Below are 57671 nucleotides of genomic sequence, written 5' to 3'. Positions count from 1 at the left end.
TGGCGGGAATCTTCCGGGCCTGCGCGGGGAGGGCCTCCGGCCTGCGAAGACCCGGGGCGGCCGGTGCGGCCGGGGGCGCTCACGGGTGGGCTTCGCGCCCCTCCGAAGGGCGCCGGTCAGAGCCGGACGGGCTTCTCCGACCGGACGTCGGCGGCGTCCAGCCAGGCCCGCAGCGGGCCGTCCTGGCCCTGTTCGACGGCCTGGGCGACCGGTTCGGCGAGGTCGGTGCGGCGGACCCCGCCGAGCAGCAGCACCGGGCCGTCCAGCCAGTCGAGACCGGGGACGGCTCCCGCGGTGTCGACGGCGGCGCAGCAGACCATCGCGGTGACGTGGTCGACCAGCACGTCCCGCCCGGTGCGGACCGGTTCGAGCAGCGGCGCGGGTGCGCCGGTGCCGGCCGGCCGGGCGACGAGGGCGGCGGCCAGCCGCTCGCCGTCCCCGTCGGCGAGCCGGCCCAGCAGCCGGGTCAGCGTCGGGGCGCCGGGGCGGGCCTGCGGGGCGAGCAGGTCGAGGGCGGACTGCAGGGCGGCGGCGCGGGCCCGCCAGCCGGCGTCCACCACGTCGGCCGGGTAGTCGGACCACTCCAGCTCGCGCCAGCCGCCGGAGGCGGGCGCGCCGAAGAACAGCTCGGCGGCGAGCCGGGAGACCGCGGCGTCCACCGCGCCGGGCTCCTCCAGCAGGTCGCAGGCGGGGCGGTCGGCGAGCCGGCTGCCGTAGCCGTCGGCCAGCCGGTCGCGCCGGGACAGTTCGGTGAGCGCGGCGACCACGCCCGCGTTGAGGTGCGCGGGGTGCCGGCCGAGCCGCCAGGCGGGCAGCGCGACCCGGGTGAGCAGCCGGTCCCAGCCCGCGTAGGCGAGGCCGACCTGCTCCTGGGCGGCGATCCGCAGGCCGTAGTCGACGCCGCGGGCCTGCTCGGAGGCCCAGCCGGCGACGGACCGCTCCAGCTCGGCGGCGTGCTCGCGGCAGGCGCCCAGCAGCCGGCGGGTGATCCGTTCGGTGATCCGCTCGGTGAGCGCGGCCGGGCGGCGCCGGGGCGGGCGCGGCTCGCCCGGGCCGGGGGCGCCGGCCGGGCCGGGGGCGGAGCCGGCGTCCAGGCTGGCGTCGAGGGCGCGCAGGAAGCGGCGGGCGGCGGCGATCTCCGGGTCGGCGGCGGCCGCGGTGCCGGCCACCACCGGGGCGAGCAGGGCGCGCAGCTCGCCGGCCCGCATCCACCAGAGGAAGGGCGAGCCGATCACCAGGACCGGCGCGGGCGGGGCGTCGCCGTGGGCGCGGGCGCGGCGGCGGGGCCGGGGCGCGGGGACGTCCTCCAGCCAGCTGTCGCAGTCCGGGGTGAGCGCGACGGCGGAGGGCGCGGGGACGTCCAGCCGGTCGGCCAGGTCCTCGATCAGCCGGTACAGCTCGGGTGCCTGGGCGCGGCCGAGCGGTACGGCCGGGGTCTGCGGCGGGACGGCCCGGCGGTACCCGCGGGCGGCCGCGGCGGCCACCAGCAGGGTGAGCGCGGCCACCGCGCAGACGGTCCAGCGGGCGAGGTCCCAGCCGGCGGCGTCGGAGGAGCCGGGGGCGCCGATCCGGCCGGTGAACCGGCCGGCGAGCAGGACCACCGCGGCGGCGGCGGGCAGCGCGGCGGCAGCCAGGGCGAGTCCTCGGATCCGCAGGACCGCCTGGGCGTGAGCGCGCGCGGTGTCGACAGCGGCCATACGGTGCGGCACCCCCTTCGGAGCCCTCGGGCGCCCGGTGCGGGCCCCTGAGCCGATTCGAAACGAACAGTTCCGACCGGGAAGCGGAGGCGGCCGAGCCCCGGTCGTCATGCTGCGTGGCGCTTCTGACATTTTCGACGCCGGTGTCCGGGTGGGTGTTCCGGATCGCCCCGGTTCCACTCGTCCCGGTGACGCCGCCCGGATTCCGGACGACCGCCCGGGGCGGCCCCGGACGGCCCGGGCGTGTCCGGTCCGGCCGGACGCCGTCCAGCATCCCCCCGCGCGACCGCGGCTACCCGGCGGCGGGCGGAAGCGGCCCGACCTGTGACGCCGTGGTCCAGCGCACCATAAGGCCGGGCGCCCGGTTACGTCAGCCGGATGCGGGCGCTGTCACTCGATGGGCTGGATTCCGGGCGCCGAACGGTGCGCCGGTTCCGGAAGCCGCTCCGGCCCCGCCGGTGCCCGAAACGCCGGACGGCGCTGCGTCCATGGGGGTTGTCCAACAGGGCCCACGGGGCTCGCGGGACACACCGGGGGTCGCCCGCGGGGCGGCGAACGCCCGGGCCCCCGGCGCGCGGATCGCTCGCCGGGGGCCCGGGGTGGAGGAGGGGGTGCGCGGGGGCTACTGCGCGGCCTTCAGCGCGATGTCCCCGCGGTGCTGGCCACCGGCCAGGGAGATCCGCTCCACCGCCCGGTAGGCCCGCTCGCGCGCCTCGGCGAGCCCGGCCCCGGTCGCGGTGACCGACAGCACCCGGCCGCCGGCGCTCAGCACCCGGCCGTCCTCGGCCGCCTTCGTCCCGGCGTGCAGCACGTACGCGGTGCCGTCGGCGGCCTCCGCCTCGGCCAGGCCCTCGATCGGGTCACCGGTGCGCGGCGCCGCCGGGTAGCCCTCGGCGGCGATCACCACGGTGACCGCGGCGCCCTCGTCCCAGCGCAGCGGCTCCAGCTGGTCCAGCGTGCCGGTCGCCGAGGCGTGCAGGACGTCGGCCAGCGGGGTGCGCAGCCGGGCCAGCACGACCTGGGTCTCCGGGTCGCCGAAGCGGGCGTTGAACTCGATCACCCGGGTGCCGCGCGAGGTCAGCGCCAGGCCGGCGTAGAGCAGCCCGGAGAACGGGGTGCCGCGGCGGCGCAGCTCGTCCACGGTCGGCTGCAGGACGGTCGCCAGGACCTCCTCGACCAGCCCCTCGGGCGCCCAGGGCAGCGGCGAGTAGGCGCCCATGCCGCCGGTGTTCGGGCCCTGGTCGCCGTCCAGGGCGCGCTTGAAGTCCTGGGCCGGCTGGAGCGGCAGCACGGTGCTGCCGTCGGTGATCGCGAAGAGCGAGACCTCGGGGCCGTCCAGGTACTCCTCGATCACCACCTGCTCGCAGGCGGCGGCGTGGGCCAGCGCCTCCTCGCGGTCGGAGGTGACGACGACGCCCTTGCCGGCGGCCAGGCCGTCGTCCTTGACCACGTACGGGGCGCCGAAGGCGTCCAGCGCCTCGGCGGCCTCGGCGGGGGTGGTGCAGACGTAGGAGCGGGCGGTGGGCACGCCGGCGGCGGCCATCACGTCCTTGGCGAAGGCCTTGGAGCCTTCCAGCAGGGCGGCTTCGGCCGACGGGCCGAACACCGCGATGCCGGCCGCGCGCACGGCGTCGGCGACGCCCGCGACCAGCGGGGCCTCCGGGCCGACCACGACCAGTTCGACGCCGAGCCCGCGGGCGAGCGCGGTGACCCGCGCGCCGTCCAGCTGGTCGACCGGGTGGACCGTCGCCACCTGCGCGATCCCGGCGTTGCCCGGGGCGCAGTGCAGCTCGGTCACGGCGGGATCTTGGGACAGAGAGCGGCACAGGGCGTGTTCGCGGGCGCCGCCGCCGATGACGAGGACCTTCACGCTGCGCAAGGGTAGCCGGTGGCCGGTTCCGGCCGCTCTCCGGTCCCGTAGGAAGGGACAGCCGTGGGCGGCCGGTGCACGCACGGCCTCGGAGGATCCTCCGACTCCGGGGCCCGACGATCATCACACGGTGCCCGGGTCAGGACAGCGGGTCACCGCGCCCTCGCTCGGACGGGTGAAATTCCGCCGACCGCCGCAACCCTCCCACCTCGGGATCCGGTGGCCGAATCCGGTAACGATCATTGGAGAAGCGCCCACACGGTAAGCCATTTGGCGGTAAGAAGTGCTGTTGGACCACTACCGGCAGCCGCCGGTGACGCCGCACCGGGGCACCCAGCGCGCTCCGGGAACGGCGGTGTGGCCGCCGCGTTGCCCGGCGTTTCACGAGCCGTCAGGCCGATGACACGTCAGTCCGCGCAGAGTCGGAACCAGCCAGACCAGCAGTCCGCCCGCCACAGGGAGCCCCACAGGTGAGCCAGCCGGAAATGCAGCCCGAGGAGAGTGCCTGGGGCAAGGAGATCGGCGAGGAGGACCCGCCCGCCACGACCGTGGCGCGCCGCGCCTCGACCCGCCGCCGGTCCGATCTGAGCACCCGCCAGTTCCCCCTGGGGGACTGGGGCGAGCCCGCCGAGCGGCTGGAGGAGCTGTACCGCTGGTCCGAGGAGCGGGCGGTCGAGGCCGTCGAGTGGTACCGCCGGGACCGGATCTGGAAGCGCCGCTGGGCGCGGCTGCTGCGCTTCGGCTCGGCCGGCTTCGCGGTCGGCGGGGTCACCGCCCCGCTGGTCGACCTCACCGGGACCGTCGACAACGCCACCAGCTGGGGCTACGTCGGGCTGGCGCTCGCCGCCGCCTGCTACGGCGCGGACCGGGTGTTCGGCCTGACCTCCGGCTGGATGCGCGACGTCTCCACCGCCCAGGCGCTGCAGCGCCGCCTGGAGGCCTTCCAGTTCGACTGGGCCTCGGAGTGCGTCCGGGAGGTGCTCGGCCCCACCGAGGGCACCGCGGGCGAGGCCGCCGAGCGGTGCCTCGGGGTGCTGCGGCGGTTCTGCGAGGACGTCTCGGACATGGTCCGCACCGAGACCTCGGAGTGGATGCTGGAGTTCCGGGCCGGGATGACCCAGCTGCCCACCCAGGTCGCCGGAAACTGGGGCGGGCGCAGCGAGCCGGGCGTCGGCGCCCAGGTACGGGTGCTGCCGCCGCCGGGGACCAGGCCCACCATGCCGCGCCAGCGGCCGCCGGAGGGGCCGCTGCGGTAGCCGGGCGGCGGTGGACCGGGGATCGGCCCCCGACCCCCGGAGCCCGGGGGTCGGGTCGAGCGGGCCGAGTCAGGCCGGGCCAGGTCGGGTCGGGTCAGGCGAAGACGATCATCGAGCCCTGGTGCAGGCTCCGGGTCGCCGCCGCGTACAGGCCCGCCCAGGCGTGCCGCTCCCGCGCGAACGGGTGCAGGTCGTCCAGCGGCGGGCCGAACGGCTGCTCCAGGCCGGTCGGGCCGAGCGGCCGGGTCGGCGCCGGCGGGTCGAGCGGGTCGATGCCCAGCGCCGGGGCGACGGCCTGCAGCTCGCGCAGCAGCCCGTGGCTGGAGCCGAGCGGGCCGCCCGAGGCGAGCAGCGACTCCTCCACCAGCGGGGCGGCGAACTCGATCGGCACGTACGCGCCGGCATGGTCGAAGTGCCAGACCAGATGCGACTGCTCGGCGCTGCTCTCGAACATCTCCAGCAGCTGCTCGTAGTCGCCGCCGAGCGCGTCCACCGGTGTGATGTCCAGACCGGTCAGGCCCAGCAGGTAGGCCCGGCGCAGGAAGTGCAGCGAGTCGTAGTCGAAGGCGGCTATCGGCTCGACCGCCCCGCTGTGCCCCGGCACGAACCGGTAGACCGGCATCTCGGGCAGACCGCGCGAGGCCAGCACCTGGTTGTAGAGCGCGAGGTCGTCCCGGAAGGGGTTGTCGGGGCTGTGGCTCAGCACGTCCACCAGCGGGACGAGCCAGAGGTCGCAGGCCATGGCCGGCTCTTCCTCTCCGGACGCGGGGAACCGGCCGCACGGCGGCGGACGGCGGATGGGCGGGTCGGTGCCCGGACGGCCGGTACGCGGCGCGACCGGGACGGACGACCGCCCACCCTACCGGCCCGGCGAGCGATACGGATCGGGCCGGCCCCCGGGCAGCTGGTCCGGCGGCGCCTCGGGCAGCCGACGGCCGTACCGCCCGTACGGGACCGAGCGCGGCTGCGGCACCAGGCCGAGCCCCAGGCCCAGTTCACGGCCCAGCTCCCGGCCGAGTTCGCGTTCCCGGCCCTGGACGCCGCCGGCCGTACGGCCCGGTTCCACCGGTCGGGCGGGCTCCTCCGGGCGGGTCGCCTCGACGGCGCCGGGCCCGGGGCCCGCCCCGGCCTTCCCCGGCGCGGCGTCCTCCGGGGTGTCGGGCGGCGCGGCCGCGGCGTCCGGTCCGGCCGGGGTGCCGAGCGGGCGCCCGGTCAGCAGCGGCAGCACCTTCACGGTCTCCACCGACTCGCCCGCCAGCTCGGCCAGCAGCCCGACGGTGAAGAGGTTGTACTCGCAGATGATCCGGTGCGAGCGCGGCACGTCGCGCGCCTCGATCGCCTCCACCAGGTCCAGGTGGCCGTCCCAGCAGACCCCGCCCAGCTGGGGCATCGACCGCAGGTACCGCGCGGCGAACATCCACGACTGCACCCGCAGCCAGTCCAGGTAGTCGGCCATCCGGCGGTTGCCCATCAGCCCGCCGACCTCCTGCCAGAACCGGCGGTCGCAGCCCACCATGACGTCCAGGTTCCCGGCCCGGGCCGCCCGCGCCGCCGCGTCCGCCCGGCGGCGCAGCGAGGTCAGCCGGCTCTCGTCCGGCCGGCCGGGGTCGACGGCCAGCCGCCGGTAGTAGCTGTCGGTGATCAGCACCCGGGTCTCGAAGATCTCCCGGAAGTCGTCCCAGCCGAACTCGGGAACGGTGAAGCCCCGGTGGTGCTCGGCCCGGAGCAGCCCCTGCGCGGAGAGGTCGACCAGGGCCTCCCGGGCCGGGGTCGCCGAGACCCCGTACAGCTCGGCGATCTCCTTGACGGTGAAGTTCCGCCCGGCCGCCAGCCGGCCGGCCATCATCTCCTCGCGCAGCGCTCCGGCGATCTGCTCGCGCAGGCTGTTGCGCTGGATCACGGGACGGGTGTCGCCCGCGTCGGTGCCGAACATGCGCGCGACCTCCTCGGGCGGGCTGGACGGCCTGACGGGGACAGACCGGCGACGTACGGGCTGGTAACACGACGGAGGCTCATCTTCTCAAAAAGGACACCGACGTGTACAAGCCCCCCATACGCCCCGGCGCGCCCCCGCGCGCCCGGCCGCCGAGAACGGCTGCCGAGAACGGCCCCCGTCAGCGCTGCACCGGCGCCGGGATCCCCAGCAGCCGGTCCCGGTGCACCGGGAACTCGGCGCGCGCCTTCACCACCTCCGCCGGATCGAACTCCACGGTCAGCACCTCCTCACCGGCCCCCGCCTCGGCCAGCACCCGGCCCCACGGGTCCACCGCGATGCTGTGGCCCGCCTGCTCGACCCCGCCGTGCGTCCCCGCCGTGTTGCAGGCCAGCACGTACGCCTGCTCCTCCACCGCCCGCGCCCGGTTCAGCAGGGTCCAGTGCTCCCGCCGCCGCTCCGGCCAGGCCGCCGGCACCACCAGCACCTGCGCGCCCGCGTCCAGCAGCGCCCGGAACAGCTCCGGGAACCGCAGGTCGTAGCAGGTCGCCAGACCCAGCGTGCCGACATCGGTGGCCGCGGTGACGATCTCCTGCCCCGCGCCCATCACCACCGCCTCGCCGCTGTCGAAGCCGAAGCGGTGGATCTTGCGGTAGGTGTGCACCAGCTCACCGTCCGGGGCGAACAGCAGCGAGGTGTTGTAGATCGGCCCGTCCGGATCGCGCTCGACGATCGAACCGGCGTGCAGCCAGACCCCCGCCGCCCGGGCGGCCGCCGCCATCGCGTCCGAGGTCGGCCCGTCCAGCGCCTCCGCGCCGTCCGACCAGAGGTTGTAGGCGAAGCCGCCGAGCGGCCACAGCTCGGGCAGGACCACCAGGTCCGATCCCCGCTGCGCCCGCACCAGCGCGGCCGCGCGGGCCCGCCGCTCGGCCGGGGGCTCGGCGTCGGAGACCGCGAGTTGGATCAATGAAGCGCGCACAGTACCACCGTCCACGGCAAGAGTCCTACGATCGTCACCCGAAAGCGCTGCCCTGCTCTCACCCGGCAGCGTAACGTGCGGTTAGCGTGTGCGCCGGGAAGCCGGGACATCCCGGCCGACCCAGGAAGCCGCGGGCACGCGTGGCAAGGCAGCTGACGGAGGGCCGGAGATTCCCGTGACGGACAACCAGACCGTGCAGGCTTACACCGAGGCGTGGACCCAGTCGATCGAGGCGATATCCGAGCTGGTGACCCCGCTGCCCGAGGGCTCCTGGAACCGGGCCACCGAGTGCCCCGGCTGGTCGGTCCGCGACATCGTCTCGCACGTGATCGCCGTCGAGTCCGAGCTCCTCGGCGACCCCCGCCCGATCCACTCCCTCCCCCGCGACCTGCGCCACATCGCCACCGAGGCCGCCCGCTACCTCGAACTGCCCGTCGACAAGCGCCGCTGCCACACTGCGCTGGAGATCACCAGCGAGCTGGAGTACACGATCATCCGGCGCTCCCGCGCGCTGCGGAACGCCAAGCAGATGCCCAACGAGCCGGTCCGTTGGCCGGCCGGCCCGCAGAGCCGCGACATCCCGTACCACGAGCTGCTGCGGCTGCGCGCCTTCGACGTCTGGGTGCACGAGCAGGACCTGCGCCGCGCCCTCGGCGTCCCCGGCAACCTCGACTCCCCCGCGGCACTGGTCACCCGGGACGTCCTGCTGCAGGGCCTGCCGAAGGCCGTCGCCCACCGGGCCGGCGCCCCGGCGGGCACCGCGCTGGTCGTCGACGTCACCGGCCCCGTCGAGTTCCTGCGCACCGTGCGCGTCGACTCCGCCGGGCGCGGCACCGTCGACGAGTCCATCAGCCTCGCCCCCGACGTCCAGCTCACCCTCGGCTGGGAGACCTACGTCCGCCTCGCCTGCGGCCGCGGCCGCCCGGGCCCGGTGACGATCGAGGGCGACAAGGAGCTGGCCGACCGCGTCCTGGCCAACTTCTCCGTCACCCCGTAGCCCCAGGCCATCACCCGCCCGGCGTACACGCACCGTGCACGCCGGGCGAGTGCGCCTCGTGCTCCCGTGCGTCAGGTTGGGACCAGTAGCTCCGTCCGTTCGGCCTCGTTGATCCGGGCAGTGTCACCCGGAAGAAGGAGGGGCGTCCCGATGGACGACGAACAGACGATGGTGCTGGTCCGGTCGAGCTTCCCGGTCACGGGTCAGCCGATCAGGGTCGTCATGATCGACGGCGAGCCGTGGTTCGTCACGGCGGACGTGTGCACGGTGCTGGGGCGCGGGAGCGCGAGCCGTGCGAGCAGGAACCTGGACTCCCATGGGACTCGGACGGTGGATATGCGGCTCGTATGCCTGACCAAAAGTCAGGCATACGACGTTTCCGCAGGTCAGAAACTGTACAGTCGCGGGAACCCCTACCTGAACGTGATCAGCGAGGCCGGCCTGTACGCACTGATCATGCGCTCGAACAAGCCGACCGCTCGGCCGTTCCAGGAGTGGGTCACCGCGGAGCTCCTCCCCTCCGTCCGACGCGGGGACACCGACATCCCGACGCAGCAGCGGCGGATGGCGGAGACGCTCACCGAGGCGATCGGGCAGCAGGTGTACGTCGTCGCGCGGATCGAGCACGAGGACTGGCCGGACCTCACCGTCCACTCCGACGGCACGGTCGGCTGCCGCCACGGCGAGATGGTCCTCCGGCTCCCCGGGCCGGACGACAGCGGGCCACCGTTCGGGCCGTACTTCGAGTGCCGGGGCGGGGAGCACGTCGGGATCCGGGGCAGCCGGGTGGTCCCGGGCTGCCCGAAGCTGCACATCGTGGACCTCGTCCGGATGCGGGACGAGGCCCAGTCCCAGCCCGTTCCCGAGCCGGAGCGTGATCACGGTCTGATGTACGCGGAGTTGAACCACGGTCTGATCCACCGGCTCTGCGGGACGCCTCTGCAGTTCGCCGAGCTCCTGGACGAGTACGGGAACCGATCCGGACGGGGTGGCCCGCAGAATTTCTGAGGGCCACCCCGTTCCCGCAGGTCGGAAGCCCTACGCCGACACCGCCGCGAGCTTCTTCCGCAGCCGCAGGATCATCAGGGTGCCCGCCGCCAGCGGCACGTACTGCCAGCAGAACGCCCAGCGGAAGGCGCTCGCCGTGTAGCTGTCGGAGCCGGACGGGCTGAGGGCGTCCAGGAGGACGCCGATGCCGAAGAGCGTGATCATCGTGCCGATGAAGCCGCCCATGTTGACGATGCCGGAGGCGGTGCCGAGGCGTTCGACGGGGTTGCGGGCGCGGGCGTAGTCGAGGCCGACCAGCGAGGCGGGACCGTTGCTGCCCATCACCAGGACGACCGCGACCAGCAGCCAGAGCGGCGGGTGGCCGCCGGGCCAGGCGAGCGCCACTCCCCACAGCAGCGCGGTGGCGCCGATGACGGTGAGCACGATGGGCATCCGGGCCCGGGCGGTGCGGGACAGGACGCGGCCGAAGAGGAAGCCGAAGCTCATGTTGGAGAGCACCAGCAGGGTGAGCAGGCCGCCGGCCGCGGCGCGGGTCATGCCCTGGGCCTCGACGAGGTAGGGCAGGCCCCAGAGCAGGCCGAAGGCGTTGCCCGGGAACTGGGTGGTGAAGTGGATCCAGAGCCCCAGCCGGGTGCCCGGCTCCCGCCAGGTCTCCCGCACCTGGCGCGCGATGCCGGGCCGGGGCCGAGCGGCGGGCGCCGGCGCCGCCGCGGGACCGTCCGGCGCCTCCCGGAGGAAGAGCGCGACGAGCGCGAAGACGGCGACGCCGAGCAGGGCGATGGCGGTGAAGGTGGGCGTCCAGCCCTCGCTGTGCAGGGCCTGGGCGAGGACGACGGTGGTGACCAGGTTGCCGCTCATGCCGGCCAGGCCGGTCAGCTGGGCGACCAGCGGGTTCTTGGCGGCGGGGAACCAGCGGGCGGCGATCCGCAGCACGCTGATGAAGGTCATGGCGTCGCCGCAGCCGAGCACGGCCCGGGAGGCGAGCGCGGGGCCGAAGGAATCGGAGAAGGCGAAGGCGAGCTGGCCGGCGCTGAGCAGCACCACGCCGGTCAGCAGCACCCGGCGCGGTCCGAACCGGTCGACCAGCAGGCCGACCGGGATCTGCATGGCCGCGTAGACGAGGACCTGGAGGATCGAGAAGGTGGAGAGCGCGGAGGCGCCGATGCCGAAGCGGTCGGCGGCGTCCAGGCCGGCGACGCCGAGGCTGGTGCGGTGGATGACGGCCAGGACGTAGACGCTGACGCCGATGGACCAGGCCAGCCAGGCGGCCCGCCCACCCGGGGGGTGGGCGGCCACGGGACCGGGGGCGGCGCCGGCACGGGGAGCGGGGACGGACAGGGGGCGGGCTGAACTGGCGGGCTCCACGGTCATAGTGGCCCCAGATTAGTCATCCCATCATTGAACGCCTAGCGCGGGGTCGGGAGGACGGGCACGAACCGTCCGCCCCGCGCGCCGCTCAGCCGACCACCGTCCAGGAGACCGACCGCGTCATGTAGCGGTCCCGGAAGGCCTCGTCGCGGACCCAGTCGGTGGTGTCCCGGACGGTCGCCGTGACGGTCGCGCCGTGCCCGGGCTCCAGCGTCAGCCCCGCGGTGTCCAGCCAGCTGCGGTCCGCCGCCTGCGGCTCGACGGGGACGCCGTCCACCGTCCAGTCCACCCGCAGCTGCCGGGCGCCGGCCAGCGGGAGCGGCCGGACCTCCAGCCGGGGGCGGCCGGTGACGTCGCCGGGCGCCGGCGCCGGGTCGTCGGTGGGTCTGACCCGCCGGTAGATCTCCTCGATGATCGCCTCCCGCGAGGGCAGGTTGTACGCCCCGCCGAGGGTGCGCATCACCGAGTCCTGGGTGGGCCGGTAGACGCCGTTGGCGCTGCGGAAGGCGCCGACCGCCCCGGCGCCGTCCGGGGACTCCGCGCCCAGCCAGCGCCACCACTTGGTCTGCTTGCGGCGCATCTCCTCGGCGTTGTCGGTGGAGAGGTTGGGGTAGTCGGCGTCGTCCGGCGCGCTGTCGTACTCGTCGCCGAGGTCCCCGACGGTGTGCCCTATCTCGTGCTGGATGATCCGCCCCGCGTCCGGGCTGCCGCCGGCCAGGGTGGTCACCCCGGTGCCGCCGGCACCGCCGTACTCGGTGGAGTTGGCGAGCGCGATGAGGTACTGCGGGCCCTCGCCACGGCCGGCGTAGCGGGCGGTCGCCTCCTCGTCGGCGCAGAGCAGCCGGGCGGTGCCCTCGCACCAGAAGTGCATGCCGAGCGGGGTGGCGGGGCGCCGGCCGCGGTTCTCGCTCTCGGCGATGCCGGAGACCGGGGAGACCACCTCGACCCGCCTTATGTTGAAGAACCCCTGGTAGCTGCGGAACGGCTCGATGTCCATCAGCGAGCGCCAGGCCCGGTCCGCCTGCTCGCGGAAGAGGTCCTGCTCCCCGGCGCCGTAGCCGTCGCCGAGCAGGACCAGGGTGATCCGGTTGGCCGGGTCCCCGGTGCGCCGTATGTCGACGGTCGGGGCCTCCCCCGCGGCGTGCAGGTCGGCGCGCTGCACCGCGGTGTGCGGCGGCACCGCGCGGTCGGCGGGGGCGCCGGGCCCGATCACCCCGAACGGCGGGGGTCCGGCCAGTTCGAGCGCGGCCGGGAGCACGGCGGTGGACACCAGCACGAGCGCGGCCAGACTCCGGACGATCCGGCCAGGGTTGCCAGGCGGCATACGGGTGCGTCCTCGACGTTCCGGTCACCCGGCGTCGCCCGGGTGGTGGACGCGAAGACGTACCCGGTCCCGCGTGTCGCCCCCACCGAACGGCGAAAGTGTCACCGGTCTGGCCGAATGACCAGCACTTCACCGGTCATTCCTATGAGTCAGATCATGTGAATGATCGCGACTATCGGTGACGTCGAGGTCACGGAGGAAGGACGAAGGGGCCCTGCCTCCGCACGGCGGTGCGGGAGGCAGGGCCCCTTCCTCGTGGCCGGGACCGGCTCAGCCCCAGGTGATCAGCCGCTTCGGGTACTCCAGGACGCCCGCGATGTCGGCCAGCACCTTGGAGCCCAGCTCGCCGTCGACCAGCCGGTGGTCGAAGGACAGGGCCAGCGTGGTGACCTGGCGCGGGACGACCTTGCCCTTGTGCACCCACGGCAGTTCCCGGACCGCCCCGAAGGCGAGGATGGCCGCCTCGCCGGGGTTGAGGATCGGGGTGCCGCTGTCGACGCCGAAGACGCCGACGTTGGTGATCGTGACCGTGCCGCCCTGCATGTCGCCGGGCGCCGTCTTCCCCTGGCGGGCGGTGTCGATCAGCTCGCCGAGCGAGACCGCCAGGCCCGAGAGGGTCTTCGCGCCCGCGTCCTTGATGTTGGGGACGATCAGGCCGCGCGGGGTGGCCGCGGCGATGCCGAGGTTCACCTGGCCCTTGATGACGATCTCCTGGGCCGCCTCGTCCCACTGGGCGTTGATCCCGGGGTTGCGCTTGATCGCGGTGAGCAGCGCCTTGGCGACCAGCAGCAGCGGGCTGACCCGGACGTCCCGGCCCAGCTCGCCGCTCTCCTTGAGGCGGCGGACGAACTTCATCGTCCGGGTGACGTCGACCTGGACGAACTCGGTGACGTGCGGGGCGGTGAAGGCCGAGGCCACCATCGCCTGCGCGGTCGCCTTGCGGACGCCCTTGATCGGCACCCGGACGTCGCCCGCGCCGAGGACGGCCACGGGGGCGGCGGCCGGTTCGGCGGCCCGCTCGACGACCGGGGCCTCGGCCGGGGCCGGGGCGGCGGCGGCCGCCGCGTGGGCGTGCAGGTCCTCGCGGGTGATCACGCCGTCCGGACCGGTCGGGGTGACGGCCCGCAGGTCGATCCCGAGGTCCTTGGCCAGCTTGCGCACCGGCGGCTTCGCCAGCGGCCGCTCACCGGCCACCGCGACGGCCGGGGCCGGCGCCGCGACAGGCGCGGGAGCCGGAACGGGAGCCGGGGCCGCGACGGGCGCGGCGACCGGGGCCGGCGCGGCGGCCGTGGTCCGGCGGGCCCGGCGCTGGCTGCCGCCGGTCCGCGGGCCGTAGCCGACCAGCACCTCGCGCCGCTCGGGCTCGGCCTCCGCGGCAGCGTCGGCGGCCGGGGCGGCGGCGGGTGCCGGGGCGGCGGCCGGAGCCGCGGGCGCCCCCGCCTCACCGGCCACCGCGACCGAGATGATCACGGTGCCGACGTCGACCGTCGCGCCCTCCGGGAAGAACAGCTGCTCGACGGTCCCGGTGAACGGGATCGGCAGCTCCACGGCGGCCTTGGCGGTCTCCACCTCGCAGACGACCTGGCCGTCGGTGACGGTGTCACCGGGCTTGACGTACCAGCTGAGGATCTCGGCCTCGGTGAGGCCCTCCCCCACGTCCGGCATCTTGAACTCGCGGAGCGAGCGAACTTCGGTGGTCATCATCGCTCCCCGGGATCAGTACGCGAAAGCGCGGTCGACGGCGTCGAGCACGCGGTCGAGGTCGGGGAGGAAGGCCTCCTCGACGCGGGACGGCGGGTACGGCGCGTAGTAGCCGCCCACCCGGAGGATCGGTGCCTCCAGGTGGTAGAAGCAGCGCTCGGTGAGCCGGGCGGCCAGTTCGGCGCCCATGCCCAGGAACACCGGGGCCTCGTGCACGACGATGCCGCGCCCGGTCCGCTTCAGCGACTCCTCCAGGGCCGCGAAGTCGACCGGGGTGAGCGAGCGCAGGTCGACGACCTCCAGCCGGCGGCCGTCCTCCTCGGCGGCCGCGGCGGCCTCCAGGCAGACCTTGACCATCGGCCCGTAGGCGATCAGCGTGGCGTCGGTGCCGGGGCGCACGATCCGGGCGTCGTGCAGGCCCAGGTCGGCGGCGTCGCCGACCTCCCCCTTGTCCCAGTAGCGGCGCTTGGGCTCCAGGAAGATCACCGGGTCGTCGGACTCGATGGCCTGGCGCAGCATCCAGTGCGCGTCGTGCGCGTTGGACGGGGAGACCACCCGCAGACCGGCGGTGTGCGCGAAGTACGCCTCGTGCGACTCGCTGTGGTGCTCGACCGCGCCGATGCCGCCCGCGTAGGGGATGCGGACGGTGACCGGCATCTTGACGTGCCCGAGCGCGCGGGCGTGCATCTTGGCCAGCTGGGAGACGATCTGGTCGAAGGCCGGGTAGACGAAGCCGTCGAACTGGATCTCCACGACCGGGCGGTAGCCGCGCAGCGCGAGGCCGATCGCGGTGCCGACGATGCCGGACTCGGCGAGCGGGGTGTCGATCACCCGGCCCTCGCCGAAGTCCTTCTGCAGGCCGTCGGTGATCCGGAAGACGCCGCCGAGCTTGCCGATGTCCTCGCCCATCAGGACGGTCTTCGGGTCCTTCTCCAGCGACTTGCGCAGCGCGTCGTTGAGCGCCTTGGCGATGCTGAGCTGACCGGCCATCAGAGGTTCTCCCCCGCCTCGAAGGAGGCCGCGTACTCGACGTACCCGGCCCGTTCCTCATCGACCAGCGCGTGCGGCTCGGCGTAGACGTGGTCGAAGATCAGGGTGGGGTCCGGGTCCGGCATGCCGCGCACGCCCTCGCGCACCCGCAGCCCGAGCTTCTCGCTCTCGGCCTCGACCTCGGCGAAGAACGCCTCGTCGGCCAGGCCCTGCTTCTCCAGGAGGGCCCGGAGCCGGGTGATCGGGTCCTTGGCCTTCCAGGCCTCGGTCTCCTCGGCGAGCCGGTAGCGGGTCGGGTCGTCGGAGGTGGTGTGCGCGCCCATCCGGTAGGTGAAGGCCTCGATCAGCACGGGGCCGTTGCCGGTGCGGGCGTGCTCCAGGGCCCAGCGGGTCACCGCGAGGCAGGCCAGCACGTCGTTGCCGTCGACCCGGATGCCCGGGAAGCCGAAGCCGGAGGCCCGGCGGTACAGCGGGATCTTGGTCTGGGTGGTGGTGGGCTCGGAGATCGCCCACTGGTTGTTCTGGCAGAAGAAGACCACCGGGGCGTTGTAGACCGAGGCGAAGGTGAATGCCTCGTTGACGTCGCCCTGGCTGGAGGCGCCGTCGCCGAAGTACGCGATCACCGCGTCGTCCGCGCCGTCCTTGGTGATGCCCATCGCGTAGCCGGTGGCGTGCAGGGTCTGCGCGCCGATCACGATGGTGTAGAGGTGGAAGTTCTTCTCGTTCGGGTCCCAGCCGCCGTGGTTCACGCCGCGGAACATGCCGAGCAGGTTCAGCGGGTCGACGTCGCGGCACCAGGCGACGCCGTGCTCGCGGTAGGTGGGGAAGGCGTAGTCGCCGGGCCGCATCGCGCGGCCGGAGCCGACCTGGGCGGCCTCCTGGCCGAGCAGCGAGGCCCACAGGCCCAGCTCGCCCTGGCGCTGCAGCGAGGTGGCCTCCGCGTCGAACCGGCGCACCAGCACCAGGTCACGGTAGAGGGCTCGAAGCTCGTCCGGCTCCACGGTGAGCGGGAAGTCCGGGTGCTCGACCCGCTCGCCTTCCGGGGTGAGCAGCTGCACGAGCTCCGGCTGGGCGTCCTTACCCGTGGCGCGGAGGGTGTCAGGGACGCCGGGGGCCGCCTTCTTGCGGGCCCTCGCCGTGCTTTTGACGGTCACGTTCACTCCTCGGTCTGTCCGGCCGCCCGGGGTCGCCGGTGACCGGTCCGGTCACCGCCTCGCGGGGCGCGCGTGGGTGTGCGCTCCCATCTGCGGGGCAGGTGGTGATCCTGTTCCGACGGCGTCCCTCACGAGAACGTTACCCAGCGTCCGCCCCCCGCGCGTCTGCGCTAGGACGTCCTACTTGTTCGGGGTCTACAAAACGCGCGTGTGGCGCAGCTCTCAATTCGGTCGCCTTCAGGACACCTGCGCACGTTATCCGGGCGAAGGCTCCGGCGTAAGGGGGTTACCGGCATCGGTTTCGACCGCTCTGGCCGGATCGCGACCCCGGTCCGGTGCGGGCGGAAGGTCTTTTGTAGGGTGATATGGGAGGCTTTGCGCGTGACTGACAAGGGACAAATCAGGGTATTCCTCCTGGACGACCACGAGGTGGTCCGCAGGGGCGTTCACGAACTCCTCTCGGTCGAGGACGACATCGAGGTGGTCGGCGAGGCCGGCACCGCCGCCGAGGCGCTGACCCGGATCCCGGCCGTCCACCCCGACGTCGCGGTCCTGGACGTCCGGCTGCCGGACGGCAACGGGGTCGAGGTCTGCCGGGAGATCCGCTCCCGGCTGCCGGAGATCAAGTGCCTGATGCTGACCTCGTTCTCGGACGACGAGGCGCTGTTCGACTCGATCATGGCGGGCGCCTCCGGCTACGTGCTGAAGGCGATCCGCGGCACCGACCTGATCACCGCCGTCCGGGACGTCGCGGCCGGCCGCTCGCTGCTCGACCCGGTCGCCACCAGCCGGGTGCTGGCCCGGCTGCGGGACGGCGGCGAGAAGGAGGACGAACGGCTCGCCCAGCTCACCAAGCAGGAGCGCCGCATCCTGGACCTGATCGGCGAAGGGATGACCAATCGTCAGATCGGCAACGAGCTGCACCTCGCCGAAAAGACGGTGAAGAACTACGTTTCCAGTCTGCTCGCGAAGATGGGGATGGAGCGCCGGACCCAGGCGGCCGCCTTCGTCGCCCGGCACCAGGCGGACCACCAGCACGGATAGGGCGGATGCACAGAACTGAAGAACTGTCAAGGACCCCCGCCGAGAGGTCCTAACCTCTGGCTGTGACTTTCAGCCAGACCCTCGCCCTTGCACCAGCCCGTCCCGACCTCACCGCTCCCCCGATAGGAACGCTCAGCCCGCCCGTCCCCCGCGCCGCGCTCGCCGAGGTCCTGCGCCGCTACCGGGTGGGCCGCCTGCTCACCGCCGAACCCGTCGCCGAAGGCCTGCTGAACCGCGGCTACCGGGTCACCACCGAGGCCGGCGGCTACTTCCTGAAGTGCTACGTCGACGCCGCGACCGCCGGCCGCGAGGCGGTCACCGCCCACCACCGCGCGATGGGCGCGCTCGCCGCCCTGGGCCTGCCCGTCGCGCCCCCGCTGGCCCTCGCCGGGCGGACCGCCACGATCGCGGCCTTCGGCGGCCGGCTCTTCGCCCTCTTCCCCTGGGTGGACGGCCGGCACCGGCACGGCACCGAGCTGGCGCTGTCGCAGTGCACCGAGCTGGGCGCGCTGCTCGGCCGGCTGCACGGCGCGCTCGACGAGGTCTGCGCGCCCGTCGCACAACCCTCCGGCTACCGCAGCGCCGACCCGCTGGACAGCTCCGCGCTCGCCCGCGAGCTGCGCCGCCGGGCCCGCGAGCACCAGCCGCACGGCGAGCTGGACGCCCTGGTCGAGCGCCGGCTGACCGAACGGTTGGACCTGCTGGCCGAGCATGCCCACCGCCGGCCCCTCGCGCAGGCCGCCCCGCCCACCGGGTGGACCCACGGCGACTTCCACGGGCTCAACCTGCTGCACTCCGGCGAGCGGATCGCGGCCGTCCTGGACTGGGACAAGCTCGGCCCGCAGCCGCGCGCCGAGGAGGCCGTCCGGGCGGCCACCCTGCTCTTCAACGACCGCTCCACCGGGGTGCTGGACCTCGTCCGGGTCCGGCACTGGTCACAGTCCTACCGGGCCACCGGCGCCGCCACCGCCGAGCACCTGGCCGCCGCGGCGCACCGGGTCTGGTGGGAGCGGCTGAACGACTTCTGGATGCTCCAGTGGCGCTACCAGCGGGCCGACCACCGGGCCGACCCGCTCTACCCCGCCTCGGCGGGCCAGTTGGCGTGGTGGTGCCAGGAGTACGAGCAGGTCCTGGACGCCTTCGCCAACTGAGCCCGGCCGCCCCCGCGGCTCAGTTGGGCGCCGCCGTGCCGCCGCCGGTCGGCTGCGCCGGCTTCGTCCCGCCCCCGCCCGCCGGCGGCGTCGTCCCGCCGCCGCCCGGCGGGTTGGTCGCCGGAGCCGTGGCCGGGGGCGTCGTCGCGCCGCCGCCGGTCCCCGTGGTCGGGGTACCGGTCGCCGGGGCGGTGGCCCCTCCGGTCGCGGACGCGGACGGCGTCGCCGACTTGCTGCCGGTCGTGCTCGGCGTCGCCGACGGGCTCGGCGTGTTGTGCTTGCCGGTCGGCTGGTTCGGCTGCTGGTTCGGGTTGCCGCCGCCGTTGTTGTTGGTGGTGTCGGTCGGCTGCTGCGGGCGCCGGGAGTTCTGGCCGGTCGGGTTCGGGGCCGTGGTCGCACCGGTGCTGGGCGCGGTGGTCTCCGGCGCCGTCGACACCACCCCGGAGGACGGGCTGGTGCCGTTCGGCGTCCCCTTCGCCCCCTCGTCGCTGCCGCTGAGCGCCAGCGCGATACCGGTGCTGGCCGCGACGACCACCGCCGCGATGCCGGCCACCCAGCGCCACGGCCCGCGCCGGGCGCCGCCCGGCCCGGCGCCGTTCCCGCTGCCGGAGTCGCCGCCCCCGTACGAGCCGTCGGCCGCCGGGTAGGGCGAGGACGGCGTGTGCGGGCCGCCCGGGACCTGGTAGGGCAGCACCGTCGTCGGGTCGCCCGGGACGCCCGCCCCGAGCACCGCCGTCTCGTCCGCGCCGACCGGCGGCAGCCCGCCGCCGTGGAGCGCCCCGCCGACCGGCCCGACCGCGCCGCCGACGGCCCAGCCGCCGGTGCCGCCGGTCAGCTCGCGCAGCGCGTGCTCGATGTGCGCGCGGAACTCGTCGGCGTCCTGGAACCGGTCGTCCGGGTCCTTGGCCAGCGAGCGCAGCACCAGCGGGTCCAGCCCGGCCGGCACCCGCGGATTGGCCTGCGAGGGCGGCAGCGGCTGGTCCTGGACGTGCTGGTAGACCACCGACAGCGGGGTGTCACCGGTGAACGGCGGGCGCAGCGCCAACAGTTCGTACAGCATGCAGCCGGCCGCGTACAGGTCGGAGCGGTGGTCGACCGGCTTGCCCAGCGCCTGCTCGGGCGAGAGGTACTGCGGGGTGCCCATGACCATGCCGGTCTGGGTCATCGTCGACGCGGTGCCGGTGAGCGCCCGGGCGATGCCGAAGTCCATCACCTTGACCGCGCCGCTGTTCGTGATGATGACGTTGGCGGGCTTGATGTCGCGGTGCACGATGCCGTGCCGGTGGCTGTAGGCCAGCGCCTCCAGTACCCCGGCGATGATGATCAGCGCCTGGTCGACCGGCGGCGCCGCCTCGTCGACCAGCAGCTCGCGGACGGTCCGGCCCTCGACCAGCTCCATCACGATGTAGGGCGTCGACTCCTCGCCGACGTACTCCTCGCCGGTGTCGTACACCGAGACGATCGCGTGGTGGTTGAGCGCCGCGACGGCGTGCGCCTCCCTGGTGAAGCGCAGCCGGGCGATCTCGTCCTGCGCCAGCTCGCCGCGGAGCAGCTTCACCGCGACGGTCCGGCCGAGCCGGACGTCCTGGGCGGCCAGCACCTCGGCCATGCCGCCCCGGCCGAGCCGGTGGGTCAGCCGGTAGCGGCCGTCGCCGACCGTGCCCAGCGGGGCCGCGCTGCCCCGGCCGGGGGTCTGCGGGCCCCCGTACGGCGGCATCGCGGTCGTGGCGGCGTCGCTACCGGGCTCGGGCATCCTCGGGGCCCCACCGGCCGGACCGGTCGCCCAGGCCCCGTCGCCGTCGTCCGGATGCTGCGTCTGTGCCATCGCTCCTCGCCCCGGGCCTTCGCTCGGATCGCGGTGCCCTGTCGCTCGTATCCCCGAACGCTACCGCCTCCGGCGCCCCCTGTAGCACGCCCGATCCGGACGGAACGCGTCAGAGCAGGCCATTACGGTCGGCCGGACCGTCCAGGTGCAGCACCGTGGCGATCTGGCCCGAGACCCGGGTGCTGGAGCCGGACTTCGTGCTGTCCCGCTCGGCCCGGTTGACCACGATCGCGATGATGATGACCGCCAGCACGATCACGCCGACGATGATGCCGACGATCACCAGCGCGGTCGAGCAGCCGCCGCTGTTGGAGGCCGGGGCCGGCTGGAACGGCGGCGCCGGCATCGGGTGCGGCGGCGGGGTGTGCGCCTGCTGGGCCCCCTGCGGGTGGAGGAACTGCGGCTGCGGCGTGTGCGGGGCCTGGAAGGCCGGCGGCGGGGTCTGGAACGGCTGCGGCGCGGCGAACGGCTGCGGGGTCTGCGGCACCTGGAAGGCCGGCGGCGGCGTCTGGAACGGCTGCGGCTGCGGGAACGGCGTCGGCGTCTGCGGGGCCTGCGGCGCCGCGTGCACCGAGCGCGGCCCGTCGGTGATCACCAGCGGGTTGCTGGCCGCCAGCGGGCTGCCGCCGCCCTTGGCCGCGCCGATCAGCCGCTCCGCCTCGTCGCGCATCGCCGCCGCGCTCGGGAAGCGGTGCGCCGGGTCCTTGCGCAGCGCCCTGGCCACGAACTCGTCGACCGCCGGGCTGAGCCGCGGGTTGAGCGTGGACGGCGCCGGCGGCTCCTCCTGGACGTGCTTGTACGCGATCGAGAAGGCCGAGTCGCCGTCGAAGACCAGCTGGCCGGTGAGCATCTCGAAGAGCATCACGCCGACCGAGTAGAGGTCGGAGCGGGCGTCCACCGGCTTGCCCAGCGCCTGCTCGGGCGAGAGGTACTGCGGGGTGCCGACCACCATGCCGGTCTGGGTCATCGAGGTGACCCCGCTCTCCAGCGCGCGGGCGATGCCGAAGTCCATGACCTTGACGTTGCCCTTGCGGTCGAACATGACGTTGCCGGGCTTGATGTCGCGGTGCACCAGGCCCATGTCGTGCGAGGCCTCCAGCGCGTTCAGCACGCCGACGGTGACCCGCAGCGCCTCCTCCAGCGCGATCGCGCCCTGCTGGGCGACCGCCTCGTTGATGGCGTCCCGCAGGCCCTTGCCGTCGATCAGCTGCATGACGATGTACGGGGTGCTGGAGCCGTCCGGGGCGATGTCCTCGCCGCTGTCGTACACCGTGACGATGTTGGGGTGCTCCAGGCGGGCCACCGCCTGCGCCTCACGCCGGAACCGCTCCTTGAACGAGTCGTCCCGGCCCAGCTCGGCGTGCATGCTCTTGAGCGCCACCGACCGGTCCAGCACGCTGTCGTACGCGAGGTGGACCGAGGCCATGCCGCCCTCGCCCAGCACCCGCTGCAGCACGTACCGCCCGTTTCCCAGGGAGTAGCCCTCGACCGCCGCGTTGCCGTGCTCGCTCATGGTCCTCTGCTCCCCCTCGGCGCGGCCCTGCCGCCGCGACCGTGACGTTCGGTCTCGTCCGTGCTGTGTGCGGGTCCGGCCCGCTGGCCCGCCCGACCCCTGTCGCGGCGCTCGCCCGGCCTGCGACAGGGGCCCAGGGTATCGGCTCGCGCCGACGCCGACCGGCCCAGGGCCGACACTGTGTCCAGGTCGCGACCGGGCGCCGGCCGGTGGTGCGTCCGGCACCGGGACGCCCTGTCGCGCCCGGGGCCGCGCGGCCCCGGCGGGCCGTGGCGGTACGGGTACGGCCTACAGGTAGGGGCCGGAGCGGATGCCGCGGCCCTCGCCCGGCTCGTCGCCCTCCGGCTCCCCGCCGTGCAGGCCGGGCGGCAGCGCCCGCCGCATCTGCTCCAGCTGCGCCCGCGCCGCCATCTGCTGCGCGAACAGCGCGGTCTGGATGCCGTGGAACAGGCCCTCCAGCCAGCCCACCAGCTGCGCCTGCGCGATCCGCAGCTCGGCCTCGGTCGGGATCGAGTCCTCGGTGAACGGCAGCGACAGCCGCTCCAGCTCGGCGACCAGCTCGGGGGCCAGACCGAGCTCCAGCTCCTTGATCGAGCTGGCGTGGATGTCCTTCAGCCGGGCCCGGCTGGCCTCGTCGAGGGGAGCCGCCCGGACCTCCTCCAGCAGCTGCTTGATCATGCTGCCGATCCGCATGACCTTGGCGGGCTGCTCGACCATCTCGGTCACCGGCAGCTCACGCGGGCCGTCCCCCTCGTCGTCCCCCGCCATGCCGATCGCCCCCTGGCCGACCGGCAGCCCGTCCGGTCCGACGATCAGCACCTTCTGGCCGTCCTGCGACTGCCCGCCCATGGCCTGGTGGAAATCGTGCGACGAGCGCTCGTTCATCGGATTCGTCATGAACCACATTCTCCCTCACTGGGGTTGCCCGGGTGGAGGCCCCCGGCCTACCCGGACACGACGCTACGCCCCGGACGCCGCGGTCGGGTATCCGTACGGATACTCAGTCCGCCCGGGTACCGGGGCGCTTCGCGCGGCGGGCGCGCGGTCAGCCGCGGCGCAGCCGCAGGCCGATCAGACCCAGCCCGCAGCCGATCAGGCCGAGGCCGGCGCCGAGCGGGAACTGGCGGGTGGAGGCGTCGTCCCAGCGGGTGGGCAGCACGACCGGGGCGGCCGCGACGTGCTGCGGCCCGGGACTGCCGAGCGCCAGCGTCCCGCTCCCGGACCCGTCGGCGGGCCCGGCCGCGGCCGAGGGGTCCTCGGCGGGGTCCGTCCCGGTGTCGGCGAGCTGCTCGGGGGGCTGCTCCGGGGTCTGCTCGGGAGCCTGTTCCGGGGCCTGCTCGACGGCCTGCTCCGGGCTCTGCCCGGTGCGCTCGGGCGCCGAACCGGGGTGGTGCCGTTCCTGGCGCCGCTCCCACTCGGCCCGGGTGACGCCGGGGCGCGGCCGGCCGGTCCGCTGCCACCCGGGCGCACCGGCCGGTACGACCGCGGACGCGTCGGCGTCCTCGGACGGCTCCTCGGACAGCGGGGGGGACGGTTCCTCGGACGGGGATGGCTCCGGGAAGGAGGACGCCGCCGACGCCGGGGCGACCCCGGCGGAGCCCGCCGGGCCGACCGGTACGGCCACCGCCACCGGGCCGACGGCCAGTGGCACGGCGAGACCGAGCACCGCCAGCACCAGCAGCCGCCGCGCCCGGCGCCCGGCGCGGTGGGTGGCGCGGTGGGTGGCGGGCCGGGCCCGGGAATGGCCGCCCGCCCGGACCCGGGCGCGCCCGGGGAAGCGGCGGGAGGAGGACGGCGGCGGTGCTGCGGGCAGCGGCCCGAGGAACGCGGAGGAAGGTGCGGGCACGGTCGAGGTCCTTCCGCGACGGCCGACCGCGCGGGGCGGGGTCGGCGGCGGGACAGCTCCCGTCCAGCGTCACACAGACCGGCATTCCGGGCATGTCGGACGGCCCGGCCCGGCGGAGCGGCGGGTTCCCGGACCCGGCGCCCCGCCGTCCGCGCGCGGGCTCAGGCCCGCAGCACCACCTTGCCGACCTGCGCGCCGGCCTCCAGCACCCGGTGCGCCTCGGCGGCCTCCGCCAGCGGCAGCACCCGGTCGACCACCGGCCTCACCACCCCGGAGGCGACCAGCGGCCAGACGTGCTCGCGCACCGCCGCCACGATCGCCGCCTTCTCGGCCAGCGGCCGTCCGCGCAGATTGGTCGCGATCACCGCGCCGCGCTTGCGCAGCAGGGCATTGAGGTCCAGCTCGCCCTTCACCCCGCCCTGCAGTCCGATGATCACCAGCCGCCCGTTGACGGCCAGCGCGTCCACGTTCCGCTGCAGGTACGCGGCGCCCATGATGTCGAGGACCACGTCCGCCCCGGCGCCGCCGGTGGCCTCCCTGAGCACCTCGACGAAGTCCTGCGCGCGGTAGTCGATCAGCACGTCGGCGCCCAGCTCCGCGCAGCGGGCCAGCTTCTCCGGGCCGCCCGCCGTCACCGCCACCCGGGCACCGACCGCCTTGGCCAGCTGGATCGCCATCGTCCCGATGCCGCTGGCCCCGCCGTGCACCAGCAGCGTCTCGCCCGGCCGCAGGTGCGCGGTCAGGAAGACGTTGGACCACACCGTGCAGACCACCTCCGGCAGCGCGGCGGCCTGTTCGAGGGTCAGCCCCGGCGGGACCGGCAGCAGTTGGCCGACCGGCACCGCGACCCGCTCCGCGTAGCCGCCGCCGACCAGCAGCGCGCAGACCTCGTCGCCGACCGCCCAGCCGGACACCCCGGGGCCCAGCGCGGCGATCCGGCCCGCGCACTCCAGCCCGGGGTACCGCGGGCTGCCGGGCGGCGGGTCGTAGAAGCCCTTCCGCTGGAGCAGGTCGGCGCGGTTGACGGCGGTGGCGGCCACCTCGACCAGGACCTCGCCCTCCCCGGGCACCGGATCCGGCACCTCGGCCCAGACCAGCGCCTCGGGCCCGCCGGGTTCAGGAATCGTCATCGCATGCATGGGCCCGACGCTACTGCGCCGCGGCGGCCCGGCGGGCGGGCGACCCGCGCCGCCGGCCGGCCGGGTCGCCGTCAGCCGGCCAGGTCGGCGAGCAGGACGGCGCCGGGCAGCGCGGCCGCCACCCGGCCCGGCAGGATCAGCTTGCCCCGCCGCCGTCCGCTGCCCACCAGGACGAACGGGGCCCGCGCGACGGCCTCGTCGACCAGCAGCGGCCAGTCGGCCGGCAGCCCGACCGGGGTGATGCCGCCGTACTCCATGCCGGTCGCCTCGACCGCGGTGTCCATCGGCGCGAACGAGGCCTTGCGGGCCTCCAGGTGCTTGCGGACGGTCCGGTTGACGTCGACCCGGGTGGTCGCCAGCGCGAGGCAGGCGGCCAGGGCGGTCTCCCCGCCGCGCTTGGCGGCGACCACCACGCAGTTCGCCGAGGCTTCCAGCGGCACGCCGTAGGTCTCGCAGAAGACGGCGGTGTCGGCCTTCTCCGGGTCCGTCTCGACGTACAGCACGGACCGGGCGGCCTCCCGGTCGTCCCAGTTCTTCAGCGCGTCGGCCACCGGGGCGACCAGCCGGTCGGTCACCTCCAGCGCGGGGGCGGAGAAGTCGAACGTGCCGAACGGAAGCTGCGGTTGACCGGTCATGGGGCCGACCCTACGCCCCCTCCGCCGACTTGATGACGATCACCCGGTCGGTCAGCTGGAGCGTCTGCGCCTCCGGCTCGGTGTAGTTGATCACCCGCCGACCGCGCACCACCGCCACCACCAGGTCGTCGAGGTCGCGCGGGCTGTGCCCGGCCTCGGCCCGGGTGACCGGGCGCTCGACCACGTCCAGCCCGTTGCCGTAGGTGAGCAGGTCCTCCATCACCGCGCCGGCGTGCGGGCTGAGCATCGACATGCCGAGCAGCCGGCCCGCCGAGCTGGAGCTGGTGACCACCACGTCGGCCCCGCTCTGCCGCAGCAGCGGGGCGTTCTCGTCCTCCCGCACCGCCGCGACGATGGTCGCCGAGCGGGTCAGCTGGCGGGCGGTCAGGGTGATCAGCGCGGCGGTGTCGTCCCGCTCCGGCGCGACCACCACCCGGGAGGCGGTGGGCAGCCCGGCGCGCAGCAGGGTGTCGGTCCGGGTGGCGTCGCCGACCACGCCGACCAGGCCCTGCTGGGCGGCCTGGTCGACCACCCTGCGCTGCGGGTCGACCACCACGATCTCCTCCTTGCGCGCCCCCTGTCCGAGCAGGGTGTCGATGGCGCTGCGGCCCTTGGTGCCGAAGCCGATCACGACGGTGTGCTCGCGCACGGTGGACCTCCAGCGGTTCAACCGCCACTGCTGACGGGTGCGTTCGGTGAGCACTTCGAGGGTGGTGCCGACCAGGATGATCAGGAAGAGAACCCGCAGCGGAGTGACCACGAAGATGTTGGTGAGCCGGGCGCTGTCGCTGTACGGGGTGATGTCGCCGTACCCGGTGGTGGAGAGCGTCACGGTGGCGTAGTACGCCGAGTCCAGGAAGCTCAGCCCGCCGCCGGCGTTGTCGTTGTAGCCCTCGCGGTCCAGCCAGACGATCACCGTGGTGGCGACCAGGACCCCCAGCGCCAGCAGCAGCCGGGAGCCGACCTGCCGCACCGCCGGGGCGGTGCGCCGGGCGGGCAGCACGATCCCGGAGTCGGCCCAGGGCTCGGTCCCGGGAGCGGACGGCCCGGACAGCCGCTCGCGGACACGTCGGACACTCACGGCGCCTCCAGCAGTTCGATCGGGTCCCCGGCCGCCGCCCCGCCCGGCGGCACCACCGCGAGTGCCTCGGCCCGGGCCAGGCCGCGGAGCATCGCCGGGCCGTCGTACGGGAGGTGGACCACCCCGCGGGCGGTCCGGCGGACCGGCAGCAGCCGGGTGTCCGCCGGGTGGCCGGGCAACGGGTCGACGGCGGTGGCCAGGGCCGGCTCGGCGGTGCTCCGGCCGGCCAGCGCGTGCAGCAGCGGCAGGGCCAGCGTCACCATGCCGGCGACCGCGGCCAGCGGATTGCCGGGCAGGCCCACCAGGTGCCGCCCGCCGGGGAGTTCGGCCAGCAGCATCGGGTGGCCCGGGCGGACGGCGACCCCGTCCACCAGCAGCCGGGCGCCGGACTCGGCGAGCGCCCGGTGCAGGAAGTCCACCGGGCCGGCCGCCGTCCCGCCGGTGGTGACCACCACATCGGCGGCGGAGTGCCGCAGGGCGTCCCGGAGCAGGCCGGCGTCGTCGCGGACGGAGCGCGGTTCGCCGGTCTCGGCGCCGGCCGCGCGCAGCCACGGCGGCAGCAGCGGGCCGAGCGCGTCCCGGACCAGGCCGGGGCGGGGCAGGCCGGAGCCGAGCAGCTCGTCACCGAGCACCAGCAGCTCCACCACCGGGGAGCGGCGGACGGCCAGCCGGTCGTGGCCGCAGGCGGCGGCCAGGCCGAGCACCGCCGGGCCCACCGCGGTGCCGGCCGGCAGCAGCACCTCGCCGCGCCGGCACTCCTGGCCGCGCGGCCGGACGTCCTGACCGGTGGTCAGCGCACCGGGGGCGCGCTCGGACAGCAGCGCCCCGCCCGGCTCGCCGTGCTCGCGGCGGAGCACGGCGGTGGCACCGGGCGGCAGCTGGGCACCGGTGGCGATCTCGACGGCGGCGCCGTCGGCCAGCGGGCCGCCGGCCGGACGCCCGGCGAGCAGCCGGCCGGTCACCCGCCAGGGGCCGGGGCCGGCGACCGCCCAGCCGTCCATCGCCGAGGTGTCGAAGGCCGGCAGGTCGGTGAGCGCGGTGAGCGGTTCGGCGAGAGTGCGGCCGAGCGCGCGGTCCAGCGGCAGGCTCAGCGGCGGCAGCGCGGGGCGGCCGGCCCGGCGGGCGGCCTCCCGGGCCGCCGCCCAGCGGGCCGGGCGGGCCGGGGCGGGCGCGGCGCGTTCCTCCACCACGCTCACGGCTGCCCCGGGTCGGCGGCACGGGCCGCCGCCCAGCGCTCGGCGAGCGCGGCGGTGCGCCGGGACGCCTCGGCGACCGCCTCCGGGCCGCCGCCGCGCCGCGCGGCCGCGTAGCCGATCAGAAAGGCGGTCAGCGGGGCGGCGGGCCGGTCCACCCCGTGCGCGACCACCCGGGCCAGGTCGAGCAGGCCGCGGACGTCGACCTCCAGGTCGATGTCCAGCTCGGCACGGACCTCGGCGATCCAGTCATCCAGCGTGCGCTCCATGCGAACATGCTGCCCGATCAGTGGTGGCCCCGGGATGTCGGCCCGGGGGGCGACACGCGTCGTTTCGCTCACGCCGGGCCGCCGCCGCGGTGGGCGGGCCGGTGCGGGCCGCGATCAGTCCCGGGCGGCGTCGCGCGCGCGGGCCCGTTCCAGGTCGTCCCAGGTGTCGCAGTCGTGGGCGACGTCGTCGGTGTCGGCCAGCCGGAGGGTGGGCAGGGCGCCGGTCAGCCGGCGCAGCGGGAGCCCGGCGGGATCGCCGGCGGCGGCCAGCGCGGCGCGCAGGGCGGCGGTGCGGTAGGCGGCGGCCAGCGGCTGGTCGCGGCCGGCGGCGTCGACCAGCACGGCCGCCGCGGTGTCCGGCCCGGCCCCGTCGAGGGCGGCGGCCAGCCGGTGGACGGTCCGCCGGTCGAGGAACGGCAGGTCGGCGGCGAACAGCAGCACCAGGTCGGCGGTCACCTCGGCGAGACCGGCGGCGACGGCGGCCGCCGGCCCGCCGCCGGGCGGGCGCTCGCGGGTCCACCGGACCCCGGGCCGGGCGGTGGGACGGGCCGGGCCGACCACCACGGTGGTCCGGGCGTCCGCGCAGGCGGCGAGCACCCGGTCCAGCAGGGTGCTCCCGCCGACGGCCAGGCCGGGCTTGTCGGCCCCGCCGAGCCGCCGGGCGGCGCCCCCGGCCGGGACGATCACGTCGTACGGCGTCATGCCGCCAGTATCCGCCGCGGGCTCAGGCGGTGTCCCCGGCGTTCCCGGTGCCCCTGGTGTCCCCGGACTCCCGCTCGGCGTCCAGCTCCGCGGCGGTGTCCATCTCGACGGTGTCGTCCGGCCCGGCGGCGGCCCCGTCCGTCGCGGCGGCGGTGTCGGCGGCGGTGTTGGCGGCGGCGCTCAGCTCCAGCACGGCCGGCAGTGTGAGCTCCCCGTAGCGCTCGTTCACCGCCGCGGCCAGCGCCTCCGGGTCGTCCGGGTGCTCGCCCAGCAGCCGGTCGAAGTCCTGCAGGTACTCCCCGGTGAACGCCAGCACCCGGCCCGCGTCGTCGCCCTGGTCGGGCGCCCGGTGCCCGGCGATCACCCGCTCCGCGCCGAGCTCGGCGATCCGTCCCAGGTTGCGGACCCACGCGGTGCGCTGCTCCGGCGTGGTGTCGGCGGTCCAGACGTGGGTGCCGTTGTACACGAAGTCGCCGGCCACCACGGTGCGGATGCTCGGCACGTGCACCACCGTGGAGCCGCCGCAGTCGCCCTGCCCGAGCAGCAGGACCGGGATCACCTGCCGGTCGATCATCAGCGGCTGGGGGAGCAGCGGGGCCGGGACCAGCGGGTGGTCCGGGATGTCGTCGCCGTACACCGGCTTCCACTGGGCGACCTTCGCGGCGGCGGTGCGCAGGATGCCGTCGACGACCGTCGGCGCGGCCAGCAGCTGCGCCTCCGGGAACAGCCGCAGCACCTCCTCGGCGCCGAAGTAGTGGTCGGGGTGCTGATGGGTGATCACGATGGCGAGCAGCCGGCGGCCCTTGCCCGCCACCCACTCGGCCAGCTGGCGCCCGGCGCTGCGGGTGAGCTGGGCGTCGACCAGGATCGCCGTGTGCTCGCCGAGGATCAGCGTGGAGGTGGCGAAGAAGGCCGACTCGGGGCCGGTGAAGACGTCGACCTCCAGCGGCCGGACCGGCGCCCCGGCGGCGGGCGCCGCGTCGACCGGGTCCGCGCCGGCGTTCTCCTCGGACGGGGACGACGTCACTGGCTGCTCCCTCTGGTTCGGCGGTCCCGGTCCCGGTCCGGCGTCGGTGGTGGGTACGGCGCGGTGGTAGCCGCGCGGCCGGGGCCGTACCCCGCGCCCTACAGCATGGGAGCACGGCGCGCGGAAAACGCGGAAGGCGCGCCCGGTGGGGCGCGCCTTCCCGCTCACGTGTCCGGGCGGTGACTCCCCGCCGCGGGGGTCAGCCCTTGCGGCCGCGCAGCTTGGCGACGCGGTCGGCGACGCCCCAGGAGGTGACCCTCCAGAGCGCCTCGACGACGATGCTCCGGCTCATCTTGGAGGCGCCCAGCTCCCGCTCGACGAAGGTGATCGGCACCTCGGCGACCTTGAAGCCGGCCTTCACCGTCCGCCAGGCCAGGTCGACCTGGAAGCAGTAGCCGGCCGAGGCGACCTGGTCCATGCCGAGGCCGAGCAGGGTCTCCTTGCGGAACGCCCGGTAGCCGCCGGTGACGTCGCGGATCGGCACGCCCAGCATCAGCCGGGAGTAGGTCGAGCCGCCGCGCGAGAGCAGCAGCCGGGACTTCGGCCAGTTCACCACCCGGCCGCCGGGGACCCAGCGCGAGCCCAGCACCAGGTCGGCACCGCGCAGCGCGGTCAGCAGCCGGCCCAGCTCCTCGGGGCGGTGGGAGCCGTCGGCGTCCATCTCGACGAGCACGTCGTAGCCCTCGTCGATGCCCCAGCGGAAGCCCGCCAGGTAGGCGGCGCCCAGTCCCTCCTTGCCCCGGCGGTGCATGACGTGCACCTGGGGGTCCTCGGCGGCCAGCTTGTCGGCCAGCTCGCCGGTGCCGTCCGGGCTGTTGTCGTCGGCGACGAGCACGTGCACCTCGGGCACCGCGGCGCGCACCCGGCCGACGATGAGCTCGACGTTCTCCGCCTCGTTGTAGGTGGGGATGATCACCAGCACCCGGCCCAGATCGGCAAAACCCTGCTGGTTGACGGTCACGTACTAACCTCTCGGCCGGTGGCGGGACGTGCCGGTCACCATTGCCCGCACTCATCGGAAGACACAGTCCCGGCCGGCACCCCGCCGACCCGGACGACACCGTGGAAAACACTGGGTCCTGGCATCCTACTACCGCGTCCTGGGGCCGACTCTCCGCCCGGGGCACTCCCGACCGGTGCCCGCCGTTTCCCCGGCGGGGGTGCAGGTCGGCTAGGGTCGATGCCCGGCCTTTGCCCGGATGCCCGACCCGTCCGCCCCCGCCCGCAGCCGCCCGACGGCGGCGAGGCCCGCCAGCCACTGCAGCAAGGAGCAGGACCGCGCCCATGGACAAGCTCGTCAACACCGTCCGCCCGTACGCCTGGGGTTCGGTCACCGCGCTCCCCGAGTTGCTCGGGCAGGAGCCGACCGGCGAACCGCAGGCCGAGCTGTGGATGGGGGCCCACCCCGGGGACCCGTCCCGGGCGGACCGGGGCGACGGGCAGCGCCGGCTGGACGAGTTGATCGCCGCCGACCCGGAGGGCGAGCTGGGCGCCGCCTCGGTGGCCCGGTTCGGCCCCGCCCTGCCGTTCCTGCTCAAGGTGCTCGCCCCGGGCATCCCGATCTCCATCCAGGCCCACCCCTCGCTCGACCAGGCCCGCGCCGGGTTCGCCGCCGAGAACGCCCTGGGGATCCCGTCGGACGCCCCGCACCGGAACTACCGGGACGCCAACCACAAGCCCGAACTGATCTGCGCGCTCGGAGACTTCGACGGCCTCTGCGGCTTCCGCCGGCCCGCCGGGGCGGCCGCGCTGCTGGCCGGTCTCGGGGTGCCCGCGCTGGAGCCGGTGATCGCCCTGCTGGGCGCCGGGGAGGAGTCCGAGGCGCTCAGCCGCGCGCTGGCCGCCGTCCTCACCCTGTCCGGGCCCGAGGCGGCGGAGGCGGTCCGGGACACCGCCGAGGCGCTCGACAAGGCCGCCGCCGAGGACCCGGCCGGCCCGTACGCGCCCTACACCCGGATCGCCCGGGACTTCCCGGGGGACGTCGGCCTGATCGCCGGGCTGCTGCTCAACCACGTCCGGCTGCGCGACGGCGAGGCGCTCTACCTGGGCGCCGGCGTCCCGCACGCGTACCTGCACGGCGTGTGCGTCGAGCTCCAGGCCAACTCGGACAACGTGCTGCGGGCCGGGCTCACCCCCAAGCACATCGACGTCCCGGAGCTGCTCCGGGTGGTCGAGTTCGCCTCCTGCTCCCCCGAGCCGCTGCGCCCGGTCGCGGTCGACGGGACGCCCGGCGAGGAGTTGTACCCGGTGCCGATCGACGAGTTCCGGCTCTCCCGGTTCGTCCTGGACGGCCGGGAGCGGACGGTGGACGGCGACGCCCCGCAGATCCTGCTCTGCACCGCCGGCGCCGTCCGGCTGACCGCCGCCGACGGCGCCGTGCTGGAGCTGGCCCGCGGCGAGTCCGCCTTCCTGCCCGCCACCGGGACCGCGACCCGCCTGGACGCCTCCTGCGCCACCGTCTTCCGCGCGACCGTCACGCTCTGACGGCCGCGGCGCCGGGCCAGCCCCGGGCGGGTCCTGGGGCGCCTTAGTCGCGGGTCATGTCGACGAAGCGGGAGTAGTGGCCCTGGAAGGCCACGGTGATGGTGGCCGTGGGGCCGTTACGGTGCTTGGCGACGATGAGGTCGGCCTCGCCCGCGCGCGGGGACTCCTTCTCGTAGGCGTCCTCGCGGTGCAGCAGGATGACCATGTCGGCGTCCTGCTCGATCGAGCCGGACTCGCGCAGGTCGGAGACCATCGGCCGCTTGTCGGTGCGCTGTTCGGGACCACGGTTCAGCTGGGAGAGCGCGATCACCGGCACCTCCAGCTCCTTGGCCAGCAGCTTCAGGTTTCGCGACATGTCGGAGACCTCCTGCTGGCGGTTCTCGGCCCGGCGGGAGCCGCCGGACTGCATCAGCTGGAGGTAGTCGATGACGACGAGCTTGATGTCGTTGCGCTGCTTGAGCCGGCGGCACTTGGCCCGGATCTCCATCATCGACAGGTTCGGCGAGTCGTCGATGAACAGCGGGGCCTCGCTGACGTCCGGCATCCGGCGGGCGACCCGGGTCCAGTCGTCGTCCGTCATGGAGCCGGAGCGCATGTGGTGCAGCGCCACCCGGGCCTCGGCGGAGAGCAGGCGCATGGCGATCTCGTTGCGGCCCATTTCGAGCGAGAAGATCACGCTCGGCAGCTTGTTCTGGATCGAGCAGGCCCGGGCGAAGTCCAGCGCCAGGGTCGACTTGCCCATCGCGGGACGGGCCGCGATGACGATCATCTGGCCGGGGTGGAGCCCGTTGGTGAGCGCGTCGAAGTCGGCGAAGCCGGTCGGCACGCCGGACATCTGGCCGTTGCGGGAGCCGATCGACTCGATCTCGTCGAGGGCGCCCTCCATGATGTCGGCGAGCGGCGCGTAGTCCTCGTTGGTGCGCTGCTCGGTGACGGCGTAGATCTCGGCCTGGGCCGCGTTGACGATCTCGTCGACGTCGCCCTCGGCGGCGTAGCCCATGCCGGCGATCCGGGTGCCGGCCTCGACCAGCCGGCGCAGCACCGCGCGCTCGTGCACGATCTGCGCGTAGTACTCGGCGTTGGCGGCGGTCGGGACGGAGTTGACCAGGGTGTGCAGGTAGCCGGGGCCGCCGACCCGCTGGAGCTCGCCGCGCTTGGTCAGCTCGCCGGCCACGGTGATCGGGTCGGCCGGCTCGCCGCGCGCGTACAGGTCGAGGATCGCGCCGTGGATCAGCTCGTGCGCGGGCCGGTAGTAGTCGGCCGGCTTGAGCACCTCGACCACGTCGGCGATGGCGTCCTTGGAGAGCAGCATGCCGCCGAGGACGGACTGCTCGGCCGCGAGGTCCTGCGGGGGGACGCGCTCGAAGCCGTCCAGGCCGCCCTCGCCGCGCTCCTCCTCGCCGCCCTGGCGGCGCTTGCCGCCGTCCCGCTGGAAGCCGCCGGAGCCGCCCTTGCCGCCCTTCTGGAAGCCGCCGCCCTGGCCCTGGCCTTGGCCCTGGCCCTGGCCCTGGCCCTGGCCGCCGCGGCCGCGGGAGACCGGCAGCCGGTCGCCCGGGCCGTCCGGGAACGGCGCGTCGGCGAAGGAGCCGACCGGGAAGGGGTCGTCGGCGCCCTGCCAGTCGTCCTCCGGCGGCGGAGCGTCGTGGTCGTCGTACTGGGGGCCGGTCACGCGTGTTCCCCGATCAGCGAGTGGTGCGAGTTGGAGCGGGCCTTGCCGGTGGCCGGGATGGTGCGGAACCCGACTCCGCGCCACCGCATTTTCTACGCCACCGCACCGACAAATCGGACGCCGAGGCGGATGGGAGTGTCGGCCGGAGGGCCCACGCTAAGGCGCCGGACGGCCTTCAGCCAAGGCGGTTATCCACAGGGGGTGTGGACGAGTGGCCCACGACTGTGGAGAAGTGCCGCAAACCTGTGGACGCCCCTGTGGAAAGCCCTGTGGATAACCAGACCATCGATCCACCGTCAACCCGCTGACCTGCGCTTCCCCCGTCCCGGGCCTGTGCATGAGAAATTCTTCACACGGAGCCGGGTGGCGGTGGACACACACCCGGACGGCGCAGTCGCTCGCTCGTACGAGTAAGCGGCACCTGGCCCTGGCGTCACTTACCTGTGGATGAGTAGCCTGGAGCCCATGACCCTCACCACCGACCGCCGTCGGCACGACCGCGAGATCCTCGCCCTCGCCGTCCCCGCCTTCGGCGCCCTGGTCGCCGAGCCGCTCTTCCTGATGGCCGACTCGGCGATCGTGGGCCACCTCGGCACCGCCCAGCTGGCCGGCGTCGGCGTGGCCTCGGCCGCCCTCACCACCGCCACCGGGGTCTTCGTCTTCCTCGCCTACGCCACCACCGCCGCGGTCGCCCGCCGGATCGGCGCCGGGGACCGCCGGGCCGCGATCCAGCAGGGCATCGACGGCATCTGGCTGGCCCTGGCGCTCTCCGCCGGAGTCGTCGCGCTGACCCTGCTGCTCGCCCCCCAGGTCGCCGACGTGCTCGGTGCCTCCCCGACGGCCGCCCCGTACGCCGTGACGTACCTGCGGATCAGCGCGCTCGGCATCCCGGCGATCCTCATGGTGATGGCCGCCACCGGGGTGCTGCGCGGCCTCCAGGACACCCGGACGCCGCTCTACGTGGCCGTCGCCGGGTTCGCCGCCAACCTCGGGCTGAACGCCGGACTGGTGTACGGCGCCGGGCTCGGGGTGGCCGGTTCGGCCTGGGGCACGGTGATCGCCCAGACCGGCATGGCCGCCGTCTACGTGTTCGTGGTGGTCCGCGGCGCCCGCCGGGAGCAGGCCTCGCTGCGGCCGGACGCGGCCGGGATACGGGCGAGCGCCAGGGCCGGCGGGCCGCTGGTGGTCCGCACCCTGAGCCTGCGTGCCGTCCTGATGATCGCCACCGCGGTGGCCGCCGGGCTCGGCGACGACGAGATCGCCGCGCACCAGATCGCCATGACGGTCTTCCTGTTCATCGCCTTCGCGCTGGACGCCATCGCGATCGCCGGCCAGGCCATCATCGGCCGCTACCTGGGCGCCGGGGACGTGCCGGGCACCCGGGCCGCCACCCGGCGGATGATCGAGTGGGGCATCGGCTCCGGCGTGCTGCTGGGCCTGCTGGTGGTGGTCGCCCGGCCGCTGTACGTCCCGCTGTTCACCCCTGACCCGGCGGTGCAGCACCAGCTGAACACCGTCCTGCTGCTGCTCGCGCTCTGCCAGCCGGTCTCCGGCCTGGTCTACGTGCTGGACGGCGTGCTGATGGGCGCCGGGGACGGCCCGTTCCTGGCCTGGGCGATGCTCGGCACGCTGGCGGTCTTCGCGCCCGCCGCGCTCGCCGTTCCGTCCAGCGGCACCGGGCTCGCCGGGCTCTGGTGGGCGATGAACCTCTTCATGCTGGTCCGCGGCGGCTTCCTGGCCTGGCGGGCCCGCGGCGGCCGGTGGCTGGTCACCGGCGCCGTGCGGAGCTGACCGGCGCCGCCCGGCGGACGACCGAGGGCCGGCCTCCCGGGAAGGGGGACCGGCCCTCGGGCCACTGCTACGGAGCTGACGCTACCGGTGCGTGGTCGTGGCTCAGGCGGCGACGACGGCGATGTCCAGGTTGGCCTGGACGTCCGAGTGCAGCTTGACCGAGACCTTGTGGGTGCCCACGGTCTTGATCGGCGAGGCGATCGCGACGGCGCGCTTGTCGACCGACGGGCCGCCGGCGGCCTTGATGGCCTCGACGACGTCGGCCTGGGTCACCGAGCCGAACAGACGGCCGGCCTCGCCCGAGCGGACGGCCAGCTTGACCTGGACGCCCTCCAGCTTGCCCTTGACCTCGTTCGCGGCCTCGAGGGTCTGGATCTCGTGGATCTTGCGGGCGCGACGGATGGCGTCGACGTCCTTCTGGCCGCCCTTGGTCCAGCGGATGGCGTAGCCACGCGGAACCAGGTAGTTGCGGGCGTAGCCGTCCTTGACCTCGACGACCTCGCCGGCCGAGCCCAGGCCCGGCACCTCGTGGGTGAGGATGATCTTCATTGTTCGGTCACCCTCTCTTAGCGCGCGGTGCTGGTGTAGGGCAGCAGCGCCATCTCACGGCTGTTCTTCACGGCCGTGGCGACGTCGCGCTGGTGCTGGGTGCAGTTGCCGGTGACCCGGCGGGCACGGATCTTGCCGCGGTCGGAGATGAACTTCCGCAGCAGGTTCGTGTCCTTGTAGTCAACGTAGTTGACCTTGTCCTTGCAGAAGACGCAAACCTTCTTCTTCGGCTTGCGAGCAGGCGGCTTCGCCATTGTGTGCTCCATTGGGGTTCACGGCCGGGCGGGTGTCTCGCGACACCCGCGACCGGGCCGCACGAAATCTGTCAGCTCTTAGAACGGGGGCTCTTCCGAGAAGCCGCCACCGGACGGGGCACCCCAGCCGCCGCCACCCTGGTTGCCACCAGAGGGAGCGCTGGACGCCCACGGGTCGTCGGAGGGGCCGGACTGGCCGCCGCCGGAGTTGCCACCCCAGCTGCCGCCCTGCTGGCCGCCACCGCCGCCGCCGCCCCAGCCACCGCCCTGGCCGCCGCCCTGCGGGCCGCCGCCGAAGCCGCCGCCCTGGGGGCCGCCGGACCGGTTGGCCCGGGTGACCTTCGCGGTCGCCGAACGCAGGCTCGGGCCGACCTCGTCGACCTCGACCTCGAAGACCGTCCGCTTCTCGCCTTCCTTGGTCTCGTAAGACCGCTGGCGCAGCCGGCCCTGCACGATGACGCGCATGCCGCGCTGGAGCGACTCGGCCACGTTCTCCGCCGGCTGCCGCCAGACGTTGCACGTGAGGAAGAGGCTCTCGCCGTCCTTCCACTCGTTCGTCTGACGGTCGAAGGTGCGGGGAGTGGACGCGATGCGGAACTTCGCGACCGCCGCACCCGACGGGGTGAAGCGCAGCTCGGGGTCGTCGACGAGATTGCCGACGAGGGTGATGACGGTCTCGCCTGCCATGGTGGTGATGACCTCTCGGGAAGATGTCCGTTCACCGCTGTTTCACGTGAAACAGCGGTCGCGAGCTACCCGAGACCCGAAGGCCTCAGAGGTGGCTCAGTGGGTGTCCGGGCGCAGGACCTTGGTCCGCAGAACCGACTCGCTCAGGCCGAGCTGGCGGTCGAGCTCCTTGACGACCTCAGGCGTGGCCTGCAGGTCGATGACCGAGTAGATGCCCTCGGACTGCTTGTTGATCTCGTAGGCCAGACGGCGGCGACCCCAGGTGTCGATCTTCTCGACCTTGCCACCCGCGTTGCGGACGACAGCCATGAAGCTCTCGATCAGGGGGGAAACGGCGCGCTCCTCGACCGAGGGGTCGAGGATCACCATCACCTCGTAGTGACGCATGAGTAACCCACCTCCTTTGGACTCAGCGGCCACGGTCTCTCCGTGGCAGGAGGGTTGTGCAGCGTCGGCACCGGAGCAGTGACGACACCGGCCACCGTAGCGGCCGGGTCGGACAGCCCGTCCCCGTTCACCCGGAAGAGGGCAGAGGAGGGCACAACTACACCAGTGCAGACGACACACCCTACCCGCACCCGGACGGACGAACAAAACGCATAGGGGTTGTGAGACCCGCCCAACCGCCGCAATCTGGACGGAACGGGTTCCCCGCCCGTTCGTCTCCACGCCAGGAGGTGGGACTCATGGCCCAGACCGTCCACCGCATGCCCGCCCTCACCCTGAACACCGACGGACACCCGCACCCGCGGGAGAACACCCTGGTCGGCGTCACCGCCGTGCTGGGCGCGATCTCCTTCATCACGTCGTTCTTCCACAACCTGCATCTGCTGACCTCGTGGACCGGCCTGTTCGGGATCGTCACCGGCCTGCTGGGGATGTACATCTCCGTCACCACGGCCGAGCGCTTCGTCCTGATGATCACGCTCGGCGCCTCGGCGATCGGCTTCTACCTCGGCATCGCACGCGGCGGTCTGTGGGGTTAGCCCCACCACCCCGAGGAACCCCCGGCGCCCCCGTGGCGTACTTGTCTTCAGACGGACGGGTACGCGGCGGGGGCGCCGCCGTGCCCGCGGTCGACGGGACCCCGGACGATAGGGTCACCCCGAGAAGACGGGGCCCACCGCAGCCCGACCGACGAGGAGCACCGAGCATGAGCCTGCGCCTGAGGACGATCACCCGCGAGGAGCACCTCGCCTTCATCAGGAGCCGCGCCTCGGCGAGCCACATGCAGGTGCCGTCCTGGGGCGACGTGAAGGCCGAGTGGCGCTCCGAGTCCATCGGCTGGTTCGACGAGGCCAACCAGCTCGTCGGCGCCGGCCTGGTGCTCTACCGGCAGCTGCCCAAGCTCAAGCGCTACCTGGCCTACCTGCCCGAGGGCCCGGTGATCGACTGGTTCGACCGCGACCTCGACCGCTGGCTGCAGCCGATGCTGGCGCACCTGAAGTCCCAGGGCGCCTTCTCGGTGAAGATGGGCCCGCCGGTGGTCATCCGCCGCTGGAACGCCCCGACCATCAAGGAGGCCATCGCCGCCAAGCAGGCCAAGCGCCTGCGCGACATCGAGGCCGACTGGTACGAGCCGCGCGCCTTCGAGGTCGCCGACCGGCTGCGCAAGGCCGGCTGGCTGCAGGGCGAGGACGGCGGCGCCGGCTTCGGCGACGTCCAGCCGCGCTACGTCTTCCAGGTGCCGCTGGCCAACCGCTCGCTGGACGACATCCAGAAGGGCTTCAACCAGCTCTGGCGCCGCAACATCAAGAAGGCCGAGAAGAGCGGCGTCGAGGTGGTCCAGGGCGGCTACGACGAGCTGCCGGTCTTCCACCAGCTCTACCTGGTGACCGCCGAGCGCGACAAGTTCACCCCGCGCCCGCTGGCCTACTTCCAGCGCATGTGGAAGGCCCTCACCGCCGAGGACCCGAACCGCATGCGGCTGTACATCGCCTACCACGAGGGCGAGCCGCTGGCCGCGACCACGATGCTGGTCGTCGGCGAGCACGTCTGGTACTCCTACGGCGCCTCGGCCAACCACAAGCGCGAGGTCAAGCCGTCGAACGCGATCCAGTGGCGGATGATGCGCGACTCCTACGCCCTGGGCGGCGGGGTGTACGACCTGCGCGGCATCTCCGACACCCTGGACGAGAACGACCACCTGTTCGGCCTGATCCAGTTCAAGGTCGGCACCGGCGGCCAGGCCGCCGAGTACCTCGGCGAGTGGGACTTCCCGCTCAACAAGCTGCTGCACAAGGCCCTCGACCTCTACATGTCGCGCCGCTGAGCAGCCCTCGCCGAGCCACCGAGCAGCCGTGCCCAACACCCTCTGGGAGATGACCCGATGACGCTGTCGCTCTATCTCGACACCGAACGCTGGCGCACCCACCAGCGCTCCGTGCTGGCCGAGTTCCCCGGCCTGGTGCCGGTGGCGAAGGGCAACGGCTACGGATTGGGCAACCACCGCCTGGCCGAGGAGGCGACCCTCCTCGGCACCGGCGTGCTGGCGGTCGGCACCGCGTACGAGGCGGCCGACGCAGCCGACTGGTACGGCGGCGAGCTGCTGGTGCTCACCCCCTACCGGGTGGGCGAGGAGGCGCTGCCGCTGCCGCACGCCCGGGTGATCCGGACCGTGGCGAGCGTGGACGGCCTGCGGGCGCTGCACGGCGCCCGGGTGGTGGTGGAGTGCATGACCACCATGCGCCGGCACGGCGTCTCGGCGGCCGACCTCACCACGGTCGCCGCCGAGCTGGACGGCGTCCACTTCGAGGGCCTCGCGCTGCACCTGCCGATGGACCGGCCGGACGGCTCCAGCCCGGTCGAGGAGGTCGCGTACTGGGTGGAGACCGCCCGGGCGGCCGGCATCCCGGTGCACACCGTGTTCGTCAGCCACCTCGGCGCGGCGGGCATGGAGCAGCTGGCCGAGCGCTTCCCGGACACCGTCTTCCGGGCCCGGATCGGCACCCGGCTCTGGCTGGGCGACCACGGTGCGCTGGAGGTCCGGGCGACGGTGCTGGACGTCACCCCGGTGCAGAAGGGCGACCGCTACGGCTACCGCCAGCACCCGGCGCCGTCCGACGGCCACCTGGTGGTGGTGGCCGGCGGCACCGCGCACGGCATCGGCCTGGAGGCGCCCAAGTACGTGCAGGGCATGTCCTCGCGTGCCAAGGGCATCGCCCGGGCCGGTCTGGCGACGGTCAACAAGACGAAGTCGCCGTACCACTGGGCCGGCAAGCAGCTCTGGTTCGCCGAGCCGCCGCACATGCAGGTCTCGCTGCTCTTCCTGGACGGGGAGGCCAAGCCGCCGGCGGTCGGCGACGAGCTCGGCCTGCAGGTGCGGCACACCACCACGCACTTCGACCGCGTGGTGGACCGCTGACCCCCGCCGGTCAGTCCTTGGCGGCCGGTTCCGCGGCGGGCGGCTCATCGAGCCACCCCTCGGGGCCGGCCGGCGCGTACCCGGCGTAGCTCTCCTCCTCGCGCAGCCGGCGGGCGGTGCCGAGCACGAAGACGTCCGGGGCGCCGTCGAGCACCCCGCCGGACGGGTCGTCACTGCCGTCCCAGCGCACCGGGTCGCGGTCCGGCAGCAGGATGTCCCGGATCACCATGCCGACCAGGTACAGCGTGCCGAGCAGGTGCAGCACGATCGCGAAGTGGTACCAGGACTCGCCGATGCCGTGCTGCTTGGCCCCGGTGACGAAGCCCAGGTGGGACCAGATGCCCAGGGTGTAGAGCACCTCGCAGGCCTGCCAGATCAGGAAGTCCCGCCAGCGCGGCCGGGCCAGCACCGCGAGCGGCAGCAGCCAGAGCACGTACTGCGGCGAGTACACCTTGTTGAACACCACGAACGCGGCCACCACCAGGAAGGCCAGCTGGACCACCCGCGGCCGGCGCGGCGCCGCGAGGCCGAGCCACGCTATCCCCGCACAGCTCAGCACCATCAGGATGGCGATGAAGGTGTCGAGGTTGGCCAGCCCGACGCCCCGGTTCTGCATGAGGACCAGCCACAGCGAGCCGTAGTCCTCGGTGCGGTGCTTGCTGAAGACGTAGAAGGTCGACCAGCCCTGCCAGTTGGCCATCATGATCGGCAGGTTGACCAGCAGCCAGGTCCCGACGGCGCCGCCGAGCAGGGCCCGCAGGTCGCGGGTGCGGCCGGCCCGCCAGCAGAGCACCACCAGCGGGCCGAGCAGCAGCACCGGGTAGAGCTTGGCCGCGGTGGCCAGGCCGATGAACACGCCGGCCCAGACCGGCCGCGAGCCGGACCACCAGGCCAGCGCGACGGCGGCCAGCGCGACGGCCAGCAGGTCCCAGTTGACGGTGGCGTTGAGCAGCAGGACCGGCGCCAGGGCGAACATCAGCGCGTCCCAGGGGCGGCGCCGGTGGGTGCGGGAGAGCGCGACCACGGCGACCACCGCGCAGGCCATCAGCAGGCCGGCGTTGATCGTCCAGAACCACCGCTCCTGGTCCTGCAGGGCGCCGCCGCCGGGCGTCAGCCAGGCCGCGATCTGCATGAACAGACCGGTCAGCACCGGGTACTCGAGGAACTGGAGGTCACCGGTGGTGCCCGGGATCCGGTCCACGTACGGGTGCAGGCCGGCCGCGAAGCCGCGTCCGGAGAACAGGTGCGGGATGTCGCTGTAGCAGGCGTGCACGTACTGCGGCGAGCCGGGCTGGAACCAGGCGGCGTCGTAGCAGGGCAGCTTCTGCGCCATGCCCAGCACCGAGACCACGATCACCACCAGCGCCAGGAAGCGCGCCGGGATCCACCAGGAGACGCCGAGCAGCGCGCGCCGTCCGGGCGGGCCGCCGATCACCTCGCTGCCGGCCGCCGCGACCGGATCCTCGTCCGCGGGCACCACCACGGTGTTGGCCTGCGGACCGGCCGGCGGTGCGGGAGAGGCCTCTTCGTCACGAACGCTGGACGTCATGGCGGACATCCTGCCGCACCCCGGCCGCCCGTACGAGGAGGCCCCTGGCCCTTTTCCGCGGGCGGGCGGCGACGGCCTGCGCCGCCGGGCGGCGCGGTACCGGCACGAACCGCTCCGAATACGGCGAAACGGCGGTGGGGGGGGGGGGGGGGGCGCCCCCCCCCGGGGGCGGGGGGCCCCCCCCCCCCCCCCCCCCCCCCCCCGCCCCCGGGGGGGGGGCCGCCCCCCCCCCCCCCCCACCGCCGTTTGTCGAGTCACCGTCCTGCGGGGCCGTCTACGGGGCCGCCGCGTTGCCGCCGCCCGAGGTGGCCGTGGCCGACCCGCTGGGCTTGGGCGTCTTGGTGCCTCCGGTGCCGCCCGCCCCGCCGGCGCCGCCACCCGGATCGGTGGTCGCCGGCGGCGTGGGCGTGGTGCAGCCGATCGGGCCGAGCAGGCAGGTCGGCGAGGGGCTGGTGCCGCCGGTGCCGCCACCGCCCGTGCCGCCTCCGGTGCCACCTCCGCCGGTACCGCCGGTACCGCCGCCGTTGCTGCCGCCGCCGGGGTTCGGGTTGGTCTTGGTCGGCGCCGGCGCGGTGGGCACGGTGCCCGGGCAGTCGACGCCGGGGACGCAGGCCGGTCCCTGGGTGGCCGGCGGCTGGGTCGGCTGGCCGGCGTTCGGGTCGGCCGGGGCGGTGGGCCCGGTCTCGGTCGAGGTCGGCGTCGGCGTGGCGCTCGCCGTGCTGGGCGCGCCCGAGGAGTCGACCTGCGAGCCGACCGGCTGCGGGGTCGGGAAGTCCAGCTTCTTCTCGTTGGCCAGCGCGGCCTTCATGTACCGGGTGAAGACGTCCGCCGGGACGTCTCCACCGTGCACCGAGTCCTTGCCGCCGGTGCCGTTGAGCGAGAGCCGCCCGGGGTGGGCGGCGTCCTCGCGCCACATCGCGACGCTGGTGGTCAGCTGCGGGGTGTAGCCCACCCACCAGGCCGACTTGCCCTCGTCGGTGGTACCGGTCTTGCCGGCCACCGGGCGGCCCAGGGTGTTGGTCTTCTTACCGGTACCGTTCTTCGCCACGTTCACCAGCACGTCGGTGATGTTGTCGGCGACGGCCGGCTCCAGCGCCTGCTTGGTCTCGTGCTTGCCGAAGCCGGGCCGCTCCTTGCCGTCCATCAGCACCTTGGTGACCGAGTACGGGTCGGCCTGCTTGCCGCTGGCGGCGAAGGTCGCGTAGGCGTCGGCCATCCGGATCGGGCTGATGGTGGAGACGCCGAGCGGGAAGGTGGCGGTCTTCACCTCCTTCTCCAGGTTCTCCTTGCGGATGCCCATCGCCTCGGCGATCTGCATCACGTTCTCGCCGCCGACGTCCTGGTTCAGCTGCACGAAGGGGACGTTGTAGGAGTACTGCATGGCCATCCGCAGCGAGACGTAGCCGCGCTTGCCCTTCTCCTCGTTCTTCTGGCGGTAGGGCTTGCCCTCGTCCCCCATCACCAGCGAGCCGTCCGGCTTGCGGATCTCCGACATGTCGTCGGAGAGGTAGCGGCTGTCGGCGTTGATCCGCTTCGGCTTGCCCTTGTCGTCGGTCGCGGTCAGCACGCCGGTCTGCATGGCGGTGGCCAGCACGAAGGGCTTGAAGGTCGAGCCGACCTGGACGCCCTGGGCGTCGGCGTTGTTGTCGTGGTGGCCGTTCTCCACGCCGTCACCGCCGTAGATGGCGACGATCGCCCCGTCGTTGGGGACCACGCTGGCCGCGCCGAACTGGACGAAGTTGTCGTTGTCCGGACGCTTCTGCGGGTTCAGGGTCTCGGCCTTGACCTCGTCGACGGCCTTCTTCAGGGCGTCGACCTTGTCCTTCTGGAAGGTCGTGTAGATCTTGAAGCCGCCCTTGTCGATCGCCCGCTGGTCGATCGACGAATCCTTGGCCATGACGAACTTGTTGGCGGTCTCGACCAGGTAGCTGATCTGGCCGTTCATGTTGGCCGGCGGGACCTGCTTGATCGGCTGGGGGAAGGCGGTGCACTTCGCCCGCTCCTCGGGGGTGGTGTTCTTGGTCTCCACCATCCGGTTGAGGATCCAGGTCCAGCGCTCCTCGGCGCGGGCCTGGTTGTCCTTGATCGTCGGGTCGTAGTACGACGCGCCCTTGAGCAGGCCGGCCAGCATGGCGCTCTGGCACAGGTCGAGATCCTTGGCGTTGACGCCGTAGTACGCCTGGGCGGCGGCCTGGGCGCCGGTCGCGCCGCGGCCGAACCAGCTGGTGTTCAGGTAGCCCTTGAGGATCTCGGGCTTCTCGAACTCCTGATTGACCTTCAGGGTGATGAAGAACTCCTTCACCTTGCGCGAGAGCGTCTGCTCCTGCGTCAGGTAGGCGTTCTTCACGTACTGCTGGGTGATCGTCGAGGCGCCCTGGGTCTCGCCGCCCTTGGCCATGTTGATGACGGCGCGCATCATGCCCTTGGGGTCGATGCCGCTGTCGGTGCGGAAGGTCGCGTTCTCCGCCGCGATGACCGCGTTCTGCAGGTTGGGCGAGATGTCCGCGAGCTCGACGATCTGCCGGTTGGTCTCGCCCTTGCGGGCCATCTCGGTGCCGTCGGCCCAGAAGTAGATGTTGTTCTGGTCGTTGACCAGGGCGTTCAGCTTGGGGATCTCGGTCGTCTGGTAGACGTAGAAGACCGAGCCCACGCAGGCCGCGACGAAGAGCAGCACCGCGCTCAGCCACTGCCGCCAGGACGGCAGCCAGCGGCGGAAGCCCTGCTTGCCGAAGCGCGGGTAGTCGATGAACCGCTTCTTGCCGGGGCCGGAGCCGGCCGAGCCGACCGGGCCGGCCGCCGCCGCGCCGCCGGTGGCCGCCGCACCGCGCCGACCGCCCTTCTGGGCCGCCTTGCGCATCTCGGCGCGGGTCATCCGGGGCTGCTGGGCGGTGTCCCGCCCGCCCTGCGGGCGGCGCCGGCCGAGGCCCTCCGAGCCGATCTCGTCGGGCTCGGCGCCCGCCTCGCGCCCGCTGTCTCCGCCCGGGGGACGACCGTCGCCGCCTGGCGACCTGCGTCGTCGTTCGCTCATGTTCCAGCTACTCCTCGCCAGGCCGGTCGAGCCTGAAGGCAGGGTCCACGTCCGATGCCCGCAACCGACCTAACCCCGGAGGTGGTCCTCGTGCACACGCGACAGCGTACGCAGCTCGGAAACCGACCTAATCGGGCATCAATCGCCAATAGCCACAAAACGGCGGCAGATCATTACACGCCCGTTGCCAACCCTGCCCGCGCGTCGGCTTGTGATCACATTCACGCGCGCCCCCCTTGCCCGTTCGGAGACCCAGGTTTACTGTTCTCGATATATCGAGCCGATACATCGGAGCGACATACCGCCGAAGGAGGCGGGTCGCGGACCGGCCGGGGAAGGGAGGACGACGGCAGTGGGCAGGCGCTCAGGAGTGCTGGAGTTCGCCGTTCTCGGGCTGCTCCATGACGCCCCGATGCACGGGTACGAGCTGCGCAAGCGGCTCAACGTCCTGCTCGGTTCGTTCCGCGCGTTCTCCTACGGGACGCTCTACCCCTGCCTGAAGAGCCTGGTGGCGCAGGGTTTCCTGGTCGAGGACAACCCGGACGTCGAGTACGTCCCGGCCACCGCGCTCAACGGCAAGCGGTCCAAGATCGTCTACCGGCTCTCCGCCGAGGGCAAGCAGCGGTTCGAGGAACTGCTCGCCGACTCCGGCCCGGACGCCTGGGAGGACGAGCACTTCGGCGTGCACTTCGCCTTCTTCGGCCAGACCGACCGGGCCGTGCGGATGCGCGTGCTGGAGGGCCGCCGCAGCCGGCTGGAGGAGCGCCTGGAGCGGATGCGCAACTCGCTCGCCCGTGCCCGCGAGCGGTTCGACGACTACACCGTCGAGCTGCAGCGGCACGGACTGGAGTCGGTGGAGCGCGAGGTCCGCTGGCTCAACGAGCTGATCGAGACCGAGCGGGCCAACCGCACCGGCCGGACCGGATCGTCGGCCGGCGCGACCGGATCCGCAGTACCCAAGACTTCGGACGGCCGAGGCGAGGAGGACGGGTCCGCGGACCCGCCCGGGCCACCGTACGACCGCCCGGGGCGCTCCGACCAGGAGCGCTGACACCGCGTCAGCCCTGTGCCGCGCGGCAGGAGTGGGCGCGCACGCGCCCGTCAAGCAGTCATCGAAGAAGCAGGACGAGCCCCGCCGACCCTCGGCGGCGCTCATGAGATCACAGGGAGCAACCGGAATGGGTTCGGTTCGCGTAGCCATCGTGGGTGTGGGCAACTGCGCCACGTCGCTGGTGCAGGGTGTCGAGTACTACAAGGACGCCGACCCGGCCGGCAAGGTCCCCGGGCTGATGCACGTCCAGTTCGGTGACTACCACGTCCGTGACGTGGAGTTCGTCGCCGCCTTCGACGTCGACGCCAAGAAGGTCGGCCAGGACCTCGCGCACGCCATCACGGCGTCCGAGAACAACACCATCAAGATCTGCGACGTGCCGCCGACCGGCATCACCGTCCAGCGCGGCCACACCTTCGACGGCCTGGGCAAGTACTACCGGGAGACCATCGAGGAGTCGGACGAGACCCCGGTCGACGTCGTCCAGGCCCTGAAGGACGCCCAGGTCGACGTCCTGGTCTGCTACCTGCCGGTCGGTTCCGAGCAGGCCGCCAAGTTCTACGCCCAGTGCGCCATCGACGCCAAGGTCGCCTTCGTGAACGCCCTCCCGGTGTTCATCGCCGGCACCAAGGAGTGGGCGGACAAGTTCACCGAGGCCGGCGTGCCGATCGTCGGTGACGACATCAAGTCCCAGGTCGGCGCCACCATCACGCACCGCGTGATGGCCAAGCTGTTCGAGGACCGCGGTGTCGTCCTCGAGCGCACCATGCAGCTGAACGTCGGCGGCAACATGGACTTCAAGAACATGCTCGAGCGCGAGCGCCTGGAGTCCAAGAAGATCTCCAAGACCCAGGCCGTCACCTCGCAGATCCGCGACCGCGAGCTGGGCTCCAACAACGTCCACATCGGCCCCTCGGACTACGTGGCCTGGCTGGACGACCGCAAGTGGGCCTACGTCCGCCTGGAGGGTCGCGCGTTCGGCGACGTCCCGCTGAACCTGGAGTACAAGCTCGAGGTCTGGGACTCCCCGAACTCCGCCGGTGTCATCATCGACGCCGTGCGCGCCGCGAAGATCGCCAAGGACCGCGGCATCGGCGGCCCGATCCTCTCCGCCTCCTCGTACTTCATGAAGTCCCCGCCGGTCCAGTACTTCGACGACGAGGCCCGCGAGAACGTCGAGAAGTTCATCCGCGGCGAGGTCGAGCGCTGAACCTGAGCACCTCCGGGCACTGAGCCCGGTCCCGCTCCGGCACCGGACGGGCCCACGGTCGTCGACCGTGGGCCCGTTCACCTTCCGCCGTCGAATGTTTCACGTGAAACACCGGCCCGTTCCATGGCACTCTGGGCACGTGGCGATCACCGAGAACGGCAGTACCCACCGTGCCGCGCACCGCGCCACGCTCCTCGACCTGCTCCGCGGCCGCGACTTCCGCCGGCTGCTGACCGCCCGGGTGCTGTCCCAGCTCTCCGACGGCGTCTTCCAGGTCTCGCTGGCCGCCTACGTCGTCTTCTCCCCGGAGAAGCAGTCCTCGCCCGCCGACATCGCCTCGGTGCTGGCCGTGATGCTGCTGCCGTTCTCGGTGATCGGCCCCTTCGCCGGGGTCCTGCTGGACCGCTGGCGCCGCCGCCAGGTGCTCTACCTGGGCAACCTGGCCCGCTTCGGCCTCGGCCTGGTCACCGGCGCACTCCTCCTGGTCCAGGCCCCGACCTGGCTCTTCTTCGCCTCCGCGCTGCTGGTCACCGCGCTCAACCGGTTCATCCTGGCCGGCCTCTCGGCGGCCCTGCCCCGGGTGGTGCGCGGCGAGCAGCTGGTCACCGCCAACGCCCTCTCCCCCACCCTGGGCACCGTCGCGGCCGCCTGCGGCGGCGGTCTCGGCTTCCTGCTGCACCAGACGATGGCCCCCGGGCCGCGGGCCGACGCCGCCCTGGTCTCGCTCGCCGCCTTCCTCTACCTCTCCGCCGCGCTGGCGGCGCTGCGGATGGACCGGGACCTGCTCGGCCCCGAGCACCACCCGGACCGGCCGGCCCTCGGCCAGGCGCTGGCCCAGGCCGCCCGCGAGCTGAAGGCCGCCGTCGTCCACCTGGTGCGCGACCGCCGTCCGGCGGCCCACGCGCTGGCCGCCGTGACCGCGGCCCGGTTCTGCTACGGCGTGCTGATCGTGGTCGTGGTGATGCTCGCCCGGTACACCTTCAACGACCCCGCCGACAGCGCGGCCGGACTGGCCACCCTGGGGCAGGCGGTCGGCCTCTCCGCCGCCGGGTTCTTCATCGCCGCGGTGATCAGCCCCTGGTGCAGCCGGCGGCTCGGGCTGGCCGGCTGGATGACGCTCTGCCTGGCCGCGCCGGTGATCTTCGTGCCCGCGCTGGGCCTCGACTTCCGCCCGGTGCCCTGCCTGATCGCGGCGCTGCTGCTCGGCGTGGTCACCCAGGGCACCAAGATCTGCGCCGACACCGTGGTGCAGGAGTCGGTCGAGGACGCCTACCGGGGCCGGGTCTTCGCCATCTACGACGTGCTCTTCAACGTCGCCTTCGTGGCCGCCGCCCTGGTGACCGCGCTGGTGCTGCCGCTCTCCGGACGCTCGGTGGCGGTCGTCCTGGGCGTGGCCCTGGTGTACGCCGCCTCGGCTGTGCTCTATCTGCGCGCCGCCCGCCGCACCGGTCCGCTCCCCGGCGACCGGGCCCGCTGAACGCCGCCCGCCGGACCGGGCGGCGGCCCCTGCGCCCCGGGAGCGTCGGCGCGAGTCGCTAAGGTACGTCAGATCTGTCGCAGCGACAGCGTTCAGCCTCGGGGGACAATCTGATGAGCACACCGCCGTCTCCGTATGGGCCGCCGCAGGCGTACGGCCCCGCGCCGGGCCCGCAGCCCTACGGCGCACCCGGTCCGGGGACCGTCGCGCCGCCGCCTCCGCCCGGCTACGGCCACCCGGCCGCCCAGGCCGCGCCCCCGTACCCGCACCCGCCGTACCCGGCGCAGTCCTACCCGCCGGCCCCCTACGGCCAGCCCTCGCCGCACGGCTACCCGCCGGCCGCCCCGGTCCCGCCCGGCGCCCCGGCCGCGAAGGGCCGCGGCAAGGCCCGGCTGAAGGCGGCCGGCCTGGTCCTGGGCGCCCTCGCGCTGATCGTCGGCTACTTCGTCAGCGGTCCGAGCGTCAGCGGCGCCAAGGCCGGCGACTGCGTCAAGGCCAGTGGCTCGCGCGACGTCTCGGTGGTCACGTGCACCGACGGCAAGGCGAACTACAAGGTGCTGGCGAAGTACGACTCCACCACCGACACCACCCGGTGCCGCGCCACCGCGGGCACCACCAGCACCGTCTCGGGCAAGAGCGGCCGCCGCTGGAACAAGAAGCGGTACGTGCTCTGCCTCGGCCCGCTCACCGGCGTCCCGCCGGTCAAGAAGTCCTGACCCGCCCGACCGTCCTTCCGGGGGATCCCCTTGTCCGTTCCGCCACCCCAGCTGCCGTACGGCTCGACGCCGCCCGCCGACGGCGCCAACCCGTACGCCACCGGCAACCCGTACGCCGCCGCCCCGGCCCCGCAGCCGCCGGCCGCCCCCGCGCCGGCCGGCTACGGCTACCCGGCCGCCCCGCCGCCGGCCGCCCCGCCCGGGTACGGCACGCCCGCCCAGGCCGCGCCCGGCGGCTACGCCTACCCGCCGCAGGCCGGGGGCTACCCGGCGCCGGCCGGCTACGCCTACCAGGGCGGGCCGGTCTGCCGGTTCTGCGGCGGTTTCCCGGCCGTCGACACCACCGTCCGGGGCCACCAGGGCATCATCGTCATCATGCGGTTCCTGAAGCAGCCGGGACCGTTCTGCCGCACCTGCGGCACCGCGGTGGTCCGCGACATGTCGGCCCGCACCCTGGTCCAGGGCTGGTGGAGCTACCTCTCCGGGATCTTCACCGTGGTCACCCTGCTGCGGAACCTCGCCGCCCACAACCGGATCAAGGACCTGCCGCCGCCGGCGCCCGGCACCCACGGACCGCAGCTCGACCCGGGCGTGCCGCTCACCAAGCGCCCGCACATCTTCATGCTGCTGCTGCCGGTGCTCGGGATCGGCTCGACGATCGTCCTGATCGCGGCCGGGGCGTTCCTCGGCGCCCGGCACGACGACGACCCGTACCGGCCGCTGGTGCTGCCCACGCCCACCACGGTGACCATCCCCGCGCCGACCTTCCCGCCGGCCCACTCGCCGAGCTTCTCGCTGCCGCCGGCCCCGGCACCGACGATCACCCTGCCGACGCCGTCCGCCACCTCCAAGGTGCCCAGCGACATCGACTTCGCCAAGGCCGGCGACTGCCTGCGCAACGAGAACGGCACCGCGGCCACCCACGACGCCAGCCCGCGGATCACCATGCTGCCCTGCACCGACACCCGGGCGCAGTACAAGGTGATCAAGAAGGTCTACGCGACCAGCGACAACGAGAAGGCCTGCGACAACGTCGAGGGCACCGAGAGCACCTTCACCCGGTCCTCCAGCACCGAGGCGCTCAGCTTCGTCCTCTGCCTGAAGAAGCTCTGAGCCCGGCGGACGGCGCGGGGGCGGCCCCGGGTTCCCCCCGGGACCGCCCCCGCCCGCCACCGCCCGTCCTACGGCTGGGCGTCCCACCAGGCGCGCAGCGCGGCCACCGCCGCGTCGTGCTCCATCGGGCCGTGCTCCAGCCGCAGCTCCAGCATGTGCTTGTACGCCTTGCCGACCATCGGGCCGGGCTTGAGGTCGAGCAGCTCCATGATCTGGTTGCCGTCCAGCGCGGGGCGGACGGCGTCCAGCTCCTCCTGCGCCCTGAGCTCGCCGATCCGCTCCTCCAGCCCGTCGTAGGTGCGGGAGAGCGCGGCCGCCTTCTTCCTGTTCCGGGTGGTGCAGTCCGAGCGGGTCAGCTTGTGCAGCCGCTCCAGCAGCGGGCCGGCGTCAGTGATGTAGCGGCGCACCGCCGAGTCGGTCCACTCGCCGCCGCCGTAGCCGTGGAACCGCAGGTGCAGCTCGACCAGGCGCGAGACGTCCTCGGTGAGTTCCTTCGAGTACTTCAGCTCGCGCATCCGCTTGCGGGTCATCTTGGCGCCGACCACCTCGTGGTGGTGGAAGGAGACCCGGCCGTCCGACTCGAAGCGGCGGGTGCGCGGCTTGCCGATGTCGTGCAGCAGCGCGGCCAGCCTCAGGGTGAGGTCCGGGCCGTCCTGCTCCAGGCCGACGGCCTGCTCCAGGACGGTCAGCGAGTGCTCGTAGACGTCCTTGTGCCGGTGGTGCTCGTCGCGCTCCAGGCGCAGCTCGGGCAGCTCGGGCAGCACGTGGCCGGCCAACCCGGTGTCGACCAGCAGCCGCAGGCCCTTGACCGGGTGCTCGGCCAGCAGCAGCTTGTTCAGCTCGGCCTGGACCCGCTCGGCGGAGACGATGGCGATCCGGTCGGCCATCGCGCTCATCGCCGCGACCACCTCGGGGGCCGGGTCGAAGTCCAGCTGGGCGGCGAACCGGGCGGCCCGCATCATCCGCAGCGGGTCGTCGGAGAAGGACTCCTCGGGGGTGGCTGGGGTGCGCAGCACCCGGGCCTCCAGGTCCTCCAGGCCGTGGTGCGGGTCGACGAAGCCGCGGCCGGGCAGGTCGACGGCCATCGCGTTGACCGAGAAGTCGCGGCGGACCAGGTCCTCCTCGATGGTGTCGCCGTAGGTCACCTCGGGCTTGCGGGAGGTGCGGTCGTACGCCTCGGAGCGGTAGGTGGTGATCTCGATCAGGAAGGAGCCCTGCGGGGTGTCCTTGCGCGCGCCGACCGTGCCGAAGGCGATGCCGACGTCCCAGACCGCGTCGGCCCACCCGCGCACGAGCTTGAGCACCTGCTCCGGGCGGGCGTCGGTGGTGAAGTCCAGGTCGTTGCCGAGCCGGCCCAGCAGGGCGTCCCGGACCGAGCCGCCGACCAGTGCGAGCCGGTGACCGGCCGCCTGGAAGCGGCGGGCGATCTCGTCGGCGACCGGGGACACCCGCAGCAGTTCCTGGAGGCCCAGGGCCTGGGCCTCGCTCAGGCCGGGGACGACCTGGGCGGCGGAACTGGAATGATGGGCGCCGGTCAGGTGGGCGGTGGGCTCATTGGCAGTGGACACGGCTCACAAGGGTACGTGGCCCGGCGGCCCCGTCGCCCGCGCGTTTCCACCCGCTCACTCCCCGGCCCGCAACACCGCTCCCCTCACCACATCGTTACCATGCCGGTGGAACGAGTCCGGGGCACCGTCGGCGGGCCGCGGTGCCGTGCGCCGTCATGGCCGCGCGCGCGGCGGACGACCACAGGTTCTTCACGGCTGATCCTCACGGCATCCCCCACGGCCGGCGGAACATCCGCAGCAGCACGGCACCAGCAGCAGCAGCGATCGAGAACGGCGAGGGCGAACCCGTGAGCGAGGGCGGACCGCGTGAGTGAGCCGGCACGGTACCCGGGACAGCAGGCGGACCGACGCCGTGGACGGGTCCTGCAACGAACCGCCCGGCGGTTGGCCGGCGCGCTCGGCGCCGCGCTGGTGCTCGCCGGGACGCTGCCCGGCTTCCCGGCGGCCGCGGCCGGCGGATCGCGCCCGGCCGCCGACGCGACGGTCAGCGCCGAGTACCCGGTGACGCTGACCATCGAGTCGGTGAACAAGCCGGTGGCCGTCCCGAACGGCATCGTGACCGTCTCCGGGCACGTCACCAACGGCGGGAAGTCCGTCCTCAAGTCGGCGCACGCGACGGTCCGCAAGCCCTGGGCGGGCAAGCCGCTCACCACCCGCAGCGAGCTCGCCGGGGTGGTCACCCGGACCAGCCCGCAGGGGTCGGACGGCATCTCGCTGGACAGCCCGCAGTACGCGCTGAACGAGCTCGGCCCCGGCCAGAGCCAGCCGTACACGCTGAGCGTCGCCGTCGCCGACCTGCAGCTCTCCACCGAGGGCGTGTACGAGCTGGCGGTGGACGTCTGGGGCTCGACCGTCGACAACCAGCGCGACCGGCCGCTGGGCATCGCCCGGACCTTCCTGCCGTACAACCCGACCAACCAGCCCGAGGCCCTGCCGTCCAAGGTCACCACCCTCTGGCCGCTGGTGCACGCCCCGGTGCTGGTCGCGCAGACCCTCTCCGAGGGCGACCAGACCGTCCCGGTGCTGCGCGACGACAGCCTGGCCGCCGAGTTCGCGCCCGGCGGGCGGCTGTACGCGCTGGTCGAGACCGGCTCCTCGCTGACCGGGCTGACCTGGGTGGTGGACCCGGACCTGCTGGACACCGCGTTCGCGATGACCAAGGACTACCGGGTGCAGAAGCCCGGCACGGAGGGCCACGCGGCCAAGGACGAGAACACCGTCCGCGGCACCGGCACGGCCGCCGCCACGGCCTGGCTGGAGAAGCTGCGGGGCGCCGTCGCCAAGCCGGGCAGCCAGGTGGTGGCGCTGCCCTACGCCGACCCGGACCTCGCCTCGATCGCGCACAACGCCCCCGAGCTGGAGGGCATCGACACCGCGCTCGGCAAGGCGGCCACCGCCGGCCGGCTGACCGTCGAGGGCCGGCTCTCGGTGGACACCCGCGCCGACGTCGCCTGGCCCTACGGCGGCTACCTGGACCAGCGGATCGCCTCGGTCGCCCAGCGCGCCGGCGCCGGCCTGGTGCTGGTGAACGGTGCGAGCATGCCCGAGCCGGACGGGCTGAAGTACACCCCCACGGCCCCCCGGCCGATCGGCAACGGCCAGACCGCCGTGGTCGCCGACCAGGTGATCTCCTCGCTGTTCGAGGAGGACCCGGCGACCCCGCAGGACCAGACGCTGGCCGTGCAGCGGTTCCTCGCCGAGACCTTCGTGATCTCCCGGCAGGAGCCGCAGAACCAGCGCGGGCTGCTCGTCATGCCGCCGCGCGAGCTCTCCGCCGGCACCGCCAAGGTGCTGGCCACCGCCCTCCAGACCGCGCAGGACGGCAAGTGGGTGGAGCCGGTCAAGCTGGACGCGCTCGCCCAGTCGGCGCCCGACCCGAAGGCCAACACGGCCGTCCCGGCGGCCACCGACTACCCGGCCCGGGTCCGCGACTCGGAGCTGCCCGCCACCGCGCTGACCGCCACCACCCGGATCCAGGCCGACCTGGACACCCTGATGCGGGTGCTGACCCTGCCGCAGCGGGTGCGCGGGCCGTTCAGCGCGGCCATGGTCCGCTCGCTGTCCACCGAGTGGCGCAGCCAGGCGCCGGCCGGCAGCGTCTACCGCGACGGCGTGCAGAGCTACCTCGACGAGCTCACCGGCGCGGTGAAGGTGCCGCCGAAGCGGGTCATCACCTTCGCCGGTGACACCGGTGTGCTCCAGGTCAGCGTCCGCAACGACCTGACCCAGACGGTCACCAACCTCAAGCTGGTGCTGAGCCCGAGCCAGCCCAACCGGCTCCGGGTCGAGATGCCCGCGGAGGAGCTGGTGCTGCCCGCCTCGCAGAGCGTCACGCTGCGCTTCCCGGCCGAGGCGAAGAACAACGGGACCGTGGGCATGACCGCCCAGCTGTACACCACCGGGCCCGACCCGCAGCCGTACGGCGAACCGGTGCACTTCACCGTGGAGGTCACCTCGGTGACCAACGGCGTGCTGTACGTCTTCGGCGGCGGCCTGGTGCTGCTCCTGCTCGCGGCCCTGCGGTTCGTCCGCCAGCGCAAGCGGCGGGTGGCGCACGACGACGAGGGCGACGCGCCGCTCGCCCCGGCCGACGAACCGGACGCCGGACCGGACGCCGGACCCGGGAACGGACCGGACGCCGGAGCGGCGGACGGACCGGACGCCGGAGCGGCGGACGGGACGGCGGCCGGACCGGACGACCTCGGCGGTGCCGGTGGAACCGTGCGGACACCGCGCGACAGCCGCGCGGATGGCGGGGATCGGGCCACCAGTGATGAGAAGGTTGGTCCTTGACACCGCCGACACCGCCCGACCCCGGGGCGGCCTCCCCCACGACAGCGAAGAGGTGACATGACCGGGCGCAGCGAGGAGCGGCCTCCGGGCCGCGGAGAGGTCCGTCCGGGCGCCGAGTCGCCGTCCGGCGACTGGTACGTGGCCGACACCTACGCCCAGGACCCGTACGCGGCCGACGCGTACCAGGGCGGTCCCGGCGAGCAGGACCCGTACGGCCTGCGGGCCCCCCGGCCCGCGGCGCCGCAGCAGCCGGTCGCCGCGTACGACGTGCCGCCGCAGCTGCCGCCGCACGGCGGCGACTACCCGGCGCCGGTGCCGCCGACGCCGTTCGCGCCGCCGGTGCCGCCGGTGCAGCCCGGCTGGGACACCCCGGCGCAGGCCGGCTGGCGCGAGGACCTGCCCCCGCAGGCCGCCGCCCCCGCGGGGCCGTCCGCCCCGCAGGGTCCGGCCGCGCCCGCCGGGGGCTGGGGCGGCCAACCGCAGTGGCAGCCCGGCCCGGCGCACTCCGCCTGGGACTCGGAGTCCACCGAGTACGTCGGGGTGGACGCGCTGTTCGGCGGGAACCAGGTGACCGCCGAGGTGCCCCGCCCGCCGGCCCAGCAGCCTCCCGTCCAGCAGCCCCCCGTCCAGCAGCCGCCGGCCGACCGGCCGACCCCCGCAGCGGGCCGGCCCGCCCCGGCCGCGCCGTTCCCCCCGGCCGGCGCGTACCCGGGTCAGCACGGGCCGCAGCCGCCGTACGGACCCGGCCCCGGCCCCCACCCCGGCCCCCACCCCGGCGGCCACGGCGCGGACGGACACCGTCCCTTCGTGCCGCCGATCGAGTTCGACCCGCCGCTCGCCGAGGACGAGGCCACCATGCAGGTGGCCGCCGTGCAGCTGCCGCCCGCGGTGGAGCCGCTCGCCGACCTCGCGGCCGAGGAGCAGTCCGCCCCGGCCTCCCCCCAGGAGAGCGCCGGCCGGACGTCCGGCGGCGGCAAGGTCGCCTCGCTGCTGAACTCCAGTGCGATCATGGCGGCCGGCACCCTGGTCTCCCGGGGCACCGGCTTCCTGCGCACCATGGTGATCGCCGGCGCGATCGGCATCGCCGTGATGGGCGACTCCTACAACGCCGCCAACACCCTGCCGACCCTGCTCTACATCCTGATCGGCGGCGGCGCGCTGAACGCCGTCTTCGTGCCGCAGCTGGTCCGCAGCATGAAGAACGACGCGGACGGCGGCACCGCCTACGCCAACCGGCTGCTCACCCTGGTGATGGTCGGCCTGGCCGGCGTGGTCTTCCTGGCCGTGCTCGGGGCACCGCTGCTCGTCCAGCTGATCGCCCACCCGATGATGGAGACCCCGGAGCGCGCGGACACCACCGTGGCCCTGGCCCGGTACTGCCTGCCCAGCATCTTCTTCATGGGCATCCACGTGGTGATGGGCCAGATCCTCAACGCCCGCGGCCGGTTCGGCGCGATGATGTGGACCCCGGTCCTCAACAACATCGTGGTGGTCTTCACCTTCGGCGCCTACATCTGGGTGTACGGCGGCTTCGACAGCACCCACGTCACCCCGGAGACCATCACCCCCGAGGGCGTCCGGCTGCTCGGCATCGGCACCCTGGTGGGCCTCGCCGTGCAGGCGCTGGCGATGGTCCCGTACCTGCGGGCGGCCGACTTCTCCTTCCGTCCGCGCTTCGACTGGCGCGGCCACGGCCTGGGCAAGGCGGCCCGGCTGGCCAAGTGGACGTTCTTCTTCGTGCTCGCCAACCAGGCCGGCTACCTGGTCATCACCCAGCTGGCCACCGCCGCCGGCAGCGACGCCGAGGCGGGCGGCCACGGCGGTGTCGGCCTCGCGGCCTTCTCCAACGCCCTGCTGATCTGGCAGCTCCCGCAGGCCGTCATCACCGTCTCGATCATGAGCGCGGTGCTGCCCCGGCTGTCCCGCGCGGCCGCCGACGAGGACGCCGGCGCCGTGCGCGACGACCTCTCCTACGGGCTGCGCAGCACGGCCGTCGCGGTCGTCCCGGCGGCGTTCCTCTTCCTCTCGCTCGGCCCGGCCATCGGCCAGGCCATCTACGCGGTGGGCGGCGGCGACACCGCCCTGGACAACGCCCGCAACGTGGGCCTGATGCTCTCCGCCTTCGCCCTGGGCCTGATCCCCTACTCGGCGCAGTACGTGATGCTCCGCGGCTTCTACGCCTACGAGGACACCCGCACGCCGTTCTCCAACACCGTCTGGGTGGCCGCCTGCCAGGCCGGCTTCTCGCTGCTCTGCTGGGTGCTGCTGCCGGCCGAGTGGACGGTCATCGGGATGGCGCTCGGCTACGGCCTCGCGTACGCCGTCGGGGTGACGGTCGCGCTGCCCAAGCTGAAGAAGAAGATCGGCGGCCTGGACACCAAGCGGATCGGCAAGACCTACTCGCGGCTCGCCACGGCCTCCGTCCCGGCCGCCCTGGTGGGCCTGGGCGCCAGCCTCGCGGTCACCCGGGTGGTCGGCGGCTGGGCCGGGGCGGTGCTGACCGTCGTGGTGGCCGGCGGACTCCAGCTGGCCGTCTTCGTGCTGATCGCGAAGCGGCTGCGGATCGAGGAACTGAACGCCATGCTGGGTATGGTGCGCGGCCGACTGGGCCGCTGACCCGGCATCGGGCCGCCGCGCTCCCCGGACCGTCCCGTGCAGGGGATATC

General features: G+C 73.9%; 45 protein-coding genes and 2 pseudogenes. 17 read left to right on the top strand and 30 right to left on the bottom strand.

Going from position 1 to position 57671, the window contains the following annotated elements; genetic code table 11:
• Positions 1-116 precede the first annotated feature (116 nt).
• The gene (locus tag ACFC0B_RS17755; protein WP_376086739.1) at positions 117-1697 is read right to left on the bottom strand and encodes a hypothetical protein; all 1581 of its coding nucleotides are present in this window, start codon (positions 1695-1697) and stop codon (positions 117-119) included.
• 622 nt (positions 1698-2319) lie between these two features.
• Positions 2320-3567, bottom strand: coding sequence for a phosphoribosylamine--glycine ligase (gene purD / locus ACFC0B_RS17750; protein ID WP_376086738.1), 1248 nt, complete (start codon positions 3565-3567; stop codon positions 2320-2322).
• A 470-nt stretch (positions 3568-4037) separates the two neighbouring features.
• Here purD and ACFC0B_RS17745 point away from each other — a divergent pair, with 470 nt between their 5' ends.
• On the top strand, positions 4038-4823 hold the full coding sequence (locus ACFC0B_RS17745) for an SLATT domain-containing protein (protein WP_376086737.1): 786 nt from the start codon (positions 4038-4040) through the stop codon (positions 4821-4823).
• Positions 4824-4917: 94 nt separating this feature from the next.
• On the opposite strand, the gene ACFC0B_RS17740 is transcribed toward ACFC0B_RS17745, so the two are convergent.
• The 3 genes from ACFC0B_RS17740 to ACFC0B_RS17730 all read right to left on the bottom strand — a co-directional run bounded on the left by ACFC0B_RS17740 (position 4918) and on the right by ACFC0B_RS17730 (position 7735).
• Entirely contained in the window at positions 4918-5565 is a 648-nt protein-coding gene (locus tag ACFC0B_RS17740; protein ID WP_376086736.1) for a hypothetical protein, read from the bottom strand.
• A gap of 117 nt (positions 5566-5682) precedes the next feature.
• A complete protein-coding gene (locus ACFC0B_RS17735; protein ID WP_376086735.1) occupies positions 5683-6756 on the bottom strand; it encodes a GntR family transcriptional regulator in 1074 nt (357 codons plus the stop codon).
• 181 nt (positions 6757-6937) lie between these two features.
• Positions 6938-7735, bottom strand: a complete 798-nt coding sequence (locus ACFC0B_RS17730; RefSeq protein ID WP_376086734.1) for a carbon-nitrogen family hydrolase — start codon at positions 7733-7735, stop codon at positions 6938-6940.
• A 175-nt stretch (positions 7736-7910) separates the two neighbouring features.
• Between ACFC0B_RS17730 and ACFC0B_RS17725 the strand changes: the two genes are divergently transcribed.
• Together ACFC0B_RS17725 and ACFC0B_RS17720 are read left to right on the top strand one after the other, a co-directional pair.
• On the top strand, positions 7911-8732 hold the full coding sequence (locus ACFC0B_RS17725; RefSeq protein WP_376086733.1) for a maleylpyruvate isomerase family mycothiol-dependent enzyme: 822 nt from the start codon (positions 7911-7913) through the stop codon (positions 8730-8732).
• Between the two features lie 150 nt (positions 8733-8882).
• Entirely contained in the window at positions 8883-9740 is an 858-nt protein-coding gene (locus tag ACFC0B_RS17720; protein ID WP_376086732.1) for a Bro-N domain-containing protein, read from the top strand.
• A 30-nt stretch (positions 9741-9770) separates the two neighbouring features.
• Here the strand turns inward: ACFC0B_RS17720 and ACFC0B_RS17715 are convergent, their stop codons facing one another.
• The 5 genes from ACFC0B_RS17715 to pdhA form a co-directional block, all read right to left on the bottom strand.
• Positions 9771-11111, bottom strand: coding sequence for a nitrate/nitrite transporter (locus ACFC0B_RS17715; RefSeq protein WP_376086731.1), 1341 nt, complete (start codon positions 11109-11111; stop codon positions 9771-9773).
• An 85-nt stretch (positions 11112-11196) separates the two neighbouring features.
• The gene (locus ACFC0B_RS17710) at positions 11197-12432 is read right to left on the bottom strand and encodes a M64 family metallopeptidase (protein ID WP_376086730.1); all 1236 of its coding nucleotides are present in this window, start codon (positions 12430-12432) and stop codon (positions 11197-11199) included.
• Between the two features lie 270 nt (positions 12433-12702).
• A complete protein-coding gene (locus tag ACFC0B_RS17705; RefSeq protein ID WP_376086729.1) occupies positions 12703-14133 on the bottom strand; it encodes a dihydrolipoamide acetyltransferase family protein in 1431 nt (476 codons plus the stop codon).
• 15 nt (positions 14134-14148) lie between these two features.
• The gene (locus tag ACFC0B_RS17700) at positions 14149-15123 is read right to left on the bottom strand and encodes an alpha-ketoacid dehydrogenase subunit beta (protein ID WP_376086728.1); all 975 of its coding nucleotides are present in this window, start codon (positions 15121-15123) and stop codon (positions 14149-14151) included.
• The gene (gene pdhA, locus ACFC0B_RS17695) at positions 15123-16277 is read right to left on the bottom strand and encodes a pyruvate dehydrogenase (acetyl-transferring) E1 component subunit alpha (RefSeq protein WP_376086727.1); all 1155 of its coding nucleotides are present in this window, start codon (positions 16275-16277) and stop codon (positions 15123-15125) included. The genes ACFC0B_RS17700 and pdhA overlap by 1 nt, the downstream gene beginning before the upstream one ends.
• Before the next feature lie 381 nt (positions 16278-16658).
• On the opposite strand from pdhA, the gene ACFC0B_RS17690 reads away from it, so the two are divergent.
• Positions 16659-17321 carry a response regulator transcription factor gene (locus tag ACFC0B_RS17690; RefSeq protein WP_350543164.1) on the top strand — a complete coding sequence of 221 codons (663 nt, stop codon included), beginning with the start codon at positions 16659-16661 and terminating at the stop codon, positions 17319-17321.
• Positions 17322-17383: 62 nt separating this feature from the next.
• A complete protein-coding gene (locus ACFC0B_RS17685) occupies positions 17384-18472 on the top strand; it encodes a phosphotransferase enzyme family protein (protein WP_376086726.1) in 1089 nt (362 codons plus the stop codon).
• A gap of 19 nt (positions 18473-18491) precedes the next feature.
• Here ACFC0B_RS17685 and ACFC0B_RS17680 read toward each other — a convergent pair whose 3' ends face one another.
• From ACFC0B_RS17680 to ACFC0B_RS17625, 12 genes and pseudogenes are all read right to left on the bottom strand, one after another.
• Positions 18492-20189 (bottom strand): protein kinase, encoded by a 1698-nt coding sequence (locus tag ACFC0B_RS17680; protein ID WP_376086965.1) that lies wholly within the window; start codon positions 20187-20189, stop codon positions 18492-18494.
• A 217-nt stretch (positions 20190-20406) separates the two neighbouring features.
• Positions 20407-21810: a protein kinase gene (locus ACFC0B_RS17675; protein ID WP_376086725.1), complete on the bottom strand. Its 1404-nt coding sequence runs from the start codon at positions 21808-21810 to the stop codon at positions 20407-20409.
• Positions 21811-22098: 288 nt separating this feature from the next.
• Complete coding sequence (locus ACFC0B_RS17670; protein ID WP_376086724.1) at positions 22099-22707, bottom strand: bacterial proteasome activator family protein; 609 nt, start codon at positions 22705-22707, stop codon at positions 22099-22101.
• 148 nt (positions 22708-22855) lie between these two features.
• Entirely contained in the window at positions 22856-23656 is an 801-nt protein-coding gene (locus tag ACFC0B_RS17665) for a hypothetical protein (RefSeq protein ID WP_376086723.1), read from the bottom strand.
• Between the two features lie 161 nt (positions 23657-23817).
• Positions 23818-24795, bottom strand: coding sequence for an NAD(P)H-quinone oxidoreductase (locus ACFC0B_RS17660; RefSeq protein ID WP_376086722.1), 978 nt, complete (start codon positions 24793-24795; stop codon positions 23818-23820).
• Positions 24796-24866: 71 nt separating this feature from the next.
• Positions 24867-25430, bottom strand: coding sequence for a YbaK/EbsC family protein (locus ACFC0B_RS17655; RefSeq protein WP_376086721.1), 564 nt, complete (start codon positions 25428-25430; stop codon positions 24867-24869).
• 10 nt (positions 25431-25440) lie between these two features.
• The gene (locus tag ACFC0B_RS17650; protein ID WP_376086964.1) at positions 25441-26484 is read right to left on the bottom strand and encodes a potassium channel family protein; all 1044 of its coding nucleotides are present in this window, start codon (positions 26482-26484) and stop codon (positions 25441-25443) included.
• Between the two features lie 23 nt (positions 26485-26507).
• Positions 26508-27707 (bottom strand): molybdopterin molybdotransferase MoeA, encoded by a 1200-nt coding sequence (locus ACFC0B_RS17645; protein ID WP_376086720.1) that lies wholly within the window; start codon positions 27705-27707, stop codon positions 26508-26510.
• Positions 27704-27961, bottom strand: a pseudogene (locus tag ACFC0B_RS17640) (DUF6457 domain-containing protein); the annotation flags it as partial. The gene ACFC0B_RS17645 and the pseudogene ACFC0B_RS17640, both read right to left, overlap by 4 nt.
• A gap of 144 nt (positions 27962-28105) precedes the next feature.
• Positions 28106-28675: pseudogene (locus tag ACFC0B_RS17635) on the bottom strand (molybdenum cofactor guanylyltransferase); the annotation flags it as partial.
• Positions 28676-28697: 22 nt separating this feature from the next.
• Positions 28698-29702 (bottom strand): MBL fold metallo-hydrolase, encoded by a 1005-nt coding sequence (locus tag ACFC0B_RS17630; protein ID WP_376086719.1) that lies wholly within the window; start codon positions 29700-29702, stop codon positions 28698-28700.
• A gap of 199 nt (positions 29703-29901) precedes the next feature.
• Positions 29902-30663: a polyprenol monophosphomannose synthase gene (locus tag ACFC0B_RS17625; RefSeq protein ID WP_376086718.1), complete on the bottom strand. Its 762-nt coding sequence runs from the start codon at positions 30661-30663 to the stop codon at positions 29902-29904.
• 323 nt (positions 30664-30986) lie between these two features.
• Here ACFC0B_RS17625 and manA point away from each other — a divergent pair, with 323 nt between their 5' ends.
• Positions 30987-32186, top strand: coding sequence for a mannose-6-phosphate isomerase, class I (gene manA, locus ACFC0B_RS17620; protein ID WP_376086717.1), 1200 nt, complete (start codon positions 30987-30989; stop codon positions 32184-32186).
• A gap of 43 nt (positions 32187-32229) precedes the next feature.
• Here the strand turns inward: manA and dnaB are convergent, their stop codons facing one another.
• Positions 32230-33729 (bottom strand): replicative DNA helicase, encoded by a 1500-nt coding sequence (dnaB, locus tag ACFC0B_RS17615; RefSeq protein WP_376086963.1) that lies wholly within the window; start codon positions 33727-33729, stop codon positions 32230-32232.
• A gap of 591 nt (positions 33730-34320) precedes the next feature.
• Here dnaB and ACFC0B_RS17610 point away from each other — a divergent pair.
• Positions 34321-35646 (top strand): MATE family efflux transporter, encoded by a 1326-nt coding sequence (locus tag ACFC0B_RS17610; protein ID WP_376086716.1) that lies wholly within the window; start codon positions 34321-34323, stop codon positions 35644-35646.
• 102 nt (positions 35647-35748) lie between these two features.
• Here ACFC0B_RS17610 and rplI read toward each other — a convergent pair whose 3' ends face one another.
• The 4 genes from rplI to rpsF all read right to left on the bottom strand — a co-directional run bounded on the left by rplI (position 35749) and on the right by rpsF (position 37523).
• Entirely contained in the window at positions 35749-36195 is a 447-nt protein-coding gene (gene rplI / locus ACFC0B_RS17605; protein WP_355362547.1) for a 50S ribosomal protein L9, read from the bottom strand.
• 17 nt (positions 36196-36212) lie between these two features.
• Positions 36213-36449 (bottom strand): 30S ribosomal protein S18, encoded by a 237-nt coding sequence (gene rpsR, locus ACFC0B_RS17600; RefSeq protein ID WP_030304537.1) that lies wholly within the window; start codon positions 36447-36449, stop codon positions 36213-36215.
• A gap of 78 nt (positions 36450-36527) precedes the next feature.
• Entirely contained in the window at positions 36528-37136 is a 609-nt protein-coding gene (locus tag ACFC0B_RS17595; protein ID WP_376086715.1) for a single-stranded DNA-binding protein, read from the bottom strand.
• A gap of 96 nt (positions 37137-37232) precedes the next feature.
• Positions 37233-37523 (bottom strand): 30S ribosomal protein S6, encoded by a 291-nt coding sequence (gene rpsF / locus ACFC0B_RS17590; protein ID WP_350570360.1) that lies wholly within the window; start codon positions 37521-37523, stop codon positions 37233-37235.
• Positions 37524-37822: 299 nt separating this feature from the next.
• Here rpsF and ACFC0B_RS17585 point away from each other — a divergent pair, with 299 nt between their 5' ends.
• From ACFC0B_RS17585 to ACFC0B_RS17575, 3 genes are all read left to right on the top strand, one after another.
• Positions 37823-38122, top strand: coding sequence for a hypothetical protein (locus tag ACFC0B_RS17585; RefSeq protein ID WP_376086714.1), 300 nt, complete (start codon positions 37823-37825; stop codon positions 38120-38122).
• 167 nt (positions 38123-38289) lie between these two features.
• Positions 38290-39408 carry a lipid II:glycine glycyltransferase FemX gene (locus ACFC0B_RS17580; RefSeq protein ID WP_376086713.1) on the top strand — a complete coding sequence of 373 codons (1119 nt, stop codon included), beginning with the start codon at positions 38290-38292 and terminating at the stop codon, positions 39406-39408.
• A 57-nt stretch (positions 39409-39465) separates the two neighbouring features.
• Positions 39466-40500, top strand: coding sequence for an alanine racemase (locus ACFC0B_RS17575; protein ID WP_376086712.1), 1035 nt, complete (start codon positions 39466-39468; stop codon positions 40498-40500).
• Positions 40501-40510: 10 nt separating this feature from the next.
• Here the strand turns inward: ACFC0B_RS17575 and ACFC0B_RS17570 are convergent, their stop codons facing one another.
• Complete coding sequence (locus ACFC0B_RS17570) at positions 40511-42049, bottom strand: glycosyltransferase family 87 protein (RefSeq protein ID WP_376086711.1); 1539 nt, start codon at positions 42047-42049, stop codon at positions 40511-40513.
• 274 nt (positions 42050-42323) lie between these two features.
• Positions 42324-45077, bottom strand: a complete 2754-nt coding sequence (locus ACFC0B_RS17565; protein WP_376086710.1) for a transglycosylase domain-containing protein — start codon at positions 45075-45077, stop codon at positions 42324-42326.
• A 352-nt stretch (positions 45078-45429) separates the two neighbouring features.
• On the opposite strand from ACFC0B_RS17565, the gene ACFC0B_RS17560 reads away from it, so the two are divergent.
• From ACFC0B_RS17560 to ACFC0B_RS17540, 5 genes are all read left to right on the top strand, one after another.
• Positions 45430-46128, top strand: a complete 699-nt coding sequence (locus ACFC0B_RS17560; RefSeq protein WP_376086709.1) for a helix-turn-helix transcriptional regulator — start codon at positions 45430-45432, stop codon at positions 46126-46128.
• Between the two features lie 127 nt (positions 46129-46255).
• Positions 46256-47338, top strand: coding sequence for an inositol-3-phosphate synthase (locus ACFC0B_RS17555; protein WP_376086708.1), 1083 nt, complete (start codon positions 46256-46258; stop codon positions 47336-47338).
• Positions 47339-47477: 139 nt separating this feature from the next.
• The gene (locus tag ACFC0B_RS17550; RefSeq protein ID WP_376086707.1) at positions 47478-48815 is read left to right on the top strand and encodes an MFS transporter; all 1338 of its coding nucleotides are present in this window, start codon (positions 47478-47480) and stop codon (positions 48813-48815) included.
• Positions 48816-48928: 113 nt separating this feature from the next.
• Positions 48929-49531: a hypothetical protein gene (locus tag ACFC0B_RS17545; RefSeq protein ID WP_376086706.1), complete on the top strand. Its 603-nt coding sequence runs from the start codon at positions 48929-48931 to the stop codon at positions 49529-49531.
• 30 nt (positions 49532-49561) lie between these two features.
• On the top strand, positions 49562-50644 hold the full coding sequence (locus tag ACFC0B_RS17540) for a hypothetical protein (protein WP_376086705.1): 1083 nt from the start codon (positions 49562-49564) through the stop codon (positions 50642-50644).
• A 68-nt stretch (positions 50645-50712) separates the two neighbouring features.
• Here the strand turns inward: ACFC0B_RS17540 and ACFC0B_RS17535 are convergent, their stop codons facing one another.
• Positions 50713-52134, bottom strand: coding sequence for a CCA tRNA nucleotidyltransferase (locus ACFC0B_RS17535; RefSeq protein WP_376086962.1), 1422 nt, complete (start codon positions 52132-52134; stop codon positions 50713-50715).
• 462 nt (positions 52135-52596) lie between these two features.
• Here ACFC0B_RS17535 and ACFC0B_RS17530 point away from each other — a divergent pair, with 462 nt between their 5' ends.
• Complete coding sequence (locus ACFC0B_RS17530; protein WP_376086704.1) at positions 52597-55005, top strand: DUF6049 family protein; 2409 nt, start codon at positions 52597-52599, stop codon at positions 55003-55005.
• Positions 55006-55062: 57 nt separating this feature from the next.
• Positions 55063-57621: a murein biosynthesis integral membrane protein MurJ gene (gene murJ, locus ACFC0B_RS17525; protein ID WP_376086703.1), complete on the top strand. Its 2559-nt coding sequence runs from the start codon at positions 55063-55065 to the stop codon at positions 57619-57621.
• Positions 57622-57671: the final 50 nt, after the last annotated feature.

This window comes from Kitasatospora sp. NPDC056184 (assembly GCF_042268405.1).
In the GTDB taxonomy this organism is placed as follows: domain Bacteria; phylum Actinomycetota; class Actinomycetes; order Streptomycetales; family Streptomycetaceae; genus Kitasatospora.
The sequence above is the reverse complement of the archived record's forward strand: the minus strand, read 5'-3'. Positions and strand labels throughout refer to the sequence as shown.

Excerpts from the sequence above, each read along its gene's own strand:
- ACFC0B_RS17755 (WP_376086739.1), bottom strand. The coding sequence starts at position 1,697 with ATGGCCGCTGTCGACACCGCGCGCGCTCACGCCCAGGCGGTCCTGCGG.
- ACFC0B_RS17740 (WP_376086736.1), bottom strand. The coding sequence starts at position 5,565 with ATGGCCTGCGACCTCTGGCTCGTCCCGCTGGTGGACGTGCTGAGCCAC.
- ACFC0B_RS17735 (WP_376086735.1), bottom strand. The coding sequence starts at position 6,756 with ATGTTCGGCACCGACGCGGGCGACACCCGTCCCGTGATCCAGCGCAAC.
- ACFC0B_RS17720 (WP_376086732.1), top strand. The coding sequence starts at position 8,883 with ATGGACGACGAACAGACGATGGTGCTGGTCCGGTCGAGCTTCCCGGTC.
- ACFC0B_RS17715 (WP_376086731.1), bottom strand. The coding sequence starts at position 11,111 with ATGACCGTGGAGCCCGCCAGTTCAGCCCGCCCCCTGTCCGTCCCCGCT.
- ACFC0B_RS17710 (WP_376086730.1), bottom strand. The coding sequence starts at position 12,432 with ATGCCGCCTGGCAACCCTGGCCGGATCGTCCGGAGTCTGGCCGCGCTC.
- ACFC0B_RS17705 (WP_376086729.1), bottom strand. The coding sequence starts at position 14,133 with ATGACCACCGAAGTTCGCTCGCTCCGCGAGTTCAAGATGCCGGACGTG.
- ACFC0B_RS17700 (WP_376086728.1), bottom strand. The coding sequence starts at position 15,123 with ATGGCCGGTCAGCTCAGCATCGCCAAGGCGCTCAACGACGCGCTGCGC.
- ACFC0B_RS17680 (WP_376086965.1), bottom strand. The coding sequence starts at position 20,189 with ATGCCGCCGTACGGGGGCCCGCAGACCCCCGGCCGGGGCAGCGCGGCC.
- ACFC0B_RS17675 (WP_376086725.1), bottom strand. The coding sequence starts at position 21,810 with ATGAGCGAGCACGGCAACGCGGCGGTCGAGGGCTACTCCCTGGGAAAC.
- ACFC0B_RS17670 (WP_376086724.1), bottom strand. The coding sequence starts at position 22,707 with ATGACGAATCCGATGAACGAGCGCTCGTCGCACGATTTCCACCAGGCC.
- ACFC0B_RS17660 (WP_376086722.1), bottom strand. The coding sequence starts at position 24,795 with ATGCATGCGATGACGATTCCTGAACCCGGCGGGCCCGAGGCGCTGGTC.
- ACFC0B_RS17655 (WP_376086721.1), bottom strand. The coding sequence starts at position 25,430 with ATGACCGGTCAACCGCAGCTTCCGTTCGGCACGTTCGACTTCTCCGCC.
- manA (WP_376086717.1), top strand. The coding sequence starts at position 30,987 with ATGGACAAGCTCGTCAACACCGTCCGCCCGTACGCCTGGGGTTCGGTC.
- ACFC0B_RS17610 (WP_376086716.1), top strand. The coding sequence starts at position 34,321 with ATGACCCTCACCACCGACCGCCGTCGGCACGACCGCGAGATCCTCGCC.
- rplI (WP_355362547.1), bottom strand. The coding sequence starts at position 36,195 with ATGAAGATCATCCTCACCCACGAGGTGCCGGGCCTGGGCTCGGCCGGC.
- rpsR (WP_030304537.1), bottom strand. The coding sequence starts at position 36,449 with ATGGCGAAGCCGCCTGCTCGCAAGCCGAAGAAGAAGGTTTGCGTCTTC.
- ACFC0B_RS17595 (WP_376086715.1), bottom strand. The coding sequence starts at position 37,136 with ATGGCAGGCGAGACCGTCATCACCCTCGTCGGCAATCTCGTCGACGAC.
- rpsF (WP_350570360.1), bottom strand. The coding sequence starts at position 37,523 with ATGCGTCACTACGAGGTGATGGTGATCCTCGACCCCTCGGTCGAGGAG.
- ACFC0B_RS17585 (WP_376086714.1), top strand. The coding sequence starts at position 37,823 with ATGGCCCAGACCGTCCACCGCATGCCCGCCCTCACCCTGAACACCGAC.
- ACFC0B_RS17580 (WP_376086713.1), top strand. The coding sequence starts at position 38,290 with ATGAGCCTGCGCCTGAGGACGATCACCCGCGAGGAGCACCTCGCCTTC.
- ACFC0B_RS17575 (WP_376086712.1), top strand. The coding sequence starts at position 39,466 with ATGACGCTGTCGCTCTATCTCGACACCGAACGCTGGCGCACCCACCAG.
- ACFC0B_RS17570 (WP_376086711.1), bottom strand. The coding sequence starts at position 42,049 with ATGACGTCCAGCGTTCGTGACGAAGAGGCCTCTCCCGCACCGCCGGCC.
- ACFC0B_RS17565 (WP_376086710.1), bottom strand. The coding sequence starts at position 45,077 with ATGAGCGAACGACGACGCAGGTCGCCAGGCGGCGACGGTCGTCCCCCG.
- ACFC0B_RS17555 (WP_376086708.1), top strand. The coding sequence starts at position 46,256 with ATGGGTTCGGTTCGCGTAGCCATCGTGGGTGTGGGCAACTGCGCCACG.
- ACFC0B_RS17545 (WP_376086706.1), top strand. The coding sequence starts at position 48,929 with ATGAGCACACCGCCGTCTCCGTATGGGCCGCCGCAGGCGTACGGCCCC.
- murJ (WP_376086703.1), top strand. The coding sequence starts at position 55,063 with ATGACCGGGCGCAGCGAGGAGCGGCCTCCGGGCCGCGGAGAGGTCCGT.